Source organism: Polyangium sorediatum (assembly GCF_029946465.1).
GTDB classification, from domain to species: Bacteria; Myxococcota_A; Polyangia; order Polyangiales; family Polyangiaceae; genus Polyangium; species Polyangium fumosum.
Genome location: NZ_JARZHI010000009.1, coordinates 115343 through 173013, shown reverse-complemented (window position 1 = coordinate 173013; position 57671 = coordinate 115343). Strand labels below are relative to the sequence as shown.

The 57671-nt window shown below is 70.3% G+C and carries 48 protein-coding genes (2 of these 48 running past the window's edge); 28 read left to right on the top strand and 20 right to left on the bottom strand.

Annotated elements, in window-relative coordinates; genetic code table 11:
• On the bottom strand, window positions 1-645 hold the start of the coding sequence (locus QHF89_RS13730) for a serine/threonine-protein kinase (protein WP_136969679.1). It extends 3342 nt beyond the left edge of the window; 645 of the gene's 3987 nt are visible here — the first part of the coding sequence; it begins with the start codon at window positions 643-645; the stop codon falls past the left edge of the window.
• A 183-nt stretch (window positions 646-828) separates the two neighbouring features.
• Between QHF89_RS13730 and QHF89_RS13725 the strand changes: the two genes are divergently transcribed.
• Window positions 829-2100, top strand: coding sequence for a tetratricopeptide repeat protein (locus QHF89_RS13725; protein WP_136969678.1), 1272 nt, complete (start codon window positions 829-831; stop codon window positions 2098-2100).
• A gap of 46 nt (window positions 2101-2146) precedes the next feature.
• Here QHF89_RS13725 and QHF89_RS13720 read toward each other — a convergent pair whose 3' ends face one another.
• The 4 genes from QHF89_RS13720 to QHF89_RS13705 form a co-directional block, all read right to left on the bottom strand.
• Entirely contained in the window at window positions 2147-4591 is a 2445-nt protein-coding gene (locus QHF89_RS13720; RefSeq protein WP_284720449.1) for an ATP-binding protein, read from the bottom strand.
• Window positions 4592-4602: 11 nt separating this feature from the next.
• On the bottom strand, window positions 4603-6927 hold the full coding sequence (locus QHF89_RS13715; protein WP_284720448.1) for a tetratricopeptide repeat protein: 2325 nt from the start codon (window positions 6925-6927) through the stop codon (window positions 4603-4605).
• Between the two features lie 2 nt (window positions 6928-6929).
• Window positions 6930-9329 (bottom strand): endopeptidase La, encoded by a 2400-nt coding sequence (gene lon, locus QHF89_RS13710; protein ID WP_136969676.1) that lies wholly within the window; start codon window positions 9327-9329, stop codon window positions 6930-6932.
• Window positions 9330-9395: 66 nt separating this feature from the next.
• Window positions 9396-10160 (bottom strand): hypothetical protein, encoded by a 765-nt coding sequence (locus tag QHF89_RS13705; RefSeq protein WP_136969675.1) that lies wholly within the window; start codon window positions 10158-10160, stop codon window positions 9396-9398.
• 70 nt (window positions 10161-10230) lie between these two features.
• Between QHF89_RS13705 and hisB the strand changes: the two genes are divergently transcribed.
• A complete protein-coding gene (gene hisB, locus QHF89_RS13700) occupies window positions 10231-10818 on the top strand; it encodes an imidazoleglycerol-phosphate dehydratase HisB (protein ID WP_136969674.1) in 588 nt (195 codons plus the stop codon).
• Between the two features lie 2 nt (window positions 10819-10820).
• Window positions 10821-11465 (top strand): imidazole glycerol phosphate synthase subunit HisH, encoded by a 645-nt coding sequence (gene hisH / locus QHF89_RS13695; protein WP_136969673.1) that lies wholly within the window; start codon window positions 10821-10823, stop codon window positions 11463-11465.
• Between the two features lie 3 nt (window positions 11466-11468).
• Here hisH and QHF89_RS13690 read toward each other — a convergent pair whose 3' ends face one another.
• The 3 genes from QHF89_RS13690 to QHF89_RS13680 are packed head-to-tail and all read right to left on the bottom strand — an operon-like array spanning window position 11469 to window position 14970.
• Window positions 11469-11897 carry a nuclear transport factor 2 family protein gene (locus tag QHF89_RS13690; RefSeq protein ID WP_136969672.1) on the bottom strand — a complete coding sequence of 143 codons (429 nt, stop codon included), beginning with the start codon at window positions 11895-11897 and terminating at the stop codon, window positions 11469-11471.
• A gap of 23 nt (window positions 11898-11920) precedes the next feature.
• Window positions 11921-13297, bottom strand: a complete 1377-nt coding sequence (locus tag QHF89_RS13685) for a DUF1552 domain-containing protein (RefSeq protein WP_136969671.1) — start codon at window positions 13295-13297, stop codon at window positions 11921-11923.
• On the bottom strand, window positions 13294-14970 hold the full coding sequence (locus QHF89_RS13680; RefSeq protein ID WP_136969670.1) for a DUF1592 domain-containing protein: 1677 nt from the start codon (window positions 14968-14970) through the stop codon (window positions 13294-13296). The genes QHF89_RS13685 and QHF89_RS13680 overlap by 4 nt, the downstream gene beginning before the upstream one ends.
• Before the next feature lie 202 nt (window positions 14971-15172).
• Between QHF89_RS13680 and QHF89_RS13675 the strand changes: the two genes are divergently transcribed.
• Window positions 15173-16549: a hypothetical protein gene (locus tag QHF89_RS13675; protein WP_136969669.1), complete on the top strand. Its 1377-nt coding sequence runs from the start codon at window positions 15173-15175 to the stop codon at window positions 16547-16549.
• Between the two features lie 7 nt (window positions 16550-16556).
• Entirely contained in the window at window positions 16557-17081 is a 525-nt protein-coding gene (locus tag QHF89_RS13670; protein WP_284720447.1) for a hypothetical protein, read from the top strand.
• Between the two features lie 327 nt (window positions 17082-17408).
• On the opposite strand, the gene QHF89_RS13665 is transcribed toward QHF89_RS13670, so the two are convergent.
• Complete coding sequence (locus QHF89_RS13665) at window positions 17409-17705, bottom strand: DUF2288 domain-containing protein (protein ID WP_136969668.1); 297 nt, start codon at window positions 17703-17705, stop codon at window positions 17409-17411.
• Between the two features lie 57 nt (window positions 17706-17762).
• Between QHF89_RS13665 and QHF89_RS13660 the strand changes: the two genes are divergently transcribed.
• The 9 genes from QHF89_RS13660 (at window position 17763) to QHF89_RS13620 (ending at window position 27169) form a co-directional block, all read left to right on the top strand.
• Complete coding sequence (locus tag QHF89_RS13660) at window positions 17763-18485, top strand: HisA/HisF-related TIM barrel protein (RefSeq protein ID WP_136969667.1); 723 nt, start codon at window positions 17763-17765, stop codon at window positions 18483-18485.
• 72 nt (window positions 18486-18557) lie between these two features.
• Complete coding sequence (locus QHF89_RS13655; protein ID WP_136969666.1) at window positions 18558-19895, top strand: tetratricopeptide repeat protein; 1338 nt, start codon at window positions 18558-18560, stop codon at window positions 19893-19895.
• Window positions 19885-20577, top strand: a complete 693-nt coding sequence (gene pgsA / locus QHF89_RS13650) for a CDP-diacylglycerol--glycerol-3-phosphate 3-phosphatidyltransferase (RefSeq protein WP_136933188.1) — start codon at window positions 19885-19887, stop codon at window positions 20575-20577. Before QHF89_RS13655 ends, pgsA begins: the two co-directional genes overlap by 11 nt.
• Before the next feature lie 13 nt (window positions 20578-20590).
• Window positions 20591-21007: a hypothetical protein gene (locus QHF89_RS13645; RefSeq protein WP_136969665.1), complete on the top strand. Its 417-nt coding sequence runs from the start codon at window positions 20591-20593 to the stop codon at window positions 21005-21007.
• 18 nt (window positions 21008-21025) lie between these two features.
• Window positions 21026-22288, top strand: a complete 1263-nt coding sequence (gene epmA, locus QHF89_RS13640) for an EF-P lysine aminoacylase EpmA (RefSeq protein ID WP_284720446.1) — start codon at window positions 21026-21028, stop codon at window positions 22286-22288.
• Window positions 22285-22842: a hypothetical protein gene (locus QHF89_RS13635; protein WP_136969664.1), complete on the top strand. Its 558-nt coding sequence runs from the start codon at window positions 22285-22287 to the stop codon at window positions 22840-22842. Before epmA ends, QHF89_RS13635 begins: the two co-directional genes overlap by 4 nt.
• Before the next feature lie 13 nt (window positions 22843-22855).
• On the top strand, window positions 22856-24181 hold the full coding sequence (locus tag QHF89_RS13630; protein WP_136969663.1) for an MFS transporter: 1326 nt from the start codon (window positions 22856-22858) through the stop codon (window positions 24179-24181).
• Between the two features lie 160 nt (window positions 24182-24341).
• A complete protein-coding gene (locus tag QHF89_RS13625) occupies window positions 24342-26222 on the top strand; it encodes a protein-arginine deiminase family protein (protein WP_136969662.1) in 1881 nt (626 codons plus the stop codon).
• Window positions 26219-27169 (top strand): HEAT repeat domain-containing protein, encoded by a 951-nt coding sequence (locus tag QHF89_RS13620; RefSeq protein WP_136969661.1) that lies wholly within the window; start codon window positions 26219-26221, stop codon window positions 27167-27169. The genes QHF89_RS13625 and QHF89_RS13620 overlap by 4 nt, the downstream gene beginning before the upstream one ends.
• A 424-nt stretch (window positions 27170-27593) precedes the next feature.
• On the opposite strand, the gene QHF89_RS13615 is transcribed toward QHF89_RS13620, so the two are convergent.
• Genes QHF89_RS13615 through QHF89_RS13600 form a run of 4 tightly spaced genes read right to left on the bottom strand, consistent with a single transcriptional unit; the run spans window position 27594 to window position 30973 of the window.
• On the bottom strand, window positions 27594-28247 hold the full coding sequence (locus QHF89_RS13615) for a radical SAM protein (RefSeq protein WP_136969660.1): 654 nt from the start codon (window positions 28245-28247) through the stop codon (window positions 27594-27596).
• Window positions 28248-28264: 17 nt separating this feature from the next.
• Window positions 28265-29122: a biotin--[acetyl-CoA-carboxylase] ligase gene (locus tag QHF89_RS13610; RefSeq protein ID WP_136969659.1), complete on the bottom strand. Its 858-nt coding sequence runs from the start codon at window positions 29120-29122 to the stop codon at window positions 28265-28267.
• Window positions 29119-29967 carry a carboxylating nicotinate-nucleotide diphosphorylase gene (gene nadC, locus QHF89_RS13605; RefSeq protein ID WP_136969658.1) on the bottom strand — a complete coding sequence of 283 codons (849 nt, stop codon included), beginning with the start codon at window positions 29965-29967 and terminating at the stop codon, window positions 29119-29121. Before nadC ends, QHF89_RS13610 begins: the two co-directional genes overlap by 4 nt.
• Before the next feature lie 10 nt (window positions 29968-29977).
• Window positions 29978-30973 carry a 3-oxoacyl-ACP synthase III family protein gene (locus QHF89_RS13600; RefSeq protein WP_136931294.1) on the bottom strand — a complete coding sequence of 332 codons (996 nt, stop codon included), beginning with the start codon at window positions 30971-30973 and terminating at the stop codon, window positions 29978-29980.
• 201 nt (window positions 30974-31174) lie between these two features.
• On the opposite strand from QHF89_RS13600, the gene QHF89_RS13595 reads away from it, so the two are divergent.
• From QHF89_RS13595 to QHF89_RS13585, 3 genes are all read left to right on the top strand, one after another.
• Window positions 31175-31996: a hypothetical protein gene (locus tag QHF89_RS13595; RefSeq protein ID WP_136969657.1), complete on the top strand. Its 822-nt coding sequence runs from the start codon at window positions 31175-31177 to the stop codon at window positions 31994-31996.
• 274 nt (window positions 31997-32270) lie between these two features.
• A complete protein-coding gene (locus tag QHF89_RS13590) occupies window positions 32271-34250 on the top strand; it encodes a serine/threonine-protein kinase (protein WP_284720445.1) in 1980 nt (659 codons plus the stop codon).
• 53 nt (window positions 34251-34303) lie between these two features.
• Window positions 34304-35224, top strand: coding sequence for a hypothetical protein (locus QHF89_RS13585; RefSeq protein WP_136969655.1), 921 nt, complete (start codon window positions 34304-34306; stop codon window positions 35222-35224).
• A gap of 4 nt (window positions 35225-35228) precedes the next feature.
• Here the strand turns inward: QHF89_RS13585 and QHF89_RS13580 are convergent, their stop codons facing one another.
• Window positions 35229-35933, bottom strand: coding sequence for an aldo-keto reductase family protein (locus QHF89_RS13580; protein WP_136931298.1), 705 nt, complete (start codon window positions 35931-35933; stop codon window positions 35229-35231).
• A 138-nt stretch (window positions 35934-36071) separates the two neighbouring features.
• On the opposite strand from QHF89_RS13580, the gene QHF89_RS13575 reads away from it, so the two are divergent.
• A complete protein-coding gene (locus QHF89_RS13575) occupies window positions 36072-36617 on the top strand; it encodes an FKBP-type peptidyl-prolyl cis-trans isomerase (protein ID WP_136969654.1) in 546 nt (181 codons plus the stop codon).
• A 4-nt stretch (window positions 36618-36621) separates the two neighbouring features.
• Here the strand turns inward: QHF89_RS13575 and QHF89_RS13570 are convergent, their stop codons facing one another.
• Entirely contained in the window at window positions 36622-37482 is an 861-nt protein-coding gene (locus QHF89_RS13570) for a serine/threonine protein kinase (RefSeq protein ID WP_136931300.1), read from the bottom strand.
• A gap of 74 nt (window positions 37483-37556) precedes the next feature.
• Window positions 37557-37982 (bottom strand): tellurite resistance TerB family protein, encoded by a 426-nt coding sequence (locus QHF89_RS13565; RefSeq protein ID WP_136931301.1) that lies wholly within the window; start codon window positions 37980-37982, stop codon window positions 37557-37559.
• Window positions 37983-38103: 121 nt separating this feature from the next.
• Between QHF89_RS13565 and QHF89_RS13560 the strand changes: the two genes are divergently transcribed.
• The 3 genes from QHF89_RS13560 to QHF89_RS13550 all read left to right on the top strand — a co-directional run bounded on the left by QHF89_RS13560 (window position 38104) and on the right by QHF89_RS13550 (window position 39921).
• Entirely contained in the window at window positions 38104-38826 is a 723-nt protein-coding gene (locus QHF89_RS13560) for a tetratricopeptide repeat protein (protein ID WP_136969653.1), read from the top strand.
• Window positions 38827-38854: 28 nt separating this feature from the next.
• Window positions 38855-39577, top strand: a complete 723-nt coding sequence (locus tag QHF89_RS13555) for a nucleotidyltransferase family protein (protein ID WP_136969652.1) — start codon at window positions 38855-38857, stop codon at window positions 39575-39577.
• A gap of 149 nt (window positions 39578-39726) precedes the next feature.
• Window positions 39727-39921, top strand: a complete 195-nt coding sequence (locus tag QHF89_RS13550) for a hypothetical protein (RefSeq protein WP_136931303.1) — start codon at window positions 39727-39729, stop codon at window positions 39919-39921.
• A gap of 79 nt (window positions 39922-40000) precedes the next feature.
• On the opposite strand, the gene ileS is transcribed toward QHF89_RS13550, so the two are convergent.
• Together ileS and QHF89_RS13540 are read right to left on the bottom strand one after the other, a co-directional pair.
• Window positions 40001-43753, bottom strand: coding sequence for an isoleucine--tRNA ligase (ileS, locus tag QHF89_RS13545; RefSeq protein ID WP_136969651.1), 3753 nt, complete (start codon window positions 43751-43753; stop codon window positions 40001-40003).
• A gap of 73 nt (window positions 43754-43826) precedes the next feature.
• Window positions 43827-44114 carry a tetratricopeptide repeat protein gene (locus QHF89_RS13540; protein ID WP_136931305.1) on the bottom strand — a complete coding sequence of 96 codons (288 nt, stop codon included), beginning with the start codon at window positions 44112-44114 and terminating at the stop codon, window positions 43827-43829.
• A gap of 426 nt (window positions 44115-44540) precedes the next feature.
• On the opposite strand from QHF89_RS13540, the gene QHF89_RS13535 reads away from it, so the two are divergent.
• From QHF89_RS13535 to lpxB, 6 genes are all read left to right on the top strand, one after another.
• Window positions 44541-46625, top strand: a complete 2085-nt coding sequence (locus QHF89_RS13535) for an OmpA family protein (protein WP_211365432.1) — start codon at window positions 44541-44543, stop codon at window positions 46623-46625.
• Between the two features lie 231 nt (window positions 46626-46856).
• Window positions 46857-50711, top strand: coding sequence for a MopE-related protein (locus QHF89_RS13530; RefSeq protein ID WP_136969650.1), 3855 nt, complete (start codon window positions 46857-46859; stop codon window positions 50709-50711).
• 196 nt (window positions 50712-50907) lie between these two features.
• Window positions 50908-51507, top strand: coding sequence for a hypothetical protein (locus tag QHF89_RS13525; protein ID WP_136969649.1), 600 nt, complete (start codon window positions 50908-50910; stop codon window positions 51505-51507).
• Window positions 51485-52417 carry a matrixin family metalloprotease gene (locus QHF89_RS13520; protein WP_284720444.1) on the top strand — a complete coding sequence of 311 codons (933 nt, stop codon included), beginning with the start codon at window positions 51485-51487 and terminating at the stop codon, window positions 52415-52417. Before QHF89_RS13525 ends, QHF89_RS13520 begins: the two co-directional genes overlap by 23 nt.
• Window positions 52414-53658 carry an HRDC domain-containing protein gene (locus tag QHF89_RS13515; RefSeq protein ID WP_136969648.1) on the top strand — a complete coding sequence of 415 codons (1245 nt, stop codon included), beginning with the start codon at window positions 52414-52416 and terminating at the stop codon, window positions 53656-53658. The genes QHF89_RS13520 and QHF89_RS13515 overlap by 4 nt, the downstream gene beginning before the upstream one ends.
• Window positions 53655-54797: a lipid-A-disaccharide synthase gene (gene lpxB / locus QHF89_RS13510; RefSeq protein ID WP_136969647.1), complete on the top strand. Its 1143-nt coding sequence runs from the start codon at window positions 53655-53657 to the stop codon at window positions 54795-54797. The genes QHF89_RS13515 and lpxB overlap by 4 nt, the downstream gene beginning before the upstream one ends.
• A gap of 18 nt (window positions 54798-54815) precedes the next feature.
• On the opposite strand, the gene QHF89_RS13505 is transcribed toward lpxB, so the two are convergent.
• Window positions 54816-55745: a hypothetical protein gene (locus QHF89_RS13505; protein ID WP_136969646.1), complete on the bottom strand. Its 930-nt coding sequence runs from the start codon at window positions 55743-55745 to the stop codon at window positions 54816-54818.
• Window position 55746: 1 nt separating this feature from the next.
• On the bottom strand, window positions 55747-57273 hold the full coding sequence (locus QHF89_RS13500; protein WP_136931311.1) for a hypothetical protein: 1527 nt from the start codon (window positions 57271-57273) through the stop codon (window positions 55747-55749).
• 229 nt (window positions 57274-57502) lie between these two features.
• On the opposite strand from QHF89_RS13500, the gene QHF89_RS13495 reads away from it, so the two are divergent.
• On the top strand, window positions 57503-57671 hold the 5' portion of the coding sequence (locus QHF89_RS13495; protein WP_136969645.1) for a serine/threonine-protein kinase. The gene runs 3770 nt beyond the window's last position; only the first 169 of its 3939 coding nucleotides appear in the window; its start codon is at window positions 57503-57505; its stop codon lies off the right edge, out of view.

Here is a 57671-nt window from a genome sequence, read left to right as displayed (position 1 = left end):
CTCCGAGGCGAACGCGGGCCGCCCCGTCAGGCACTCGAAGAGCATCGCGCCGAGGGAAAACACGTCGGCGCGCGCGTCCACGTCCTTGCGCCCTTGCGCCTGCTCGGGGGCCATGTACCCGGGCGTCCCGAGCAGCGTCCCCGTGCGTGTCGCGAGCGTCCGGCCGTAACCGAGCCGCGCGATGCCGAAGTCGAGCAGCTTCGCCTCGTCCACGTCGCCGCGGGGCAGGAACACGTTGCTCGGCTTCACGTCGCGATGAACGATCCCGCGCGCGTGGGCTGCGCCGAGCGCGTCTGCCACGCGCCGCGCGAGCCGGATCGCCTCGTCGAGCGGCAAGCGGCCGCGCGCGAGGCGATCGGAGAGGTCCTCGCCTTCGAGCCACTCCATCACGAGGAAGAGCTCGCCTGCGGGCAACGAGCCGTGGGAGACGTACCGGACGATGCCGGGATGCCGGAGCTCGGCGAGCAACACGGCTTCGGCCGAGAAGCGCTCCATCTCGCGAACGTTGCGTCCGCCGAGGACCTTGACCGCGACCACGGCGCCCGTCTCCAGATCTCGCGCGCGGTAGATCGTGGCCATCCCGCCGGCGATCGTGTGATCGTCGAGCTCGAAACGCGCGGCGACCCGCATCCCTGGCTTCAACATCGCCTCGGAATTCTATCCGGGCGGATGTGCGATCATCCAAGTCATTTCGCGGCCCTCCGCGTGTCCTCTTCGATCGACCCGGGCGGTTCATGGTCAGGGCCGACACCAAGACAAAAGCCCCAAGGCGGCGCGCCTCCCCCCCTTGCCCGCGCACCTTCCGGCGGCGCATGATGCACGCGTCAAATGGGCCATTTCCTCATCGGTGACGCGGATTTCGAGTACCGGAGCTTCGCGACGTTCCCGCTCCTCGCGCACGTCCTCGGGGTCGGGCGGATGTTCTGCGCGCCGCGCTTCGAGCTCGTCGACGAGGAGGGCGCGCCGCTCGACGAGGAGGACGCCTTCCTCGCGGAGCTCGGCGAAGCCGCGCCGCAGCTCTTTCTGCCTTACGGCGAGGACCTCGTCACCCTGCCCTCCACGGCGGACCTCGACCTCGTCCTCGGCCACCTGCTCGCAAGGCTGCGGCAAGTGGACGTGCACATCCGTGCGCTGCGCGATGAGGGCCATGAAGGCGCGCGCGTGCGCTGGTCCCTCCCCTTCGTGTGGGAGCTGCGCAAAGACGAATGGGGCGCGTTGCTCGCGACGATCCAGGCGGCCCTGCCTGGAGAGACGTCACTCTCGCTCGAATTTTTGCAGGCAGAGGAGACGGAGGAGCTTCTGGATCGGCTCTTCGATCCGGACACGCCGCTCGGGCGGCTCGTCTCGGTCTTGCCGGAGACCCACGCCTTCGGCCTCGCGGCGCTCGCGTTCGCGGTCGCGCACGACATGCCGGCGTTCACGGTCGAGGACGAGCCCGTGTTTTACACGTTCGACGAAGGTGGCGAGTCGCCGCGGTTCATGAGCCGGCTCGAATCGACGGTGCTCGCCGCGCCGGAGGAGACGCGGATCGAGCAGGTGAACGTGCACGCGGATTCGGCGCTGCAGGCGCTCGAAGAGGAGCGGATCGCGGACGCGCTCGCGGACGCGGCGCAGGCGCGGGCGTGGACGTGGGGCGTGCGGGACGCGGCGGCGATCGCGGGGGCGTATCGATCGAGCGCGACGGCGTGGCTCGAAGCGGGCGAGCTCGATCGCGCGATCACGGACGCGTCGTGGGCGATTTACCTGGAGCCGGACGCGGACGCGTTCGATACCCGCGGGATCGCGCGGCACCTCGTGGGCGACGTGGCGGGGGCGATCGCCGATTACACGAGCTCGCTGGAGCTCGATCCCGAGGCGGCGCGGGTGCTCTCGAACCGGGCCGAGGCGTTTTTCGATCAAGGGGACGACGAGGCGTGTATTGCGGACGCGGAGCGCTCGGTGGCGCTGGATCCCGAATACGCGACGGCGTTCGTCTGGCGAGGGCGGGCGTTTTTGCGGATGGGGCGCACGGACGAGGCGAGAGCGGACGCGGAGCGGGGCGCGGCGCTGGGGGATGCGGCGTTGTGGGAGGAGCTCCAGGGAGCGCCTGTCCAGGGGTAGGCGTGGTTTTCCTGAAAATGTAACGATCCGACAACCGAGCGTCGTTTTACCGCGCCGGCGACGGCGCCCGCCCATGCCGCGTGACGACCTTCTGGATCACCGCGAGCGCATCCTCCGCGGAAAACGGCTTTTCGAGCACCGGCCGCCCCGACTCCGCGAGGAACCGCTCCACGTCGGCGCCGAAGCCCACGCCCGTCATGAACACGAATCGCTTCGCGACGTCGGGTTTGTCTGCGGCGACCTTCTCGTAAAACGCCTCGCCGCTCATCCCCGGCATCCGGAGATCACAGAGGATCACGTCGAACCGCTGCACCAAAAGGGCCTCCATCGCGCCCTGCGCCCCGCCCGCCACGGAGACCTCGTGCACCCGGCCGATCTCCTCGGCGAGGGCGCGCGCGAGCGGCGCCTCGTCCTCGACCACGAGCACACGCACGCCGCTCTTGATCGAGCGCGGCGGCGTCGAGGGCATCGGCGGGATGGACGAATCGCCTCGACCCGCGGCGGGCAAGACGATCACGAAACGCGCGCCGCGCGGCGGCGCTTCAGCCTCGATGGGGCTCTCGACGTAGATGCGGCCGCCGCTGCGCTCGATGATCTCACGGCTGATCGAGAGGCCGAGCCCCGTGCCCGCGCCGGGCTCCTTCGTGGTGAAGAAGGGATCCCATATCCGATCGAGGATCTCCGGCGAGATCCCCACGCCCGTGTCGCGCACCTCGATCTCCACCGTGCGTGGATCGTCGCTGCGCGTCGTGACCGTGACGGCTGGCTCGCCGGGCGCGTTGCGCGGGATCGCCTGGGATGCGTTGACGAGCAGGTTCACGAGCACCTGCCCGAGCCGGCCCTCGTCGATGATGACGGGCGGCACGTCGCCGAGGTCGCGGACGATCCGCGCGCGCTCGATGATCTGACCCCGCGTGAGCGAGAGCGCGCTCTCCACCGTGCGGTTCACGTCGACCGCGATGCGGCGGGTGCCGGCCGGCGCGCGCGCGAACATGCGGAGGTCGCGGACGATGTCGACGATGCGGCGCGTCGAGTCGCGCAGCTCGCCGAGCATGTGGTGCACCTGCTCGGAGACGGTCGGGCCAAGCTCGACGCCGGGGCCGTCGAGCATGCGCGCCATCATGTCGATGCCGAGCAAGATGAACGCGGCGGGGTTGTTGATCTCGTGCGCGACGCCGGCCGCGAGCGTGCCGAGCGTGGAAAGGCGATCGGCCTGGATGAGGCGCGTGCGCGCGGCGTGCTCGACGCTCACGTCCATGAAGAGGCCCTCGATCGCGACGACCTCGCCGCCCTTGCCGACGAGCGGATAGATCGTGCCGCGCGCGGTGATGGCGTGCGCGCCGCGGCGCGCGAGGCGGGCCTCGTAGGGCGAGGAGCGCATGCCCGCGCGGGCCCGGAGGACGGCCTCGTCGTACGCAGCGGCGCCCTCCTGATCGACGTGCACGCCGCACAAGAACCCAGGCGTGGCGAGCGCCTCGTCGAGCGGGACGCCGAGCAGCCGCTCGGCGCAGTGGTTCAGGTACACGAGCTCGAGCGTCCTCGGATCGAGCCGGAAGATCACGAGCGGAGCGTTGTCGAGCAGCGTGCGGTGTTGCTCCTCGAGCTCACGGATGCGCGCGAGGTGCGCGACCACATCGCGCTCGCTCGCTTCCCACGCCGAAAGATCACGCAGGAGCGCGTGGCAAGCGACGAGCGGATCGTCCTCCACGGCCGTGATCGTCACCGCCACGGGCAGCCGGCGCGCTTCGCCTTCGGGCGTGCGCGCGACGAGGACGAGGCGCGCGTCGGGCTCGGGCAACCCCACGGCCGGATCGGGCTCGGGGTCGAGGAGCGAGCCGATGTTTTGGCCGATGAGCGCCTCGCGCGTGTGGCCCGTGAGCGCGAGCGCGGCGCGGTTCGCGTCGGTGACGCGGCCGCTGCGATCCCACGCGAGCATCGCGTCCCCCGAGGTGTCGAGGATCATCGCGAGCCTGCGCTCCCGCGCGGACCGGAGCGAACGCTCGATGCTCGCGCCGAAGATGTCCCCGATCTCCTCGATCAGATCGACGGGCGCGCGGCTCGCGGCGCCCGGCTCCGCGAAGGTCATGGTGAACGTGGCGAGCGCGCGCTTGCCGTCCGGCGAGCGCACGGGCGCGGCTACGTAGGACCGGTAGCCGGCCTCGCCGACGGAACGCTCGATCTCGTTGCCGAGGCGCGTGTCGTCACAGAGGTACGGCCGCACCTCGACGTAGACGCGCTGGTAGAAGCTCGGATCAAAGGGGATGCGCGCGCCGAAGCGGACGTTGCCGGGCAGGTTCGGATCGGCGGTGTCGGTGTAGAAGCGCTGGTGTCCCTCGTCGTCCGGCAGGAGCACGGCGATGGAGGCGAACGAGAGGTGCGCCGCGAGCGTGCGCGAGAGGTCTTCGAACGCGGCCGGCGCGAGCAGGCTCGGATGACGAGCTGCCACGCGGAGCACGGCGTTGAGGACGACGAGCTTGTCCGAATCGGGCACCAATCCCTCCCTCATGGAAGCGCGCCCCCGGCTTTCGTGACCTCGGGGACGGCCGGCGCCAAAGCGCCCGTGCAACGAGCATACAAGCTCGCCGCGGCCTCGCGTCGCGCGCGTGGCACATCTTTCCGCGCGACATACGCGAGCGTCATCCGCTCGGCGGTCGGACGATCGTCGAGCGCACAGGCCGTGACCAGGCGCAGGCGCTCGGCCTCGGCCGCGACCCGACCGATCCCGAGGCGGCGACCGAGCGCGCGATCGAGCCGCCGGGCCGCCTCGACGAAGTCGCCGCTGCCCACGTAGCTGCGCGCGAGCAGGTAGTCGGGCAGACCGTCGTCCGTCGCGCTCGCGGCCCAGGCGCCGAGCTCCTCGGCGGCGCGAATCTTGTCGGGCCCGCGGCCCGTCGTGCCCACGAGCAGGGCGACGATCGCGTCCTTGCTGCGCGGGTTTTGCGTGGCTTCGACCTTCACGTCGAGGGTGCGGAGCGGGTCCTCTTCGACGGTGCGGGACATGACCTCGCGATAATGCATCATCGCGCGCTCGTGATCGCCCTCGGCGAGCGCGAGGTCGCCGAGCTCCTCCAGGGCGCGGTCGCGGACGTGCCGGGGAAAACGCGCCTCGTCGGCGATCGCCTGGAGCTCGGCCTTGCCTGCGTCGGGCTTGCCGAGACGAACGAGGGCGCGGGCGATGGAGACGCGCGCGCCGCTCTCGCCCGGATCGAGCGCGAGGGCCTCGCGGAGCGCCTCGATCACGCCCTCGTCGTCGCCGCGGGCCTTCTGCTCCTCGGCGCGCTTGCGGCAGGCGTCGACCACGTGCGGGCAGCGCCGGCCGAAGATCCCGGGCCGCTCGAAGCGCGCGCGCGCCTGGGCCGCCGCCGCCTCGGGCAGCACCACGTGGTCGAGGTCCTCGTGAAACGACCGCTCGAGCTCGTCCCAGCTCGCGCCCGTGATCTCCGGCAGCGATCCTCCGCCGTACCACGCGCGCACCGCCGCCGCGCCGTACCGTTCCTTGACGAACCCCACGAACGCGCCGCTCGCCGTGTAGGCGACGCTGGAGTTTTCCCCGAGAAACCCGAGCGCGAACAGGCGCGAGAGCTTCGGGAGCTTGCCGAGGTCCTTCATGGCCTTGGCCCACTCGCGGGCCGAGAGCGCGCCCTCGTGCGGCGAGGTCGCGACGGCGATGCCCTCGATGAGGCCGGGGTTCGGCAAGAGGCCGCCGAGGCTGCCGGCGATACGGAAGGGGCCTCGGCCGAACGATCCGGCCATCACGTGCGCGATCTCGTGGCCGAGCACGGGGTGCGGATAGCCGTTCTGCTGGACGTAGACTTCGTTCCGCCAGGGCTTGGCGATGTAGGTGTCGGCCGCGCCCATGAGCGCGCCTTTTTGCGTGGGATCGGCGAACAAGTACGCCGTGATCTTGGCGGGCCCCTTCGTCTCCAGCCACGCCTCCTGCGCGACGACGTGCGCAGAGCAGTCCCGCGCGAAACGCAGCGCGTCCTCGCGAGGCATGCCGCGCGGGTAGACGACGTCGCAACGCTCGCTCTCCACCCTGCCGCCGAGCGTCTCGGCGATGCTCGTGGGCGTGTGCCAGTGCCCGAGGCGGTGGCCGAAGAGCGTCATCCCGAGGCTCGCCGCCGCCGCGAACACGCCGAGCACGATCGCGCCCGGCTGGCTTTTCGAGCGGCGCACGAGCTTGCCATCTTCCGTGCGCGCGAGGTGCGACGCGAGCACGGCGCCCGCGAGCAACGTCGCGGCCGAGCCCGCCCGGTACGCGTAGAGCCCCGACGCGTCGATGACCGTGTCGTAGAGGCTGCCGCTGAAGTAGCCGACGAACGGGTCGTACGCGAAGACCATCGGGCTCGTGTAGAAGCGGACGAGCGAGACCCCCACGGACGCGAGCGGCGCCGCGAGCGCGAGCAGCACCGCGCAGAGCCGCCGCCGCTTCACGCGCCCCGCGATCTCGCCTGCCGCCGCGCCCCACGCCCCCGCGAGCAGCGCGCCGACCCCGGGACCGAGGGCAAACAGGACCGAGCCGGAGAGCGGATCACAGAACCCCGCGCGCAGGCCGTGGACGATCGTCACGAGCCACGCGGCGCCCACGAACATCGCGCCCCGCGCGAGGCCCGAGGCGAACGCGTCGAACGGCGCCGGTCGCGCCTTGCTCGCCGAAAGCGCCGTCGTGATCGCCGCGGCGCTCGGCACGACGAGGCCCGCGGCGAGCGCGCTCTCGTAGCCGGGCCCGTCGAAGAGCGGCAGAAACCCGATCGCGCCCACGAGCAGCACGACCACCCCGATGCCGATCGAGGACGGCCGCGCGCTCGCCAGTCGTTTCAGGTTCACGCTCACGCCAGGGGCGGCGGCGGCGTGCTCACGGACGTTTGTCGCGGGGGTTCGAGCACGAGCGGGAGGATCTCATCCATCGCGTTGACGAGCGTCACCTTGACCTCGTCGAGGATGTCCTGCGGCACGTCTTCGAGATCCTTGCGGTTCTTCGCTGGGATGATGACGTGCTTGATGCCGGCGCGGTGCGCGGCGAGCAGCTTCTCCTTCACGCCGCCCACGCTCATGATGCGGCCGCGCAGCGAGATCTCGCCCGTCATCGCGATGTCCGAGCGCACCGGGCAGCCGAGCAGGAGCGAGCAGACCGCGGTGAACATCGTCACGCCCGCGCTCGGCCCGTCCTTGGGCGTGCCGTGCTTCGGGATGTGCACGTGCAGGTCGATGTTCTTCAGCCACTCGGGATCGAGGTGCAGCTCGCCGGCCTTGCTGCGGACGAAGGAGACGGCCGTCGTGGCGGACTCCTGCATCACGTTCTTCATGTTGCCGGTCAGCACGACGTTGCCCTTGCCGGGCATCTTCGTGGCCTCGATGAAGAGGATCTCGCCGCCCGTCGGCGTCCACGCGAGGCCCGTCGCCACGCCCGGCTCGAGGTTGCGCTCGGCGATCTCCGGGCGATGCTTGTGCGGGCCGAGGACCTTCTCGACGTGCTCGGGCGAGACGACCTCCAGCACCGCGTTGCCCTCGGCGAGCTTCACAGCCGTGGCCCGACACACCGCCGCGATCTCGCGCTCGAGCCCGCGCACGCCGGCCTCGCGCGTGTAGTGGTCGATGAGCGCGGCGATGCCGGGCTCGGTGAACTCGAGCCGCTCGTCCGTGAGGCCGTGCGCCGAGAGCTGCTTCGGCACGAGGAACTCACGCGCGATGCCGAGTTTGTCCGTGCGCGTGTAGCCCGGCACCTCGATGACCTCCATGCGGTCGAAGAGCGCAGGCGGGATCGTGTCGCGGTTGTTCGCCGTGGCCAGGAACATCACCTGCGACAGGTCGAACGGCATGTCGAGGTAGTGATCCTGGAACGTCGAGTTCTGCTCGGGATCCAGCACCTCCAAGAGCGCCGCCGCCGGATCACCGCGCAGATCGACGCCCATCTTGTCGACCTCGTCGAGGACGAGCACCGGGTTCTTCGTGCCCGCCTTCTTCAGCGCCTGCAGGATGCGGCCCGGCAAGGCGCCGACGTACGTGCGACGGTGGCCACGGACCTCGGCCTCGTCGCGCACGCCGCCGAGCGCGATGCGCTCGTACTGGCGACCCATCGCGCGGGCGATCGAGCGACCGAGCGAGGTCTTGCCGACGCCGGGCGGCCCGATGAAGAGCAGGATCGGCCCCTTCTTGTCGGCCCGGAGCTGCCGGATCGCGGCGTACTCGACGATGCGCTTCTTCACCTTTTCGAGGCCCATGTGGTCCTCGTCGAGGCAACGGCGCACCTCCTGCACGCTGATGCGATCGACCGTCGTCTTCGACCACGGCAAGTCCGCGATCCACTCGACGTACGTCCGCGTGACGTTGTACTCGGCCGACTGCTGCGCCATCGAGCGCATGCGGCCGAGCTGCTTCTTCACGACCTTCTCGACCTCGGGCGGGACCTTCGCGCGGCGCACCCGCTCGCGAAGCTCCTCGATCTCGTCGTCCTCGCCCGCCTCGCCGAGCTCCTCGCGGATGCTCTTCATCTGCTGGCGCAGGATGTACTCGCGCTGGCTCTTGCCCATCTCCTCCTGGACCATGGAGGAGATCTCCTTCTTCACGCGCAGCACTTCGAGCTGGCGGCCCACCATCGCGAGCACGAGCCGCACGCGGGCCTTCACGTCGAAGGCTTCGAGGATCTCCTGCTTGTCGCCGACGGACGCCTGCGCCTGCGGAAAGTTCGAGGCGATGAGATCGGCGAGCGCGCCGGGCTCGCGCACGTTGTCGAGGATGCCCGCCGTGTCGCGCGGCAGGTTCGGCATGAGCTGCAGGACCTCACGCGTGGCTTCGCGCAGGCCCGTGCCGAGCGCGTCGAGCTCCACGTCGCGGACGAGCGACTCGGGGATGCGCTCGATCTTCGCGCGCATGTACGGCTCGAGCGCGACGATGTTCTTCACGCGGAAGCGGCCGAGCCCGTTCAGGACGACGGAGTAGTTGCTCGGTCCGAGGCGGATCACCTTCACGACCCGCGCGATGGTGCCGACCGTGTAGAGCTCCTTGAAGGTCGGCTCGTCGATCTCGGGCGAACGCTGGCTGATCACGCCGACGAGGGCCCGCTCGCGGCCGAGGAGGTCCTCGACGAGCCGGACACTGCGGGGACGCCCGACGTTGATCGGGACCACCGACATCGGAAACAAGACGGAATTCCGCAGCGGGAGGATCGGGACGCTATCCTCACCCGAGGAAGAGGGTGGTCGAGAGGGGGGCGCGCCGTTCGAGGCCATACGCGCGACACCCTAGTACATTTTTTGCGGACCCGCTCGTAACGCGCAGGGCCCGCGCGGGCCGCGTCAGAAGTCGCGAATTTTCCAGAGCCCGTGCTCGCGAACGAGGGCGACCGTACCGCCGGCGCCGTAGGACATCGACGCGCTGTCGCCGGTCTCCTCGATGACGGCCGTCGGCAGCGCGGTGCGGATGGCCTGGACGATCCGGTTGATCTGGTCCTTCTGCGGGCCTTCCCAGGCCGCGCGGAGCTTCTCCGCCGTGAGCTCCGTGCCGGTCGTCTTCGGCGCGGGCGCGTCGGCCTTTCCGGCCGGCGGGGCCGCCTCGGGCGTCGCGGCGGGCGCGGGCTCCTCGCCGAGGGTGATGCCTTCTTTTTCGGCGTCGGGGACGTAGCGAAGGACGACGTCGTAACGCTTGCGCTCGAAGGCCCGCAAGAAGCCCGCGAGCGCCTGGCGCGGCGTGGCCTGGCTGTAGAGGTCGATCGCGGCGGCGTCGATGCGCCATTTGCCGTCTTCGTAGACGAGGAGCAGCTCGTCGCCGTTCGGCAAGCTCACGGTGGCCGTGACGAGCGGATCACTCGCGGGGCGCGAGACGGCGCGGGCGATCTCGATGACCTCGTCGGGGCTCTCCTTCACGGCGCGGCGAAACGCTTCGAGCGACATCGAGCGCTTCGCGTCGTCGGAGAGCAGGCGATAGGCCTCGTCGACGTGGCCTTCTTCGAGGGCGCGGGCGTAGGCGCGGAGCGTGTCGCTGGGCCCTTGCTGGACGAGGGTGCTCGAGCTGCAGGCCGTGCCGAGGAGCGCGAGGGCGACGAACCAGGCGGAGAGCTTCACGAGGCGGGCATAACACATCCTGGGCGCAGGAGCTTCGCCATGGGCGCGCGGGGCCGCTACGATGGCCGCCATGCCGCGTGCTAGCCGGGTCGAACGCGTGACCCACGAGACCCGCATCGCCGTCGAGGTCGAGCTGGACGGGACCGGAAAAAGCCGCATCACGACGCCGCTGCCGTTCCTCTCGCACATGCTCGATCAGATCGCTCGACATGGGCTCTTCGACCTGACCGTGGAGGCCCAAGGCGACGTGGAGATCGACGGGCACCACACGACCGAGGATCTCGGGATCGTGCTCGGCTCGGCCGTCGCGCAGGCGCTCGGGGACAAGGCCGGGATCACGCGTTACGGCGAGGCGACATTGCCGATGGACGAGGCGCTCGTGACGTGCGCGCTCGATCTCTCGGGTCGTCCGTATTTCGTGTTCCGCGTGCCCCTGCCGAAGGCGAAGGTCGGGACGTTCGACGTGGAGCTCGTCCCGGTGTTCTTCGAGGCCTTCGCCCGGTCGGCCCAGTGCAACTTGCACCTCAAAATGCACGAGGGCGAGAACCTGCACCACATCATCGAGATCAGCTTCAAGGCCTTCGCGAAGGCGCTGATGCGGGCGACGCGGATCGATCCGCGCGTGGCCGGCGTGCCGTCGACGAAAGGGAGCCTCTAGCCATGGCGCGGATCGTCGTCGTGGATCTCGGGATGGGGAACCTGCGCAGCGTGGAGCGGGCGATCACGCGCGCGGCCGAGGATCGCGGCGTGGCGAGCGAGGTCGTCCGCAGCGGGCGGGCCGAGGACGTGCTCGGCGCGGACAAGATCGTGGTGCCCGGGCAAGGCGCGTTCCGCGATTGCGCGGCCGCGCTCGCGGGCGAGCTCGGGGAGGCGCTGCGGGAGGCCATTCGTCGAGGCAAACCCTATCTCGGCATTTGCTTGGGGCTGCAGGCGCTGTTCGCGTCGAGCGAGGAGGCGCCGGGGGCCGCGGGGCTCGGCGTGTTTCGCGGCGCCGTGCGCAGGCTCGATCCCGGCGCGGGCGCGGACGCGGTGAAGATCCCGCACATCGGATGGAATCGGCTGGAGATGACGCGAACGCCCGAGGGCGCGCTCGGCGCGTGGGGCGCGGAGGCGCCGCACGTGTACTTCGTGCACAGCTATCACGCGGTGCCGGAGGACCCGTCGATCGTCGTGGCGACGGTGACGCACGGGCCGAACGTGGTCACGGCGGCGGTCGCGCGGGACAACGTGACGGCCGTGCAATTCCACCCCGAGAAGAGCCAGGGCGCAGGGCTCGTGCTGCTCGGGGCGTTCGTCGCGGCGTAACGATTACCGCTCGAAGAACATGGCGGTGAGGCGCGGATAGAGCTTCCGGACGCCGGGGACACTCGCGGCCACGGACGAGAGCACGTCCCAGTGATCTCGGTGGTAGACGACGACGCCGCTCTCCGCGCGGAACTCGCTCACGCCCGGGGCCGTGATCGTGAGGCCGAGGCGGCTCTCGATCGTCGCGGTCCACGAGAGCATGAAATGGGGCTCCTCGCCGACGAGCGCGAGGTCGTCGAAGCGCATTTCCCGGAGGCGCTTGAAGAGGTTCTCGTTGATGCGGAGGAAGCGGTCCTTGCCCGTGACGTCGTTGAAAGGATCCACGAAGCGGACGTCGGGCGCGTAGAGCGCGTCGAGGTCCGCGAGGATCTTCTCGCGGCGAATGTGGTAGGTGGCGAAGAGCGTGAGGATGCGCTCGGGCAGCGTGGGCATGCTGCCCGATATACCATTTCAGCTCACGCGATGATCTCGGTGAGCATGCCCTTCGGCAGCTCGGGGTCGCCGAAATCGTCGAGCGGGCCTCCCGCGGCGTTCTTGCAGCCGAGGGCGGCGCCGATCGTGCCGAGGAGGCGGCCGTTGTGAACGCCGTTCACGTCGACGTACTGGCCCGTCTTCAGGTAGCCGTTCGCGCCGCCCACGAGGACGTACGGGACGTCGGTGTACGAGTGGTACTTGTTGCCGAGATCGTTCAGCCAGACCGCGACGCCGAAATCGAGCAGCGATCCCGAGCCGAAATCGTAGGCCGCGAGTTTGTCGAGCAGGTACCTGAACATCCGCGCGTGGATGCGGTCGATCTCGTGGTGGAGCAGGTACGCGCCCTCGATCGGCGGGCCCTCGGAGCCGTCGCTGTCGATGCGGTGCGAGATCTTGTGGAAGCTCTTTTGCCGGACGCCGTTGATGTAATACTCGGTGCTGTCGTTGCCGTCGCCGATCTGGATCGTCGCGGCGCGCGTCGTGCCGCACGCCATCGCGAGCGCGATGATGTCCATCTGCATCCGCGCGACCTTCTCCAGGTTGTCGTTCGCGCGTGCGTCCGGGCTCATCACCTCCATCGCCGCGACCTCTTCCTTCGTGAGCGCGCACTGGAGCCCGACCTCGAGGTCCCGGATCGACTGGAAATGCAGGTCCAATCGATCCCGGTCGGCCTTGCCGAGCTCCTTGCGCGACATGAGCGATTGCATCTGCTCACGCACGAGGTCGTTCACGCTCTTGCGTTGCGCGGCGAGCCGCTTCAGGACCTCGGGGTCGAGGTCCGAGAGGCCAAAGAGCGCCTTGTAGGCGTTGATCGGGTTGTGCTCGGCCGCGCGGATGACCTTCGCGTCGCGGTACGAGAGCACCTCGTTGATGTAGCCGGCCTTCTTGCCCGCATACAACGTGAGGGGCTCGACGCCTGCCGCGTTGAGCTCGCGCGCGATGCGATTGTCGATCGACTCGCCCATCGCCAAGGACTCGTTGCCGACCGGGTCCGTCGAGACCTTCTGCGCCGTGAGGCACTGGTTGCCGCCGCCGGAGTGGCCGCAGCCGTTGCCCGGGAACGCGAAGTTGATGCCCTTCACCAGGAGGAGGCGCGAGGCATATTCGCTCAGCTCGCTGACCGCACGATCACTCTCGGCCTTCATCGACTCGGTCGTGAGCGCGCCCGTCTGGCTCGGCCAGAACATCTCCGGCTCGTCGTTGGTCTGCTGCACGACGCCGTTCGCCTGGCGCATGAAGATCGCGAACGGAGGGACGTCGCCCGCGCCGGCCTCGGCCTTGCGCGGCGAGAAGCTCTCGAGGAACGGGAGCGCGAGGGAGACGCCGAAGAGACCTCGAAGCAAATGACGGCGATTCATTGCGCGACCTCCACAGGGCGGCGGGTCGAGAAGGCGTCGGAGGAGACGAGCTCGAGCAGGAGCTCCTTGACGGACATGCCGGTGCGCGAGGCCTCGCCGAGCTTCGCGATGAACTTGGCGTCCTCGACCTCGGCATCCCTGCCATAGGCGAACTCGAGCCAGTTCTTCGCGAAGCACTCGTTCGCCTCGCGGCTCTCCGCGAGCAGTTGGCTCCACGTGAGGGCGTCGCTGAAGTTCACCATGCCTCCGCCGAGCGGATACGCGTCCGCGGCGTCGACCGGGAAGCCGTTGTCCTCGGCCCGGTACCGGCCGATCGCGTCGTAGTTCTCGAACGCGAAGCCAGCCGGGTTGATGAGCGTGCCGTGGCACGAGGCGCCGCAGGTGCCCTTGCCCGTGTGGCTGGCGACGATCTCGCGCGTCGTCTTGCCCTCGACGGGCGGCAGCGGCGGGACGTTGTTCGGCGGCGGCGGCAAACGCGCGCAGAGGACACGCAGGTTCACGAAGACGCCGCGGTGGATCGGGTCGGACGCGCGGGCCGTGCCGTTCGCCGCGAGGAAGCCGGCGCGCGTGAGGATGCCGCTGCGTTTCTCGGGGTCGAGCTCGACCTTGCCGAACTCGGCGCCGTTCGGCGCGTCGACCTCGTAGATGCCCGCGAGCCTGTCGTTCACGAACGCGGTGCGCGAGGTGAGCAGCGCGGTCAGGCCACCCTCCTGCTCGAAGACCACGTCCTCGACGAAGAGCTCGGCCTCGCGGACGAGGTCTTTTCCGATCTCGGGGACGAACTCGGGGAAGACGGCGGGATCCTTGTAGAGATCCTCGAACTTCCGGAAGTCGAAGAGCTGGCGGTGGAACGCGAGGACGACGTCACGCGCCTGCGGATCCGCGAGCATGCGCTCGGCATGGGTGCGCAGGCCCTCCTGCGTGTCGAGCTCGCCCGCCGCGGCCGCCTCGAAGAGCACGTCGTCGGGCATCGTGTTCCAGAGGAGGTACGAGAGCCGCGCGGCGCGCTCGTAGGGGCCGAGCGGGATGAGGCCGTCGGGGCGCGGGGTGCGCGTGCCCTCGACGCGATAGATGAAATGCGGCGACTGGAAGAGGGCCGAGAGGACGTGCTCGACGCCGGCGAGGAAGGCGTCGCCGTCGATGAGGCTCGGGGCCTCGTTGAAGAGCGCGACGAGCTGGTTGATTTCCGGGGCCGTGAGGGGCCGGCGATACGCGCGCTTGCCGACGGTCTCGATGAAGGCGCGGGCGCGGGCCTCGTTCCCTTGTCCCTCGTCGGCCGGCACGAGCGCGTCGACCTTCGCGGGATCCGAGACGACCAGGGACGCGAGCTCCTCGGCGGCGCGCTGGTAATCGGCCCACAGGTTCGGCGTGACCGAAAGGACGGCCTCGTTGTTGTCGAAGACGCCGCCGAGCGGGTCACCGGTAAACGACGCCGAGAATCCAGGGGGCGCATCGAGGCGCAATACGTCGCGCACCGAGTTTTCCCACTGCGCGTGGGTCAAGCGCGGGAAGGCGCTGCGCTCGGGTATCGATTGAACGGCTGCTTGATCCTCCGACGAGCCGCCGATCGTCCCGACGCACGCGGGCAAGAGACAAGCGAGGACGAGCGCTCCGGCGCGCAGGAGCGTCGGAATGCGGCGCATGACGGAGGAAGGGGCGCTAAGAATCTCCATGCCGGCCACCTCCAGGGCTTTGGCAACCCCGGTGGTATGCCGGGCCTCCACGGGCGTCAACGCGTTAAGCAAGCGTCCGATCCCAGGATCCGCCGATTCTCTTGGACCTCACACGAATTTCGCAATGGCAAAGGATTTTGCTGCCGAGGACGTCCTTGCGGAGGTCTTTACCCCCGGGCGCGGGCCCCTGTAGGCTCACGCCGTGCTTTTGATGAACGCGGTGCCGCGAAGGGCGGCGAATCGCTCGCGATCCACGCGAACGGCGGCGTGGGCCTTCGCGCTGGTGACGCGCCTCGTGGCGCCCCTCCTCGGCTTCGTGGCCGCGAGCGCGCCGGCCTCGGCCTCGGCCGCGGAGCCTGCGGCGAAGAAGATCTTGGCCGTGCACGTGGAGGGCCCGGACGCAGGCTCGGTGCGCGGGGACATCGAGGCCGTGCTCCCCGATCGGATCGTCGTCGCCACGACGAAGGAGTTTTCCGCAGCGCTGCGCAAGGCGGGCCAGTCGAAGCCGCTCGGCGCCGCGATGACGAACCCGAAGCAGCGTGATCGGCTCGTGCCTCGCGTGCAGCAAGCGGCGTCGATCCTCGACGCGGGCGCGGTGCTCGTGGGCATCGTGCAGAAGGCGCGCGGCGAGACGCGCGTGCACCTCGTGTGGGTGAACGCCGAGGATGACGCGACGCCGGTGGACACGGCGGTCTCGCTGAAGGGCTCCGAGGACGAACGGAGGAAGGCGATCGCCGCGGCGATCACGAGCGCGGTCGAGACGTACGCGCCGCCGCCGCCGCCCGAGCCGAAGGACACGGAGGCGCCTCCGCCGGCCGAGACGAAGCCGAAGGAGGAGGAGCCTCCGGCGCGGGTGCGGCATCAGGCGGGCTCGTCGATCGTGTCGGCGGAGGTCGGCTTCGAGATCGGCGGGCGCGTGTTCACGTACTCGGACGGGATCTCGGGGAACCTACGGCGCTACGACGTGTACGGCGCGCCCGTGGGAGCCGTGTCGGTCGAGGTGTTCCCGGCGGCGATGACCACGGTGCCGGTGCTGCGGGATCTCGGGCTCTCGCTCGGGTATGCACGCGCGTTCGGGTTGCAGTCCGCGACGGAGGGCGGCGAGCCGGTGGACACGGTCTACCAGCGGGTCACGGCGGCGCTGAAGGTCCGGATTCCGCTCTCTCGTCCGACGGGGCCGGTGATTGGCGTGCTCGGCGGCGTCCGCTGGCAGACGTTCGCGATCGACGCGCCCGGCGCGCTCGGCAGCCAGGTGGCGAATGTGGACTACCTGGCGATCCGCGCGGGCGTCGACGGGTGGATCCCGATCGGGCCGGTGGCGGCGATCCTCGGCTTCGAGTGGCTCGAGCCGCTCACGACGGGCGTGGTGTACGATCGTTTCTCGGGGGCGAAGGTGCACGGGATCACGGCGGCGGCGGGGCTCGCCGTGCGCTTCGAGACGGGGCTGCAGGTTCGATTGACCGGCCACTACGATCGGTTCTTCTCGGACTTCGATCCCGTGCTCGGCGACGCGTTCGTGGCGGGCGGCGCGCTCGATCAGTTCTTCGGCGTCCGGCTCGGCCTGGCTTACATGGATTGAGGACACGATGATGAACGCGCGCTTCTTCCGTATCTGCGTCGCGGCGCTCTCCGCCCCCTTCGTCGTCGCGCTCGCGGCTGGTTGTCCGGGTACGCTGACCGAGGAGGAGAAGGCGATCTTCCAGGGCGGCGGCGCCTGCCCGGATGTGCCTGCGATGCTCGCGGCGAAATGCGGCACGGCGAACTGCCATGCGGCCGGCACGACGACGGTGGACCTGGCCTCGCCGAACGTCGAGTCGCGGCTCGTGAGCGTCGCGGGGACCGAGTCTTGCGGGAGCGTGATCCTGGCGAACCCGATCGATGCGGCGGGCAGCCTGATCTACGCGAAGCTCGTGGATCCGCCGCCGTGCGGGCTGAAGATGCCGCTCGGCGGATCGATGAGTGATCTCGAGATCAACTGCGTGAAGCTCTGGATCGAGAGCCTCGATCCAAACGCGGGCCCGGGCTCCGGCGGCGCCGGTGGCATGGGCGGCGCCGGTGGCATGGGCGGCGCCGGCGGCATGGGCGGCGCCGGCGGCATGGGCGGGACGTAACACACGCGCGCACGCGACCTGGAGACGCCCGCGCGCGACTTGAAGACGCGTGCGCGTGACGAAACACACGTGCGCACGCGACTCGGAGACGCGTGCACGCGACCTAAAGACGCGCGTTCGTGATGAGGGACACGCGCGCACGCAACGTGGAGACGTGTGCGCACGACTTGGAGACGCGTGCACGCGACCTAAAGACGCGTGCACGCGACCTAAAGACGCGTGTTCGTGATGCGGAACACGCGCGCACGCACCTTCGAGGCGCGTGCACGCGACCTGGAGACGTGTGCACGCGACCTGGAGACGCGCGCTCGCGCCTGGGCCTCGCGCCTAAGACAGCACCTTCGCGGCGGGCCGTCGGATCAAGACGAACGGCTGCACGATGGCCGCGAGGAAGCGCGTGCTCGCGTCGAGCGACCAGCGCGTGAGATCCTCGGTGGTGGGCTTCTGGAGCTTCCCTGCGCGGATCCACGCGTCGACGGTGGGCACGTCGTTCTTCGCGAGGGCCACGCCGACGTCGAGCAGATCGAGCGCGTCGTCGACGATGATGACGGCGTCGCGCGCGAGGTGCGCGCGGAGGTCGCTCCAGTGGACGTCTCCGAGGGTCTCGGCGATTCGTTCCCGCATGATGCGCGAGAGCCTAGCTTTTCCTCGAGCCGGTTCCATCGTAGGCCTCGGCTCGTGATGTGGATCCTCCCTGCGATCGATCTCTTCGAGGGCAAGGCGGTCCGCCTGCATCAAGGGCGGTACGACGCTGTCACCATCTACGACACGGATCCCGTGGGCCTCGCGGCAGGGCTCAAGGGCAAGGTCGACGCGCTTCACGTGGTCGATCTGGAGGGCGCGCGGGAAGGTCGGCCCGTGCAGAAGGAGCTCGTCCGCGCGGTCGTGCAGGCGTTCGGCCCGGGGGTGGAGGTCGGCGGTGGGGTGCGCTCGGCCGAGACGGCGGAGGCGTATCTCGCGCTCGGGGCAGACAAGGTCGTGCTTGGGACGGCCGCGATCCAGGATCTCGGGATGGTCCGCGCGCTCGCGGCGGCGCACCCGGGGCGCGTGGTCGTCGCGCTCGATGCGAAGGACGGGTTCGTCGCGGTGGAGGGGTGGGTGCGGACGTCGACCCGCACGGCGCTCGACGTCGCGCGTGATCTCGCGGGCGCGCCCGTGGCTGCACTGCTCTACACGGACGTGGCGCGGGACGGCACGCAGGTGGGGCCGAACGTCACGGCGACGGCGGCGCTCGCCGAGAGGGGAGGGTTTCCCGTGATCGCGTCGGGCGGCGTGGGCAGCCTCGAGCACATTCGCGCGCTCGCGCGTGTCCCGGGCGTGTCCGCCGCGATCGTGGGGCGCGCGCTCTATGAGCGCGTTTTCACGCTGGAAGAGGCCCTCGCGGCGGCGGCCTCCGTTCCCTGACGCACCCGGTTCGGGAGGTGAAACGCCGCGCGCGCCCTTTTCCCGCGGCGATCATCGTGTACCCTGCGCGCCGTGGCCGACCGAGCATCCCCGCCGCGCCCTCCCTCGGGTGATCCCGGGGAAGACTTCCTCTTCCACCTGTATCGTGGTGGCGAGCTGCTGCAGGACAACCGCGTCGTGGAGGCGCGGGTCGAGCTGGAGCAGGCGCTCGAGCTCTCGCCCGCGGATCCGAAGGGCCAGGACCTGCTCGGCGTCGTCTACTTCCGGCTCGGCCTCTACCCGCGGGCCATCGCCATCTACGAGAAGCTCGTCCAGGCCTACCCGGAGTCCCTCGAGCCGCGCGTGAACCTCGCGCTCTGCTTCTTGAAGACGGGGCAACCCGCGCGGGCGCGGCAGGAGCTCGAACGGGTGGTCGCGCAGCAGGCGGGGCACCAGCGCGCGTGGGGGTACCTCGGCCTCGCGCATCAGGCGCTCGGCGACGCGGATCGCGCGCTCCACGCGTTCACGCGCGGCGGTCACGAGGCGATGGCGCGTCGGATCATGGACGCGACGGGGATGACGCTGAACGGGCAACGCAAGCCCTCGCTCCCGCCGGGATCGTTCCAGGAGCTCGATCGCACGATGGACCTCACGCCGTCGAGCGCGCTGCCGCAGTCGATCTCGGCGGGCTGGGACGCTCTCCTCGCCGCCGCGGATGCGGGGCCGCCGCGCGCCACGCCGACGGCGACCACGACGGCGACCCACGCGGCGAAGTCCGACTCGCCGCCGCGCGGCCCGCTCTCGCCGACCGATCTCGGCCGGCGCCACACGCTCACGTTCCCCGCGGAGGGGAAGATCGCGGCGCACCCGGGTGGCGTCTTGCTCGTCGCGGCGACGAGCGGGTTTGCCGTGCGGCCCTCGCTCGTCCGCTCGATGGCCTACACGAGCGGCCCGCGCCACAAGCCGATGATGCGGAGGATGCGCGGGAAGTCGCTGGAGGAGCCGCTCGGCGGCGAGGGCGACGGGCTCGTCGAGCTCGAAGGGCGCGGGGATCTCGTCCTCGCGCCGCCGCCGGAGCACGAGCTCGTGCCGATCAGCCTGGAAGAAGAGCCGCTTTACCTGCGCGAGGATCTGCTCGGTGGCTTCGAAGGGGCGATGAGCTACGAGAACGGCCGCATGCCTGTGGGGGACGGCGAGGCGGTCGGGATGGTGCAGCTCCGCGGCCCGGGGACGCTCGTGGCGCGGCTCAAGGGGCCGATGCTCGCGCTCGACGTCCGTGAGGGCAAAAGCACGGCGCTGCACGCGCCGAGCGTCCTCGGCTGGATGGGGCGCGTGATTCCGCGGGCGCTCCCGCCGAGCGAGGCGCCGGCCGGGGTGAAGAGTTTGGTCGTCTTCTCGGGCGAGGGCACGGTGCTGCTCCATGGTCGCTAGCGGCTCGAAGGTGGACAAGGCGTCGCTCCGGAAGATCAAGGCGGCGCGGCGCAAGACGCTCTGGGAGGACGCGCGGAACGTCCCGAACCTCCTGACGTTCGCCCGGATCATCATGATCCCGGTCGTGCTCATCCTGCTCGGGCGCGGCAGCCCGCACGACTGCTTCTGGGCCGCGGGGGTCTACGCGCTCGCGGCGATCACGGACATGCTCGATGGCTGGCTCGCGCGGCGGCAAGGCCTCGTCAGCGTGCTCGGCAAGTTCCTCGATCCGCTCGCGGACAAACTCATCGTCACGGGCACGCTGGTCTGGCTCGTCCCGATGGGGCGCATCTCGGCGTGGGCGGTGGTGCTCTTGATCTCGCGCGAGATCACGATCACGGCCCTGCGCTCGATCGCCTCGTCCGAGGGCATCATCATCGCCGCGGGCGAGGGCGGCAAGACGAAGACGGCGCTGCAGATGATCGGGATCGTGTGCCTGATCCTCGGCTACCCCTACGGGTTCACGATCGGCATCTTCGACTTCGGGGTCGTCGATCTGGTGCACGTCGGGCGGCTCTTGATCTACACGTCGCTCGTCTTTTCGCTCTGGAGCGCGGGCCGGTACATGAGCCTCTTCGTGGATGCGATCGACGCGAAGAACAAGGCGGCGTACGAGGGACCGGAGCAGGCGCGGGAAAAATGATAAGAGAGCCGGCGTGATTTCACGCCGTATCTTCCCGGGGTTCGTCCTGGTCACGCTCGCCGCGGGCCTCGCCTTCGCCGCGTGTTCGAACCAGAGCGTCGGTCAGGCTTGCAGCATCGACAACAACAACAGCGACTGCGAGGACGGCCTCGTATGCGTGTCGAAGACCGAGCTACTCGGGTCCTCGGACATCTGCTGCCCGCCGACGGGCAGTGACGAGCCCGCATGCACGCCCGGGGCGCTCACCGGCGGCGTCGGCGGCGCAGGCGGCGCGGGCGGAGGCACCGGAGGCACCGGCGGTACGGGCGGCACCGGCGGCATGGCCAGCGGCACGGGTGGCATGGCCAGCGGCACCGGCGGCATGGCCAGCGGCACCGGCGGCGCCGGAGGCACGGGCGGGATGGGCGGCGCCGGGGGCAGCGGAGGCTGAGTCCCCGCGCGTGCCGACGTGACCGAACCTCAAGATTCGCCGTTCGCCCCGGGTGATCTCGACACGCTCGCGGGCGCGCCGGGGCCGATCCGCGTGGCGGGCCGCGTCCTCGACGTCGTGGGCGACGAGATCGTCCTCGCCGACGCGTTCGCGCGCGTGACGATCACGCTCGCGGAGGGCTCTCTCGCACCGGCGGATCTCGCGATCGTCGAGGCCTCGTTCGTCGCGGGGAAGCTCGCCGGGGGCCGCGTGATCGAGCGGCACACGCCGCACACGCCGAACGTCTCGCGGGGCGCGGCGAGCGAGGCGCCGGCGACGGAGACCGAGCGTCTCGTGTTTCGCGGCGTGGGGCGCGCGCTCCGGGCACGTGCGGAGGCGCTCGCCGAGGTGCGATCGTTCTTCGTGCGCCGGGGATTTCTGGAGGTCGAGACGCCCTCGATGGTCCCCTGCCCCGGCCTCGATTTGCACCTCGATGCGTTCGGAGTGGAGGGTAGTCCCGAAGGTCGCCCGCTCTGGCTCATCACGTCGCCCGAGTACCAGATGAAGCGCCTGCTCGCGGGCGGCGTGCCGCGCTGTTTTCAGCTCGCGCGGTGTTATCGCCGCGGCGAGATCGGCAGCCGCCACAACCCCGAGTTCACGATGCTCGAGTGGTACCGGGCGTTCGCGTCGATGGACGCGGTCGTCGCGGATACGGAGGAGCTCGTCCGGTCGGTCGTCTCGAAGCTCGCGGGGACACACGTGATCGAGGTCGAGGGGACACGCGTGGATCTTGCGGCGCCGTTCGAGCGGATCTCCGTCGGCGAGGCGTTCGCGCGTTACGCGGGCACGAGCGCGGACGAGGCGATCACGATGGCGAGCGAGGACGAGGACCGCTTCTTTCGGTTGCTCGTCGAGCACGTCGAGCCGAGCCTCGCGCGCCTCGGCCGGCCGGTCTTCCTCGTGGAGTACCCGGCCCCGTTCGCGTCGCTCGCGCGCCTCTGCCCGAACGATCCGCGTGTCGCCGAGCGCTTCGAGCTCTACGTGGGCAGCGTGGAGGTGTGCAACGGCTTCGGCGAGCTGACGGATCCGGTCGAGCAGCGCGCGCGCTTCGAACGGGATCAGGCGCAGCGGCGCGCCGAGGGCAAACCCGTGTATCCGATCGACGAGCGTTTCCTCGCGGCGCTCACGGAGGGCATGCCGCCCGCGGCCGGCAACGCGCTCGGGATCGATCGGCTGATCGCGCTCGGCCTCGGCGCGCGCGCGATCGGCGACGTCACGGCCTTCCCGTACGCCTGGTTGTGAAGACGTCCGCGCCGAGCCAAGAGGCGCTCGCCGCGCTCGAAGGCAAATACGCCGAGATCGCGGAGCTCCGGCGCGCCCGGGATCGCGGCGAGCCCCTACCCGCACGGGCCGTGTTCAAGGCGCTCGCCGAGCGCTTCCCGGGCGCGCTGCACGAGCTCGACACGCTGCCGCTCGACGTCGTCGACGCGCGCCTCGCCGCGCTCCGGGCGGCCCGCGCGGGCGGCGCGATCGAGCCGTGGATGGCGTGGATGGCGAGCTACCACGCGCTCCTCCGCGCGGGCCTGCATCTCCGGATCCGCACGACGAAGGACCGCGCGCGTGGCCACGAACGGGCGAGCGAGCTCGCGGCGGACGCCTCGGCGCACGCGGGCATCACGATCGACGTGACGTTCGTGCACGCCGCGCTTCGGCCGCCGAAAGGCCGGCTCGTCGGCGTCGTGTACACGCGCCTCGAAGCCCTCTTCGGCGAGCCGGCCGCGTCGATCCGCGCGACGCTCTTCCCGCGGCTCCGGGATCGCTCCGCCCCGGAGACCTCGGGCGACGACGAGGCGTGATAGCCTCGGCGCGATGAGCGAGCCGGCCGAGAACCTCTACGCTGCTCCCGAGGCGGCCGCTCCGCCGAAGCCACGCGGCAAGACGCTCGCGGACAGCCGGATCCTCCGCTTCGTCTTCTTCGGCTTGATGTACTTCGCGCAGGGGATCCCCTGGGGGTTTCTCGCGGGTGGCTATCGCGTCTTCCTGATCGATCGCGGGCTCAGCAACGAGGCGCTCGGCACGGTCATGGGGATCGCCTACTTGCCCTGGAGCTTCAAGGTCTTCCTCGGGCCGCTGCTCGATCGGTACCGCGGCGGCCGGTTCGGCCGGCGGCGCCCGTTCATCCTCCTCGCCGAGCTCCTGATGGGGCTGCCGCTGCTCGCGCTCGCCGCCGCGGATCCGAACCGACTCGGCGTGATCAACGTGCTCTTGTTCGTCCACAACTCGTTCGCCGCGCTCCAGGACGTGGCGTCGGACGGGCTCGCGGTGGACATCCTGCCGGCCGACGAGACCGGACGCGCCAACAGCATCATGTGGGCCGCGAAGATCATCGGCGTCGCGATCGGCGCCGGCGGTGCGAAGCTCGCGAAGCACATCGGATGGGAAGCCACGTTCGTCACGATGGCCCTGCCGGTGTGGGTGATCATGCTGGTGCCGCTGCTCGTGCGGGAGCGACCTCGCAGCGAGAGCGCCGAGCTCGCGCCGGAGGGCAAGCGGCTGAACGTGAAGGAGCTCGTCCGTACGCTGCGGTTCTGGCCGGGGCTCGGGGGGTTCCTCATCGGCTTCTGCGCGCCGGCCGGGTTCGCGCTCGTCGGCACCTTCACGACGCGCCTCTACCGCAAGGACCTCGGGCTCTCCGAGGAGGCGCTCTGGGCGCTCAGCACCTTCGACGCGCCCGCGGGCGTCGTGGGCTCGCTCGTCGGGGGCGCGCTCGCGGATCGCTTCGGCAAGCGGAGCATCATGGCCGTGAGCATGCTCCTCATCGGGCTCGTGATGGCGATCTTCGGGGCGCACCCGGAGCTCTGGCCGCGGTTCGGCTTCCTCGTCGCGTACCAGGTGGCGCACCAGTTCGCGTACTGCATGTACAGCGCGGCGACGCTCGGCTTCTTCATGACGATCTCGAACCCGGCGCTCGGCGCGACCCATTTCACGGCCTACATGGCCATGACGAACCTCTGCTACTCGTTCACGGCGTGGTACGGCGGATGGTTGGCAGATCGCATGGGGTATTCGCGCGCGATCCTCATCGCCGCGTTCGTCCAGGTCGTGGCGATCCCGCTCTTGCTCCTCTGCAATCCCAAGAAGGCCGAGGCTTACTTCCGCGGGGAAAAAGACGCACAGACTGCAACGCCGGCGTGAGTTCCACGGCGCGTGTTTTCCCGTCGAGAGCACACTCGGCGAACAATTCCTACGTCACGTGAACGGACACATTTCGTAACGATTCGGTCGTTGCGGCGAGGCATTCGCCGGCCTACATCGATGCCTCACGCAGGACGGACAATCGTTCGAGGTGAAACGAATGCGTAGACGATGGACGTGGCTGTGCGCCGCGACGCTCTCCGGAGCCGCGCTCGCGGCCGGGTGCGGCGGAGCGGACGAGGATCTCGGGCTCAGCTCGGGCCCAGGCGTCGGGGGCGGCGCAGGACAAGGCGGCGCGGGACAGGGCGGAGCCGCGCAAGGCGGCTCGGGGCAAGGCGGCGGCGGGCCCACGGGCCCCGTCGATCTGCGCGCCGACGTGAACCGCAACGGCACGATCGATTTCAACGATCCGACGGAGGATCAAGGCGAGGACACGTGGGACGCCGCGCACGGCGCGATCTTCCTCGCCAACATCGACGACGATGAGGACCAGTGCCCCGCGGGCGGTCAGAACGACGCGCAGCTCATCGGGTGCAACGACGCCGCCGATACGGTGGTGAACGGCGAGGAGGATCTCGCCGACCTCGCGCGGATCGTGGCCGCGCCGTGGCCGGCGGCCTACGCCGACGCCACGGGCACGATCACGGTGAGCGCGCCGGAGCAGGTGCGGCTCTTCCGGAAGACAGAAGCCGGCGCGTTCGAGTTCTTCGATCCCGCGACGAAGCTCGGCCAGGCGGATCTCGCGGCCGGCGTCGAGCTGGCGATCGAGGCGCGCGACATCACGCGCGATACGGCCGTGTGGGACGGGTTCGTCGACGTCTCGCTGACGGTGACGGGCACCGATCCCTCGGGCGCGCCGATGCCGGAGGAGAAGGACTCCGTGCGGCTCCGCGTGGCGCCGGTGCTCTTCCGCCACCACCTCCACCCGGCGCGCACGATCTACGCAGCGAACGTCCAGGGAGAGGCCTCGTCGACCGCGTTCCGCAACGACCTGAAGGCGGCCATGCAGACCGCAGGTCTCTCCGAGCCGCTCTACGAGTACGCGAACTCGGATCAGTGGACGCAGGACTACTTCGAGACCGCGTACACCTCGATGCCCGGCGCGGGCGGCAAGCAACACGTGATGCACGTGAACGTCCGCTCGGCGAACCACACGGGCAGCCTGCGCAGCGCCGGGCGGATCGTGTTCGCGCTCCGCGGCAAGGACATCGGCGCCCTCGCGCAGTTCGATCCGCAGCACTCGAACGGGATGGATTCGCTGAACTCGTTCGGGAACCTGGAGACGGTGCCGCCCTACACCCACGACGGGAAGAGCTACCCGAACGGGCGGGTGCTGCGCGGCTCGACGCCCACGTACTATCCGGACAAGAGCTTCGATCGCATGGTGAGCGCGCAGAACGCGCAGCCCATCATCAACATCAGCACGGAGTGGCTGCTGGTCGGGCACGTCGACGAGACGACGACGTTCGTCAAAGCCAACACGCCGCGCGGCTGGGCGCTCGGCCTGAACGACGCGGGGCTCGCGAAGTCGATGCTCGAGGAAGCAAAGGCGGCCGGCCACGGCAGCGTGCGCATGTTCATCGGCAAATACTGGTGGGGGAACTCGCCCGCGGAGGTCACGATCGACGAGGTGCTGAACGACCCCGACGTGATGAACGAGAGCGCGTCGTCCGCGGTCGAGGTCGCTGAGCAGCTCGAGGTGCTGAAGCAGGAGACGGGCATCACGGACGCCGAGATCATCCGCATCCCGTTCTTGCATCAGCCGGCGCAGGGCTACTCGGTCGCCTACCAGCCGGGCACGGTGAACGGCATCTACCTCTCGGACACGGTCTTCGGCCCGCCGAAGCCACACGGCCCGAACATCAACGGTCAGGACATCTTCGAGGCGCAGCTCGTCGAGGCCTTCAAGCCCTACGGCATCACGGTGAGCTTCATCGAGAACTGGAACCTCTATCACCGCAACGACGGAGAGGTGCATTGCGGGTCGAACACGACGCGGGTCGTGCCGGAAGCGAACCCCTGGTGGGAAGGTGCTCTATGAAGGCAAAACGTATCCTGGGGATCAGCCTGGTCGCAGCAGGTCTCATGCTCTCGGCGTTCACGGGAGCGGCGAACGCGGCCGATGGCGTGTGGATCGGGCCGGAGCGGCTCGCCGCGCAGGATCGGGCGACGCTCGTCCAGGCGATCGGCGTCGCGCGCCGCGAGAACCCGGCCGCCTTCGACACGCTCGCGCGGCTGCGGGAAGACATGCCCGCCCTCGACGCGCAGAAGCGCGGTCGTTATGTGCCTGTCGCAGCCATCCTGAAGGGCCTCGGCAAGGACGCGCTCCTGCCGATGCTGAACGAGCTCGCGATCGAGGCAAAGCCCCGCGGCGACATGCCCGACGACGCATGGCACGCATGGCGCGTAGGCCTCGTGGAAGCCGTCGGCTCGCTCCGAGACGGCCGCGCCGCGCCGGTGCTCTTCGCGATCATCGACACGACCGAGATGCACACGGATCTCGTGCGCGCCGCGGCCTCGGCGCTGGGCAAGCTCGGCACGGACGCAGCCGCGCAGAAGCTCGTGGCCCTGGCGAAAAAAGAAGGCCCGAAGCAGAAGGGCGTGCTCGCAGGGATGGGCGACTGCCGAAGGCTCGTGGTGGCCGAGGCGCTCGCCTCCACGCTGCTCGCGCACCCAGACGCAGAGACCGCGATCCTCGTAGCCCGATCCCTCGGCGACGTAGGCTCGGCCTGGGCCTGGAAGACGCCCATCATCGCAGCAAGCGGTGAAGAAGCCGTCGTACGCGCGACCGCAGCACGCGCACTCGTGGCCTCGTACCTGCGCTACGAAGGCGACGCACGCGTGGCCATCACAAAAGCCGTGCTGATGGTGGATCACGCATCAACGCCGGACCTCGCGGAAGCCGCCAAGCGCGGCGCTCGCCCGGGAGATCAAGCGGCACTCGACGCGCTGGTCGAGCGGTTCCGGAACAGCCCGCTCCGGCGCTGAACGACCCCTGGGGCCGCTGCGCTGGGGCGTTGCCCCAGACCCCACCCGGGGCTGTCCGCCCCGGGACCCGGACCAGGCACGGCCTGGACCGAGGGTGGAAGAACTGCGCGATGCGCAGTTCTTCCAACGGGCCGGTGGCAAGACCATGGACGTGTGTGTCGAGCTGGCGACGGGCACGTTGCCGGTCGAGCCGTCAGCGCTGCTGTCTCGATGGGCAGGGTCGCCTGTGGTCTTGACCCTGGCTGTTCGATGAACTGCGCATCGCGCAGTTCATCGACCCGGGTCCAGCGCCTCGCTGGTCCGGGTCCAGGGGTGGACAACCCCGGGGTTTGGGGCGTAGCTCGGCTTGCCGAGCGCAGCCCCATCGTTGAACAGACGGGGCCCGGGGTGAAACCCCGGCGCGGCGCCCCTCCTCGGCGCGGCGCTACACGCCTTGCGTGTCCGCGCCCCAGATCACCTTGTGGAGCTGGACCTGTACGCGCACGAGCAGGGCGTCTTCGAGGACCCAGGCCACGAGATCTTTTGGCGAGAGCTTGCCCCACACGGCGGAGGCGAGCAGCGTGCAGCCGAGCTGTGCGAGCTCGCGCTCGTGGATCACGCTGCGCATCCACTCGTAGTCGACGCGATCGGAGAGCACGAACTTGATCTCGTCGCGTGGGGTGATGTGCGTGAGGTTCGACCAGCGGTTGCGGTGGGACTCGCCGCTGCCGGGGGCTTTGAGGTCCATGATCTTGTGGACGCGGGGATCGACGCGGGAGACGTCGGCTTCGCCGCTCGTCTCTACGAGGACCGTACGTCCTGCGTCGCAGAGATCTTGTAGGAGCGGGATGGCGCCGGGTTGCAGGAGGGGCTCGCCGCCTGTGAGCTCGACGAGCGGCGTGCCGAAGGCGAGCGCCTTCTCTCGCACCTCGCTGCGTGGCATTCGTTTTCCGCCGTAGAAGGCTTGGGTCGTGTCGCACCAGGCGCAACGCAGGTTGCAGCCGGTCAGACGCACGAACGTGCACGGCAGCCCGGCGAACGTCGATTCGCCTTGGATGCTCGAATAAATCTCGTGGATGACGAGGGTGTCTTCCTTCACGGCCGGGGGGGACGTTCTTACCCCGCGGCTTCGCCGGCGCCAGGCCCGCGGCGAATCCGCGCGCCTGGCGAGCCGAGGGGGCCGTGTGTCGTGACGCTCCCGGAGCCGATCCGGTGCTTGGTACCGTCGCTCCCGATCACGCGGAGGTAGCCCTCGGGATCGATGCCTGCGGCTGTGCCCGAGACTCCCGAGACGTCGAGGGGGACCCCGCGGAGCACGTCGCGGTCCTCCAGCTCGGCGAGGAAGGGGCCGAGCCCGTGGGCTTCGAACATGCGCGCGACGTGGCCGATCTCTGCGAGCAGACGTGCGGCGATCGATGACCGGTCGAGGCTACGTCCGCCGAGCGCGTGGAGGGACGTCGCGCGGGGGGCGAGCTCCTCCGGGAACGAGGCGGCGTGCACGTTGAGCCCGATGCCTGCGATGACGGCGTCGATCTTGCCGCCGCGCAGGGCGGTCTCGACGAGCAACCCCGCGAGCTTCTTGCCGTCCACGAGCACGTCGTTCGGCCACTTGACGCCGGCGTGCGCGACGCTTGTTGCGCTCGACCCGAGCACCTCGTCGACGACGCGCGCGACGCAGACGCCGAGGACGAGCGCGAGTGGGGGCAACGCCTGCGGGGCGAGCTTGGGGCGAAGGACGACGGAGAGGTAGAGGTTTTCCCCGGCCGGCGAGTGCCAGCGGTGGCCGCTGCGGCCGCGGCCCTGGGTCTGCGCGTCGGCGAGGAAGGCGGAGCCGTGGGGCGCGCCTCCGGCTGCGGCGCGGCGCGCGTCGTCGTTCGTCGAGGCGGTCACGGAGGCGACGACGACGGGCCGGCCGATGCTCGCGCCGAGCCGTTCGAGCTCGGCTTCGATGCGGAGAGGATCGAGGTCGCTCAAAGCTGGAAGTCGAGCCCGATGTCGGCCGCGGGCGCCGAGTGCGTGAGAGCGCCGACGCTGATCACGTCGACGCCGGCGAGCGCCAGCTCCGTGATGCGCTCGAGCGTGATGCCACCGGAGGCTTCGAGGATCGGCCGCGGCGACAGGTCTTTTGCGCGCGCGACGGCGCGGGTGACGTCGTCGGTCGAGAAGTTGTCGAGCAGGATGATGTCCGCGCCCGCTGCGATCGCCTCTTCGAGCTGCATGAGCGAGTCGACCTCGACCTCGATGCGCGACGTGTGCGGGGCGTGCGCCCGCGCGCGCTCGACGGCGCGCGAGATGCCGCCGGCTGCGATGATGTGGTTGTCCTTGATCATCACGGCGCTGCCGAGGTCGTTGCGGTGGTTGATTCCGCCCCCCATGCGGACGGCGTAGCGCTCGAGCACGCGCAGGCCCGGCGTGGTCTTGCGCGTGTCGGTGATGCGCGTCCGCGCGCCCTTCGGGACCGCGTCGACGTAGCGGCGCGTGACCGTCGCGATGCCCGTCATGCGCTGCACGAGGTTCAGCGCCGTCCGCTCCGACGCGAGCACGGCGCGGGCCGGCCCGCGCACGCGCCAGAGCGTCGTGCCGGCGGGCGCTTCTTTCCCGTCGGGCACGAGCGTCTCCACCATGCAGCGCGGATCGACGCGCGTGAACACGCGACGAAAGACCTCCGCGCCGCAGGCGATGACGGCCTTGCGCGCGACGGCGGCGGCGTGGCTTTGCGTCTCTGCGTCGACGCAGGCCTCGCCGGAGAGATCACCACCGGCGAGGTCTTCTTCGAGCGCGCGATCGACGATGGCGTCGAGCAGGGGGGGAGCGATCATCGGGCTCTTCTTACCACCGGAGCACGGCCGCGCCCCAGGTGTAGCCGCTGCCGAAGGCGGCCGTCAGCACGGTCGTGCCTTCCTTGATGCGGCCCTCGGCGACGGACTCGCTGAGGCCGATCGGGATCGTCGCGGCCGTCGTGTTGCCGTACCGCTCGATGTTGTGGACGACCTTCTCCTGCGGCAAACCGAGCTTGTCGGCCACGTACTGGTTGATGCGCATGTTCGCCTGGTGCGGGACGAACAGGTCGATGGTGCTGATGTCGATGCCGGCCGCGGCGAGCGCCTCGCGGCTCACCTCGGGCATCTTCTCGGTGGCCCAGCGGAAGACCTGCTTGCCGATCATCTTCGGGTACTGCTCGCCCTTGTCGAGCATCTCGTACGTGATGCGCGGGATGTGCTTCGACGCGGGCGCGGGGATCCAGAGATCCTTCGCGCCCGTCCCATCGGCGTGCAGGTGGATCGAGACGAGGCCACGATCGTCCGACGGGCTCGGGCCCACGAGGGCCGCGCCCGCGCCGTCGCCGAAAAGCACGGCCACGTCGCGGCCGCGCTCGGTGAACTCCACGCCCGTCGAGTGCACCTCGGCGCCCACGACGAGGATGTTCTTGTACGCCCCGACGCGCACCCACGCGTCCGCGACGCTGAGCCCGTAGAGGAAGCCCGAGCACTGGTTGCGCACGTCGAGCGCGGGCACGCCGGGCAGGCCGAGCTTCTCGCCGAGGAAGCAACCCGAGCCGGGGAAGAAGTGATCCGGGCTGAGGGTCGCGAAGATGATCATGTCGACGTCGGAGACCTTCCGACCGGCGCGCTCGAGGGCCATGTGCACGGCCGGCACGGCGAGGTCGCTCGCGCCGATGCCGTCGTGCTCGATGAAGCGGCGCTCCTTGATCCCCGTGCGCTGCTGGATCCACTCGTCGCTCGTCGGCATCATGCGAGCGAGGTCGTCGTTGGTCACCACCTTGGTCGGCACGTAATGGCCGACGCCCAGAATCGCTGAACGCATGCCTGCGCTCGTAATGCGACTCGGCCGGGTATCAAAGGCATAACGACCGACACGGTGCGTCAGCGGACGAACTACGTCCGACCGAGCGGGCACGGCATTGAACCGCGAATGATTTTTTGCGGCGCCGCGTTCGCTTCGTCGCTCCATTTCGCGGCTGTTCTCGGTCATGCTCGGGCGGCTCCGGGAGGAAAGCGACGAACGATGGAAGGACGCGAGGCGAAGGTACGAGAACGAGAGCAGCTCCGGCGCGAGCGCGCGGAGCTCGGGGCGGCGGGTCTGGGGCGCGAGCTCCGCGTGCCGCTGCGAAACCCATCCCGCGCGCTTTGGGGGTTCGCCGTGCTCCTCGTGCTCGGCTTCGCGCTCGGGCTCGCCGCCGGGATCACGCGCGGCGGCAAGATGGGCCTCGCGCTCGCCGGGTTCGGCGGGGTGCTGCTCGCGTGCGGGATTTATGCGGCCGTGCTGGCGAGGCGCTTCGGCGCTCGGCAGGACCTCGCGATCGTGCTCGGGCTGCGTACGCTGACGGTCCCGGCGCTGCCGCTCGTGCGTGGTGGGACGGTGGAGATCGCGTACGAGGATCTCGAAGGCGTGGCGCTGCTGCCCGCGGGGAGCCGCCTCCGGCACGTGCTGCGGACGTCGGACGGCCTCGTGCCGCTGCCGCTCGACAGGCTCCCGCGCGCCCAGAAGAACACGAAGCTGCCGCTGCGGATCCACGTGCGGGCGGCGCTCGCGCGCAAGCGTCCGCGGCTCGCGGTCGCGCGGCTCGCGGCGGTGGAAGCGCAGCTCCTCCACGAAGGCCCGAGCCTCGGGGCCCTCGTGGCGATGAAGGACGGCGTGCCGGAGGTGATCTCGGTGCTGCGCGACGAAGCGCACCTCGGCGCGTGGCTCCTCTCGGGGGAGCTGCCCGCGGGCTCCGAGATGATCTGCGCCCAGGACGTGCTCGACCCGCTCGGCGACGCGCTCCGGGACGCGATCGGCGCCCGGGTGGACGTCGGGGACCGCTCCGCCCCGGCGTCACTTCGATAATCGCTTCCGTATACCCACCCACGCCCTTGTACGAGAGCTTTCAACACGCGGCGCCGAGGGCTTCGGGCCGATGTCCGCCGCGCGCGCCGCGACCGGGCCCCTGCCCTCACCGGCCGTCCCGGATTTCCGCGCGCGTCCCCGTTTCCGCCCTGCCGGTCCCTCGCACGGGGAGCGCAGGATCACGCCGCGTCATTCGACAGGACGAAATTCTTTGTCGTTCGTCCATAGGGCTGTGACACTCTCCCGCGTCCAAAGTAGCGCCGCACAGGTCCCCATGCGCCCTCAGGTCGGCCAGGTCATCAACAACAAGTACCGGCTCGTCCGCGTCATCGGCGATGGCGGGATGGGTAGTGTCTACGAGGCTCGTCACGAGGTGCTCGGCACCACCGTGGCGCTCAAGTTCCTCCACCCCGAGCTCTCGCGACGCCAAGGCCTCGTGCAGCGCTTCCTTCAGGAAGCGCGCGTGTCGGCGCAGATCCAGAGCCCCCACGTGGTGCGGGTCAGCGACGTCGATCAGAACGCGAACGGGCAGGCCTTCATCGTGATGGAGTACCTGGAGGGCAAGACCCTCCAGACCCTCTACGAGGAACTCTACCACGCAGGCCAGAGGCTCTCGTACGCCGACGCGCTCGAGTACGCGAGCCAGATGCTCGACGGCGTCGAGGCCGCCCATCGCGCGGGCGTCGTGCACCGGGATCTCAAGCCCGACAACGTCATGATCACCCGCGGGTCCAAGGGCGAGCCGCTCCTCAAGCTCCTCGACTTCGGCATCGCCAAGCTCAAGGTCACGGGCGAGCTCGATCGTGGCCTCACGCGGCCCGGCGTGATCATGGGGACGCCCGAGTACATGGCCCCCGAGCAGGCCTACTCCGCCGACGCGGTCGACGCGCGCGCCGACATCTTCTCGCTCGGCGTGATGGTCTTCGAGATGCTCGCCGGTCGAAGGCCCGTCGGCGGCGACGAGCCGCACCAGATCGCCTCGGCCTACCTGACCGGGCAAATCGCGCAGCTCACGGACCTCGCGCCCCACGTGCCGCCCGAGCTCGCGAGCGTCGTGCACCGCGCGATGGGGCCGAAGCCCCCCGATCGCTACAACTCCGTCGCCGAGTTCCGCAGCGCGCTCGAGCCCTTCGCCATGGGCACGCGCAGCGGCGCGGCCGGCGCAGCCGTCGCCACGCCCATGCCCGGCTCCGTCACGCCGAAGCCCGCGGTCTCGCCCGCGGCCGCCGTGACGCCCGGCGAGACGGGCGCCTCGCCCATCCCGAAGACGCTGCCCCCCACCGACGACAAACCGCCGCCCGGGGTGAGTGAGCCCTCGCTCCCGCCGTACCAGGTCGGCGCGACGCCGCTCGGCGGGTTCGACGCGCCGCACCGCGGGCCCCACACGTCGATCGGCGAGCCCCTGGCCGCGAGCCTCACGCCGAGCCCTCGGTACGACGCCACGGCCCCCGCCGCGCCCCTCGCCTCGCATACAGCCCCGCCCGGAGGGTACGACATGTCGCCGCGGCCCGGCGGCACCGCGGTCGGGCAAGCCCTCCCGTCCGGCGGCTACGGGCCCGTGCAGACGAACTACGGCGGGGCGCCGGGATACCCGCCCGCGAACGGATATTCCGCGCCGCCCGGCTACGGGCCCACCACCCCGATGAACCCGATCGGGGCGCGGGCCACGCATCAAGCCCAGCAGAAGCGCAGCGGCGGATCGTCGGTCGTGCTGATGCTCCTGCTCGCGGCCGCCGTGACCGGCGTGGTCGTCGGCGGCGTGTACCTCGGGCAAAAGCTCACGAGCACAGAGGAGAAGGGGAACGACCCCGTCGCGCTGCAGCCGCCGCCCACCACCACGGTCGTCTCCTCGGATCCTAACGCGCAGCCCGTCCAGACGACGGGCCCGGTGAACACGACGCCGACGCAGCCGTCCCCGCAGACCACCGTGCCGAAGACGACGACCACGGTCGGCGGGACGAAGCCCCCGACGACCGGCACGGGCACCACGACGTCCCCGCAACCCTCGGCCTCGGGGAGCACGGCGCCGACGGGCATCCCGAACCCGTGGGGCTCGGGCATCCCGCTCCCCTGGGGAAGCACGCAGATCCCGCTCCCCTTCCCCATGCCGGGCCAGCAGCCGACGGCGCAGCCGACGAACACCACGCCGGCCCCCACGGCCACGCCGACGAACACCACGCCCACGCCGCGGCCCTCGACGAGCGGGAGCGGTCGGCCCCGCATCCGGATCCCGATCCCCGGGCAAAACCCTTGATTTCGTCCCCGAGCGCAGCGCACAGCTCGTAGGCCCAGGAGAACGTCGGCGAGATGAGCGAACAGCAAGGTGGTCCGCCGGGCGGGCCCTACGGTCCCGGAAAAACGATCGTCGGTGAGCCCTGGTTCGGCCCCGAAGGCCCAGGCGTCGCGCCAGCCCCCGTCTACTCGGCCCCCGCGCCCCTCGCAGGCGCCCCCGTGCCCGCCACGATGGTCGACGCCGCCCCCGTGCAGGGCCCCGCCCACCCGGCCGCCGCGCCTCCGGCAGGCGCCCCCTTCGGCGGGGGATCGGGCACCCAGCCGGGCGCTCCGCCCTACGGCGCGCCGCCCGCGGCAAACCCGTACGGCGCTCCCGCCCCTGGACCGGCTCCCTACGGCGCGCCAGCCCCGTACGGCGCTCCCGCGCCTGGTCCGGCGCCCTACGGCGCGCCCGGCCCAGGCATGGGCGGGCCGCCCGCGTACGGCATGCCCCCGCCGCCGGTCCGCGCGGTCTCGTCGGGCAGCGGCGGCCCGCCGCTCGTCGCCATCGGGCTCGGCGCGGCGTTCGTGATCGGCAGCCTCACACTCGGCGCCTATTTCATGTTGGGCCGCAGCCCCAGCAGCAGCGACGAAGACGTCCCGCTCGCGCCCGTCCCCACGCCGAGCGCCGTGTCCGTCGCGTCCGATCCTCCCGCCATGGGAGACACGCCGCCGCCCGAGGCCACGGGCGAAGCGCCCGTCCCGACGAACGAGCCGGTGCACACCCCGTCCACGACGACGACGCCGAAGCCCACGACCACCGCGACGTCGACGAGCACGACGAAGCCGCCGACGCAGATCCCGACCACGACCACGACCGGGACGACGCCCAAGCCGCCGACGACGACCACGTCGACGAGCCCGCCCACGCGCCCGACGGTCAACCTGCCCGGCACGACCTCCCCTCCGACGCGGCCCACGGGCACGACGAAGAAGAGCATCCCCAAACCGTTTTGAGGTCCTACGGTGCCGGCAGCGGGCCGAGCAGCGCGCTCGCCGCCGCCTCCGCGATCTCCTCGAACGTGCGCGGCGCGCAGAGCGCGACGTCCACCACCGGGTGGCTCAGCGCGAACCGCACGTGCGCGCCGCCCGCTTCCCGTTGCGCGGGCGGCGACGCCACGACGCCCGGCCGCTTGCCCGCGAGCGTCGCGAAGAGCTCGGACTCGATCACGCGGCGCGACGCCTCGTAGCGGATCGTGAGCACGTCCGGCGCGAGCTCGTCGCAGAGGGACGCCGCGAGCGCGCCGTCGTCGCAGGCGATCCCGAGCGCCCGCGCCTTGCCCTCGGCCCGGAGCTTCCGCATCGCGGGCCACGTCTCTCCGGCCGCCCAGAGCCGCGCCCGCACGCCGAGCAGATGGAACACGTCCACGTGCCCGACGCCCATCCCGCGCGTCACGAGCGCCCACTCCCGCGGCACGAGCGCGCCAATCGGCACGTACGCGCCGCACGCGATCACCATCCGATCGCGGTGCCCTGCGCGCACGAGCCGGAGCACGCCGGCCGAGAGCGCGGGCCAGAGCGGCGAGGCGAAGAAGTAGTTGACCCCGAGCTCGTGAAAGGCGCGCTCGACCGTGTCCGCGTCGATGCCGCCCGAGCCCACGAGCCCGAGCGGCGAGACCCGGAGCCCCGTCGAGCCGAACGGCGTCTGCGGAAGGGCGGTCGTCATGCCTGCCATCGCCGAGCGGCCGGGCACAGTCCGCGCGCCGGCCGTGTTCCCCGGAACGTACCACGACCGGAAGCGCGCTCGGCGGGCTCTCGGCGCGGGGCGCTTGCTCGTGCGGCATTCGTCGAATAGGAGGGGCCCATGATGGCCATCCGTCGTTTGGGTTCGCTCGCGGTCGTCGCCCTCGGCATCGCCGCCGCTGCTTGTGAGAACAAGGTCCCCGAGCCGTCCGCGGAGCCTCGCGCTGCAGCGCCGCGCGAGCCGGAGAAGCCGGAGCCCGCGGACCTCATCAAGGAAGACATCACCGTCGGCACGGGCCCCGAGGCCCGCGAAGGCGACAAGGTCAAGGTCCACTACACGGGCCGGTTGCTCAAGACGAACTTCGTGTTCGACAGCTCCATCGGCAAGGACCCGATCGAGTTCGAGATCGGCAAAGGCGAGATGATCAAGGGCTGGGACGAGGGCGTCCCCGGCATGAAGGTCGGCGGCAAGCGCAAGCTCACGATCCCCTCGAAGCTCGGCTACGGCGACGACGGGCGCCCGCCGAAGATCCCCGGCAAGGCGACGCTCGTCTTCGACGTGGAGCTCGTCGAGGTCATCTCCCCGAGCGGCGGCCCCGCGGACGGCAAAGGCGAAGCCGGCAAGGAAACGAAGGACGCGCCCAAGAAGGTCGCGCCCAAGAAGTAAACCGCTAGCGCCAGGCGACCTGGCGCAGGTCCTCCCAGACTTCCCGGGCGGACTGGTAGCGGTAGGCGTCGCGGCGCCGGAGCAGCTTGGCGATCACGTTGCCGACGGGCGTGCCGAGCCCCTCGGCCTTCTTGCGCGGCGCGCCCTCGGAGATCTGCCGCGTGATCTCCGGGTACGCGACGTCCACTTCGATCGCGGGCTGGCCCGTGTGCATCTGGTACATGAGCAGCCCGAACTGGTAGAGGTCGCTCTGCGTCGTCGTGTATCCGGCGGTGACGAGCTCGGGCGTCAGGATCTTGGGGTTCGCCACCTGCGGGCGGAACCAGCGCGTGTTGCCCTGGAGCTGATGGGCGACGCCGAAGTCGGTCAGCTTGACGATCGGGGATCGATCGAGCTGCGAGATGAGCACGTTGCCCGCGTGGAGGTCGGAGTGCACGACGCCGCTGTCGTGCAGGTACTGCAGCGTCATGAGGAGCTGGCGGCAGAGCTCGACGAGCAAGAGGTCCGAGAACGGCCGTCCGAGGAGCGCGCGCAGGCTCGTGTCGCACCGCTCGAGCGCGAGGTAGAAGAGGTAGTTATTTTCGAACGCGTCGTGGATGTAGACGATGTTCGGATGGCGGAACTGCTCGAGCCGCCGGAGCTCCTGCGCCCACTCGTCCTTCACCGCCTGGTAGGACTTGTTCGCGGGGCGCAACATTTTGAGCGCATACCGTTGGTCGAACGGCCCGATGCACTCGTAGACCGATCCGTACTGGCCGTCGCCGATGAGCGCGCCGACGACGTAGGTGCCGCGCGTGGACGTGAGCGTCGTCCCCGGGACCGGAAACGGGATCTGATGCGAGCCGGTTTGATTCGACCAGTTCACGCGACTTCAATTTAACAAGAATCAGGCCGCGCGGGTCTTCTCTGCATCATGGACGCCCAGGGCGGCGCAGGGCGTCATCCGCCCTCCGCTTCGCGCACCATCTCCTCGATCCCCTCACGGTCGAGCCCGAGCGCCGTGCCGATCTCGTGGATCATGGCGCGCTCGGCGTTCGAGATCGCGCCGTCGGCCGTGATCACGCCGATCGCCAGACTCAAGGCCGCGCGGCAGGCCCCGGGGCTGCCGAGCGTCTGGCGCGCGCCCTCGAGCAGCGCCGCCGTGCCCGAGGCCTTCCGCGCCGCGTCGAGCCGCGTGATGAGCTGCTCCAGTTGATCCGGCAGCACCTTGCGGTCCGTCAGCGACTGCACGCTCCGCGCGAAATGGCGCTTCTCCTCCGCGCCGAACACGCCGTCCGCGTACGCGGCGAGGTACATGAGCTCGACGAGGGCCTCGAGCTTCGGTTCGTCGAGCGTGTGCGAGGATCGCAGGGAGATGGGCGCCATGCACCTTTCCTACACCGTCCTCGCCGAGGCCAAAAGACCGCTGAAACGGCCCCCGATCGCCCTGGACGTCCGCAACGAGGAAAAACACCGGCGAGGGCGAGCCGTGTGTCATCCTTCCTGGATGCGCCCATTCCACCACGGCGCCGCCTTCTGGACGCTCGGGACGCTCGCGCTCGCCGCCTGCGGCCCCGCGCCCGCGCCGAAGGCCCCGTCGAGCGAGGATCTCGCGACCGAGGACATGGGGGAGATGCAGCCCGCGGCCGCGCCCGTCGCGCCCGCGCCCGAGCCGCCGAAGCTGCGCCTGCCGTGCGCCGAGAACGATCTCGTGGGCTGCACGAACGGCTGCAACGACGCGGTCGTCGAGGACTGCGTCACGCTCGGCGCGATGTACCTGCGCGGCGACGTCGTGCGCACAGACCCGACGCGGGCCGTCGACCTCTTCCGTGGCGCCTGCACGAGCGGCAGCGCGCGCGGCTGCATGAAGCTCGGCGATCTCTACCACGACGGCACGCTGAAGGACGACCCGACCGAGGAGGTCACGCTCTACCGCAAGGCCTGCGACGCGGGCGCGAACCGCGGCTGCCTCGCCGCGGGCAAGGCCTACCTGGAGGGGCGTGTCGTCGGCGTCGACCCGGTCTTCGCGGCGACGCTCTTCACCCGCGTCTGCGAGCGTGGCAACGCCGAGGCCTGCCTGGAGCTCGGCCGGCTCTACAACCGCGGCCACGGCGTGCGCAAGGATCCGGCCCGCGCGACGACGCTCTTCACGAAGGCCTGCCAGCTCGGTCTCGACGAGGGGTGCCTCACGGCCGATCCCTCGGGCGAGGTCGCGCCTCCGCGTCAGTAAACGCCCTCGCGTGGTACGTTCGCCGGCGATGAAGGCCATCGTTCTCGCCGGGGGCAAGGGCAGCCGCCTCAAGCCGTACACGGCGCTCATCCCGAAGCCGCTCATGCCGATCGGCGAGCAGACCATCGTGGAGATCCTCCTCCGCCAGCTCGCGTATTACGGCACGCGGGACGTGACGTTGTGCACGGGCCATCAGGCCGGCCTGATCGAGGCCGTGCTCGGCGACGGCAGCCGCTACGGCGTGGAGCTCTCGTACCGGCGCGAGGAGCAGCCGCTCGGCACGATCGGGCCGCTCCGCGCGATCGCGCACGAGCTGCCGGAGCGCTTCCTCGTGATGAACGGCGACATCCTCTGCGACCTCGATTTTGCCGAGCTTTCCCGGAGGAGCGCCGAGGCGAACGCGCCGCTCACGGTCTGCGTGTTCGAGCGCGCCACGAAGATCGATCTCGGCGTGCTCGAGCTCGACCCCGAGGGCGCCGTGACCGGGTTCCGGGAAAAACCGACCTACTCGTTCTGGGTGAGCATGGGCATCTACGCGATGAGCCGCGAGACGCTGCTCCGGTTCGTGCCGGAGGGCGTGCCGTTTGGCTTCGATCAGCTCATGCACGCGCTGCTCGCCGCGCGTGTGCCCATCCAGACGCACCCGTTCCGCGGGCACTGGCTCGACATCGGGCGCAGCGACGACTTCGCCGAGGCGCAGGACGAGTTCGAGCGAAATCGAACGCGTTATCTGCCCGAAACGAAGGCGTGACGGGCCGGCGCGGCCATAGGCTCTCGGACAAACCAATCGTCCGCGGACCCCTCGACGAGGACCTGCTTGGCCCCACGTGCTGGGAGGGAGCGGCGATGCGGCCGGCGGGGTTTTTCCCCGGTGCTCGTCCGCTGGAAGGAGGGTCTGTCATGGCACAGAACAAGAACCAGGGGAACCAGGGCACCGAGGAGAAAGGCTCGATGACCGTGGAGGAAGCCGGCCGGATGGGCGGCCAGCGCGTGCGCGAGCTCGTCGAGGAAGGCAAGCAGGCCGAGGGCGAGCAGGGCGGAGGGGCGTCCGGCGGTAGCCAGGAGCAGGGCGGCCGAGGAAGCCAGAACCGCTGAGCGAGTTTGTCGGGAACCTCCCCACGCCCCACGAGGCGAGCCGCGGTGGCCCGCTTCGTGGGGCTTTTTTCGGGGATCTTTAGGCGCGCGCGAGCGTCAGGACGAGGGCTTCGCCGTCGACGTTGAGCTCGCGACGCTCGCCGCGGACCGTGGAGCCGCCGATCTCGAACGAGCGGACGAGCGCCTCGCGGGCGATCTCGTCCTGGGCCGCGCGCGTGACGCGCAGGACGCGCTCGCTGCCCTCGACCGCGAGCGCGATGCGGTCGGTGAAGCCGAGGGAGAGGTCCTTGCGCAGGCCCTGCACGCGCGAGAGGATCTCGCGGGAGAGGCCGTCGTCGCGCAGCGCGTCCGTGAGCGCCGTGTGGAGGACGACGACGCCCGCCTTGCCGCCGGCCGCGGCGAAGTCCTTGCCGGCCTCGACGACGACCTCAATCTCCTCGGGCCCGAGCGAGACCTTCTCGCCGTCGAGGTCGATCTCGATCGCGCCGCGCGTGACGAGCTCGGTGCGGAGCTCGGCGGCGTTGGCCTTCGCGAGGACCTGCTTGGCGAGCTGCACCTTCTTGCCGAGCTTCGGCCCGAGGGCGCGGAAGTTCGGTTTGAGCACGTACCGCACGGCCTCGCCCTCCTGCCCCGGCTCGAGGAAGCGCACTTCCTTGACGTTGAGCTCCTCGGCGATGAGCGCCTCGTGCTGCGCGAGCGCGCGGCGCATGCCCTGGTTCGAGACGATGACGTCGGCGCGCGCGAGGGGCTGGCGGACCTTCAGCTTGTTCAACGTGCGGACCTGGAGGCCGAGGCTCACGAGCTCGCGGACCGCGCGCATCTCGGCGGCGAGGCCCTCGTCGATCGCGGCGAGGTCGGGCGCAGGGTAACTCGCGAGGTGCACGCTCTCGGGTTGCGAGCTCGCCCAGGGGCCACGAACGAGGGTCTGGTAGAGCTCCTCGGCGAGGAAGGGCGTGAACGGGGCCGTGAGGTGCGCGATGGCCACGAGCGCCTCGTAGAGCGTGAAGTACGCGTCGCGCTTGTCGGCGAGGGCCTCGGCCGAGACGTTCTCCGCGGGCGACCAGAAGCGCGCGCGGCTCCGCCGGACGTACCAGTTCGAGAGCGCGTCCACGAAGTCGACGAGCCGCTGCGCAGCCTCGTACAAGCGGTAGTTGTCGAGGTGCTGCGTGACCTCGCGCGTCGTGAGGGCGAGCTCGGAGAGCAGCCACCGATCGAGCAGGCTGCGCTCGCGCGCCGGCCGGTAGCCCTCGCTCTTCGCGAGATCCGCGGGCGCGACACCGCGGGCGTCGGGGTTTCCGCGGGCCGGATCGAAGCCGTCGATGTTCGCGTAGATCGCGAAGAACGACCACACGTTCCGGATCTTGATCGCGTACTCCTTCTGGACCGCGCGGACGTTCGTCAGCGAGTGGCGCGTGTTCGTCCACGGAGGCGAGGACGCGTAGAAGAACCAGCGGAACGCGTCGGCGCCGGGCGCGGGCGTCGAAGGATCCTCGACGAAGACGCGGAGGTTCTGGGCGAGGCGCGGCACGTCGTTCGGCATGACGCGGAGCGGCTCGGGCGCAGGCGCGAGGCCGAGGGCCTCGATGTCCGACGTGTGCATCACGATGACGCGGCGCGGGAACTTGCCCATGCCCGACGTCGGCCGGAGCGTGATTTCGAGCGCCTCGTTCGGCCGGTCCGCGCGGTAGAGCTTGACCTTGGCGCTGTCGCCCTGGAGATCGAGGCCCTCGTAATCCTCGCGCGCGATGCGAGCGACGCCCTTTTGCACGGGCTGATCCTTCAGCGGATCCTGCACGTCCGAGCAGACCGCGAACTCCATGCGGACGCGCTCGAGGATCACCTCCGGCGGCGTGTAGTTCCCCTTCGACTTGCTCTCCTTCTTGCCCTCGCGATCCCCGACGTGCCCGAGCACCACGCAGGTCTGGTACGGGTGCGGGAAGCTCCGGATGCGCGAGAGGCCGAGGGACTTCTGCGTCTCCTCGTCGAAGACGAGCGTCGAGATCATGAGCAGCGAGTAGAACCAGCCGCGGGTCTGATCGATCGCCTCGCTGATGAAGTCGGCCGGGAAGGCACGGTCGAACTTCTCCTTCGAGCCTTCCGCGTGCGGAAATCCCCACTGCGCGAAGGGCATCGCGCCCGAGTCGAACCAGCAGTCGATGACCTCGGAGACGCGCCGGTACGTGCCGGGCTCGCCGGGCTTCTGGTAGGTGATCTTGTCGATCCAGGGCTTGTGCACGAGCAGGTGCTCGGCCGTCTTCGGGTGCGCGCCCGTGAGCTCACGCTCGACCTCGGCGACGTTGTTGCCGGGCCGCGCGCGCAGCGTGTTCACCGAGTCGATCGCTTCCATGGCGCCCGTCTGGTCGTTCACCCAGATCGGCAGCGGCGTGCCCCAGTAGCGCTCGCGCGAGAGCGCCCAGTCGACGTTGTTCGCCAAGAAGTCGCCGAACCGGCCCGTCTTGATGTGCTCGGGCAGCCAGTTGACCGTCTGGTTGTTCTCGATCGCCTTGTGGATCAGCGCCGTCGTGCGGATGTACCAGGCCGGGCGGGCGTACTGGATGAGCGGGTCGTCGTCCGCGCGCCAGCAGAACGGGTACTCGTGGCGATACTGCTCCGCGTGCACGAGCTTGCCCGCCTGCGCGAGGTCCTTCTGGAGGTCCTTGTCGGCGTCCTTCACCCAGCGGCCCGCGTATTTTCCCATCTCGTCGACGAACGTGCCGTCGGGCTTCACGGCGCAGAACGGATCCTTCGGCGTCTTTCCCGTCGCGAGGAGCTGTCGGTGGGCGCCGTAGTCGTCCTCGCCGAACGCGGGCGCGACGTGGACGATGCCCGTGCCCGCGTCGAGCGTGACGAAATCCGCCGCGACGACCGCGTGCACGGCTTCGTACGCCGAGGCTTCGGCCGCGTAGAGGCCAAACGGCGGCACGTATTTCTTGCCGACGAGCGCCGAGCCCTTGGTGGTCGAAAGAACCGGCAGGTCCTTGCCGAGCTTCTTCGCGAGCGCCTCACGCAGGCCCGCGGCCACGACGAGCTTCCGATCGCCCGCGTCGACGACCACGTAGTCGAAGTCCGCGCGCACGGCGGCGTACATGTTCGAGGGCAAGGTCCACGGGGTCGTCGTCCAGACGCAGAGCGCCGTGGACGGGTCGTCGACGAATGGGAACGCCACGAAGACGCTCGGGTCGTCGACGGTTTTGTACCCCTGACCGACCTCGGCGCTGGAGAGCGCCGTCCCGCCCTGCGCCCACCACCAGACGACCTTGTGGCCCTGGTAGAGCAGGCCCTTCTCGTAGAGCTTCGCGAGCGCCCACCAGACGCTCTCGACGTAGCTCCGGTGGTAGGTGACGTACGCGTCGGGCAGGTCGACCCAGAAGCCGATCTTGTCCGTCAGCTTTTCCCACGCGTCCGTGTAGCGGAAGACGCTCTCGATGCAGCGCGCCACGAAGGGCTCGACGCCGTACTTCTCGATGTCCGCCTTGCCGTGGATCCGGAGCTCTTTCTCGACCTCGACCTCGACCGGCAGGCCATGCGTGTCCCAGCCCGCTTTGCGCGGCACGTCGTAGCCGCGCATCGTCTTGTACCGAGGGAACACGTCCTTCACGGCGCGCGTGAGCACGTGGCCGTTGTGCGGCATGCCGTTCGCCGTGGGAGGGCCTTCGTAGAAGACGAACGTGCCCTTCGAAGGGCCCGTGGCGCGCGTCTCGGCCGAGAGCGTCTTCTGGAAGATGCCCTCCCTCTTCCAAAACGCGAGGATCTCGGCCTCGTCCCTCGGGAAATCGAGCTCGGGCCTTACGGTCTTGAAGAGGTTTTTCCGGGAAGATTCGCGGCCTGACATGGTCGGCTGCGCTTAGCACGTTTCGCCCGCGAAGGGCGTCGAGCACGCCCGCTTCCCGCGTTTCCAGGCCCGTTCAGGGGGAGGGAGCAGGGACGGGCGAGCCAAGCTCGGCGAGCTCCTGACGCGCGCGCTCCGCGAGGCGGGTCGACGGGTAACGGGTGGCGAGGAAGCGCAGCGTGGTGATGCGCGCCTCCTTGTCGCCCCGCTCCCGGAACTGCTCGGCGAGCTGATAAAGCGCGGCCTCGGGAGGCTCCTCGAAGGCCTTCTCGGGGTCGGGATCCCGCGCGCATTGAAAGGGGGCCGTGGCGAGGGCGCCGAGGACCAGAGCCGCGGCCGGCGCGCGGAGGAGCGAGAGAAGCACAGACGTATCGTCGCCGGGCCGATTCCGCTGTCAACGATCCCGTGTGGAGCGCGTGCGGCGTGGACGATCGGGGTGGTCGGGCCAAACACCAGGAGAACCAATGAAAACACGTCTGGTTTCAGATCGTTGCGTAACGGTGCATGCCGCAGCGGGGTGTGGCGCGGCCGGATCGAGGACCCGAGACCTCAGTTGAGGCGCGCAGATGCGGACGACGGGCCTCACTGGAACGGTCGACGAACGTGATTTCGGCCGATCGTTTGTGGTCCGTCGCCGGCACAGTCCGTGTATAGGTAGGTCCCGTGTCCGCTGCCGCCGAAGACACACGAGCGACGCGGTGGACATCCTCGGGTCACTCCAGGGCGACGTCCTCCGTCGAGCATTCCTTTGGCGGACTCCGACACGAAAATTCGAGAGGTCAATCACGCGATGCGAACTTCCAAGGGATATAGGTGGCTGCTCTGCGCGGCGGCGCTGGGGTCGATCGCGGGCATCGCCGCGCCGGCAAGTGCGGACGATCTCGCCATCAACCGGTTCTACCCCTCCGCGGCCGGTGATCGGCTCTTCGGCGTCCAGTCGCCCTTCGTGAACGGGGAGCTCACGCCGCACGCCGCGCTCATCGTCGACTACGCGCACAACCCCCTCGTGCTGCGCCGCCGGAGCGACGACGAGTCGCTCGGCTCGGTCGTGAGCAACCAGCTCTATTTGCACCTGAACGGGTCGTTCGCGCTCTTCGAACGGCTGCTCGTCAACGTCGACGTCCCCGTCGCCCTCTACCAGAACGGCGAGAACCCCACGAACTCGCTCGGCATCACCTCGCCGAGCGGCGCCGATTTCGGCGACCTGCGCCTCGGCCTCCGCCTGCGCGTGCTCGGCGACTACGACAGCCTCTTCCAGCTCGCCATCGGCGGCTACGTCTGGGTGCCCACGGGCACGGGCGCGTTCGTGACGGACAACAACGTCCGCGGCCTCCCGCAGGTGATCGTCGGCGGCAAGCACGACCGGTTCGTGTACTCGGTCGCGATCGGCCCGGAGATTCGCCCCGACCAGAACTACTTCAACAACGTGCTGCTCGGCACGACGTTCGTGGCCGGCGGCGGTATCGGCTTCCTCTTCGGCGAGGAGCGAAACTTCCAGATCGGCCCTGAGTTCAACGTCGTCGCCTCGATGCGCGAGACGACGCGGCAGAGCCTCAACGCCGAGGCGCTCGTCGGCGCGAAGTACCGCTTCGCGGACAACTTCGAGGCAGGCGTCGCCGCCGGCCCCGGTCTCGCCTCCGGCATCGGTACGCCGGACTTCCGCGTCGTCGGCTCGCTCGCGTACACGCCGAAGTGGTCGGCGAAGGACACGGACCAGGACGGCATCGTCGACAAGGAGGACGCCTGCGTCGACGTGAAGGGCGTGAAGCACTCCGATCCGAAGAAGAACGGCTGCCCGTCGGATCGCGACGACGACACGATCCTCGACGTGCAGGACGCCTGCCCGGACGTGAAGGGCGTGGCGAACGCGGATCCGAAGAAGAACGGCTGCCCGCCGGACAGCGACGACGACGGCATCTACGACGACAAGGACGCCTGCCCGGACGTGAAGGGCGTGGCCGATCCGGATCCCGCGAAGAACGGCTGCCCGCCCGACAAGGACAAGGACGGCATCCTCGACGCGCAGGACGCCTGCATCGACGTGCCCGGCGTGGCCGATCCGGATCCGAAGAAGAACGGCTGCCCGCCCGACAAGGACAACGACGGCGTCTACGACGCGCAGGACGCGTGCCCGGACATCCCCGGCATCAAGACGAGCGATCCGGCGACGAACGGCTGCCCCGGCGACACCGACGGCGACACGATCCGCGACGACAAGGACGCCTGCCCGAACGAGAAGGGCAAGCCCGATCCGGATCCGAAGCAGAACGGCTGCCCGAAGGCGGTCCGCGTCACCGAGACCGAGGTCATCATCCTGCAGCAGGTGCAGTTCGACACGGCCAAGGCGACGATCCGCAAGGTCAGCGATACGCTGCTCGACGAGGTCGCGGCCGTGCTCAACGAGCACCCGGAGCTCCTCAAGGTCGAGGTCCAGGGCCACACCGACAGCCGCGGCTCGAAGCAGCTCAACACGAAGCTCTCGCAGGCGCGCGCCGACGCGGTGAAGGCTGCGCTCGCCAAGCGCGGCGTGAGCGCCGATCGCATGTCGACGATGGGCTACGGCCCGGATCGGCCCGTGGGCGACAACGCGTCGGAGGAGGGCCGCCAGGCCAACCGCCGCGTGCAGTTCGTCATCCTCGAGAAGAAGATGAAGGACGGCTCGATCAAGAAGTTCGAGCCCGTCGCGCCGCCCGCGCCGCCGCCCGCCGCGCCGAAGGGTGCTGCCCCGAAGGGCGCCGCGCCTGCGGCCCCGAAGGGCGCGGCTCCCGCGCCTGCCGCGCCGAAGGGCGCTGCTCCCGCGCCTGCGGCCCCGAAGGGCGCGGCTCCCGCGCCTGCGGCCCCGAAGAAGGCTGCGCCGGCTCCCACCAAGAAGTGACGAACGCGGGGCGTCCGCGAAAGCGGGCGCTCCGTGACGCGACCGGTCCGGAGGTTCGAAAGGGCCTCCGCGACCTCGTCTTCACCGCCTCGGCGCGCTCCTGCGAGGTGCGGGTCGAGATCCGCTTGGCGCTCGGGCTTCGGAGGCCGCGCCACTCACGAAACGGCGGTCGTTCGGGCCGCCGAGCATTCCGTTGGGACACCGAATGGACTGCGACAAGGGACCTAGGACATGAGACGACATTGGCTTTTGGCGGGGCTCGCGAGCGTGACAGCGCTCGGGATCTGCGCCCGTGACGCGGCTGCCGCGCAGAACCTGCGCGTGCAGGTCGATCAGAAGGGCGACTTCCTCCTCATCGGCAACACGCTCGGTTACGACTGCGCGGGCAACCCGCCCGCGCCCGTGGTCGGCACCGTCGGGGCGTGCGGCAACAACGCGACGACCGACAGCGGCGTCGACATCCTGTGGCGCTCGGAGTCGCCGGGCGCCGGGCAGGCCGAGGCGAACACGGGCATCACGGTCGCGAACGCGCGCAGCACCGCGCTCCTCACGATCCCGGCCGGCGCGACGGTCACGCACGCCTACCTCTACTGGGGCGCGACGCGCAGCTCCTCGGGGGCCGACACCACAGCCACGATCGACAGGCCGGGCGGCTTCAGCCAGAACGTGACGTCGATCCAGAGCTACACGACAGCGACGAACAACGCCTACCAGAGCGTCGCCGACATCACAGCGCTCGTGCAGCAGCAAGGCTCCGGCGCGTATCGCGTCTCGGGCGTGGACGTCGAGAACCCAGTCGGCCAAGGGGCGGACGACGAGACCACGTTCGCGGGCTGGTACATGATCGTGCTCTACGAGCGTGCCTCGGATCCGCCGCGCAACCTGGCGATCTTCGACGGACTCGACATCGTGGCCAACGGCGCGCCGCAGAACGTGACGCTCTCGGGCTTCCTCGTCCCGCCCGCGTTCGCAAATGCCCGGCTCGGCGTGGTCGCATTCGAGGGCGACACGACGCTCACTGGCGACTCGTTCTCGTTCGGCGCCGCACCGCCGCTCTCGAACGCGCTGAACCCGGAGACCAACTTCTTCAACCGCACGCGCTCGAACCTCGGCCTCCCGGTCACGGTGGCCGGCGACCTGCCCCAGCTCACCGGAACGGCCGGCAGCCTCTCGGGCATGGACATGGACATCGTGGACATCACGAGCAAGCTCTCGGCAGGCCAGCAGTCCGCGCCGATCGCAGCGACGAGCACCCAGGAGCAGTATTGGCTCGCCGGGTTCGTGACCTCGATCCCCACGTTCAAGCCCGACTTCCAGACGTCGCTCAAAACGGCCGTCGATCTCAACGGCGACGCGCTCCTGCCGGGCGACACCGTCGAGTACACAGTTGTCGTGACGAACACCGGCAACGACACGTCGGTGAAGACCGTGCTGACCGATCCGCTCCCGATGGGCGTGACGTACGTGCCGGGCTCGATCCAGGTGTCCGCAGGGCCGAACATGGGCACGAAGACCGACGCGACGGCCGACGATCAGGGCGAGTACATCGCCGGGACGAACACGGTGGTCGTACGGCTCGGCACGGGCGCGAACGGGACGACCGGCGGGACGATGCTCGTCAACGACACGACGACCGTGAAGTTCCGCGTGACCGTGAACCCGGACGCGACGGGCACGATCAATAACCAGGCGATCATCACGGCCGAGGGTCAGCAAGGCGCGCCGGCCGAGGAGACGCCGACCGACGGCAACGGGCCGACGAACGGTGAGCCGCCGACGCCGATCGTCATCGATCAGTGCGCGTCGGACGCGAACTGCATGGCGCCCACGCCGGCCTGCAACGTGGCCGCGACGCCGAACACCTGCGTCCAATGCGTCACGGACACGCACTGCGGCGGCGCCACGCCGTCGTGTGACGTCGCCACGAACAAGTGCACCTGCGTGCCCACGGGCGCGGAGATCTGCGACGGCCTCGACAACGACTGCGACGGCACCATCGACGAGGGCTTCAACGTCGGCATGGCGTGCTCCGCGGGCGTCGGCGCGTGCCAGACCTCGGGCGCCTTCGCGTGCTTGCCGAACGGCACCTCGGCCTGCAACGCCATCTCGGGCGAACCCGGCACCGAGACCTGCAACAACATCGACGACAACTGCGACGGCGTTACGGATGACGGCTTCAACGTCGGCATGGCGTGCTCGGACGGCATCGGCGCTTGCATGGCGTCGGGCGTCCTCGCATGCAACGCGATGGGCGTGTCGGCGTGCAACGCGGTCCCCGGCATGCCCACGCCCGAGGTCTGCGGCGACGGCATCGACAACAACTGCGACGGCGTGACCGACGTCGGCTGCCAGGACTCCGACGGCGACGGCATCCCCGACGACGTCGAGACCCAGAACGGCACGGATCCGAACGACGCAGACTCCGACGACGACGGCGTGTCCGACGGCGAGGAGCCGGACGGGAACGTCGACACCGACGGCGACGGCCTCATCAACGCGCTCGATCCGGACAGCGACGACGACGGCCTCTTCGACGGCACCGAGCTCGGCAAGGACTGCACGAACCCGGCGACGGATCCGGACGCGCAGAGCTGCCGCCCCGACGCCGATCCGAGCACGACGACGGATCCGCTCGATCCGGACACGGACAACGGCGGCGTCAAGGACGGCGACGAGGACACGAACCTGAACGGCAAGATCGACGCGGGCGAGCGGGATCCGAACGATCCGCAAGACGATTCGAACGCGCCGACCGACAGCGACGGCGACGGCCTGAGCGACGATCTCGAGGAGCAGATCGGGACGAACCCGAACGACGCGGACTCGGACGACGATGGTGTGCTCGACGGGCAGGAGCCGAACCCGAGCGCGGACACCGACGGCGACGGGCTCATCAACGCGCTCGATCCGGACAGCGACAACGACGGCCTGTTCGACGGCACGGAGATGGGCAAGGACTGCTCGAACCCGGCCACGGACACGAGCAAGGGCAAGTGCATCGCGGACGAGGATCCCAGCACGACGACCTCGCCGCTCGACGCGGACACGGACAAGGGCGGCGTCTCCGACGGCTCCGAGGACGTGAACCGCAACGGCAAGGTGGATCCGGGCGAGATCGATCCGAACAACGGCAGCGACGACAGCACGAAGCTCGACAACGACGGCGACGGGCTGACGGACGACTACGAGACCGAGATCGGTACGAACCCGAACGATGGGGACTCCGACGACGACGGCGTGCCCGACGGCGAGGAGCCGAACCCGACGGACGACACCGACGGCGACGGCCTCATCAACGCGCTCGATCCGGACAGCGACGGCGACGGGCTGAAGGACGGCACGGAGATGGGCAAGGACTGCTCGAATCCGGCCACGGACACGAGCAAGGGCAACTGCGTCCCCGACGGGGACAACGGCGCCACGACGACTTCGCCGGTGAATGCCGATACGGACGGCGGCGGCGTCTCCGACGGCGACGAGGACACGGACAAGGACGGCGTGGTCGATCCGAACGAGCGGGATCCGAACGATCCGCAGGACGACAACGTCGTTCCGCCCACGGACTCGGACAACGACGGGCTGACGGACGACGAGGAGGCCGAGCTCGGGACCGACCCGAACGACGCGGACTCGGACGACGATGGCGTGCCCGACGGTCAGGAGCCGAAGCCTGGCGAGGACACGGACAAAGATGGGCTCATCAACGCGCTCGATCCGGACAGCGACAACGACGGGCTCTTCGACGGCACCGAGCTCGGTCTCGGCTGCTCGAACCCGGCCACGAACGCGGCGGCGGAGACGTGCATCCCCGACGCGGACATGGGCAAGACGAAGACCGATCCGCTCGACGCGGACACGGACAACGGCGGCCTCAAGGACGGCGAAGAGGACAAGAACAAGAACGGCGTGGTCGACACGGGCGAAAGCGATCCGCTCGATCCGGCAGACGACGCCGTGGACGGCACCATCCTGACGGGCCACGGCCTCTGCGCCGCGCGGCCCGGCAACGATGCGACGCCTGGCGTGGGCTTCCTCCTCGCGCTCGCGGCGGGGACGGCGCTCATCCGCCGCCGAAGGCGCGGCTGATCGGTAGGTAGGGAGCTCTCCGAGCGCGGAAGGCCGCGCCTGAGAGGGATGCAGCGCCGCGGTCTTGTTCGAGGACCGCGGCGCTTCGTTTTTTGGAGGGGGCGAACCTCGCGTGTCCGGACGGCACGAGGATCACGAGCGCGCGCGTCGCCCCCACGTGGAGCGTCATCGCAGCGATGGTGGTATCGTTGCCTGCATGCGTGTTCGAGCCTCCATGCTTGCGCTGTCGATCGCCTTGCCGGCGGCGCTGTTCGTATCGCCACACTCGCCCCACACGGGCCCGCAAGAAGCTGCGGCGGCGGTCTCGGTGGTCGTCTCGCTGGATGAGCTCGTGACGAGCTCGTCGTTCGTCGTCGTCGCGAAGGCGGCCGAGCGACAGAGCATGTGGGAGGACACGCCGAACGGGCGGCGGATCGTCACGTACACGCGTCTCGACGTGGAGCGCTCCGTGGTCGGCGAGCCGGGGACGCAGGTGTGGGTGCGGACGCTCGGCGGGGTCGTGGGGGACGTCGGGCAGTGGGTCTCGGGCGAAGCCGTGATCCCGCCCGGGGAGCGCTCGCTTTTGTTTCTGCACAAAACGCCGACGGCCGTCGTGGTGACGGCGATGGCGCAGGGGCACTACCGCGTGCTCACAGAGGAGGGCGTGCCGAAGCTCGCGCCGAGCCCGGACGCAGGGACGATGCTGCCGCGGACCGGGCCCAGCATCGGGGCGCGTGAGGTTCTCGTGGGGGCGACGCTTTCGCGCGCGCTCGTGGTCATCGAGGAGGTGAAGCGTGCACCACGTGAACGCAAGTAACCGGGGAAGGATCGCGCCGATCGCAGCCGGGCTCTCGCTCGTCGCGGCGACGCTGCTGCTCGCGCCGACGGCCTCGGCCTACTGCCGCACGACGAGCTGCAAGGGCATCGGGACCGGCGCGCGCTGCACGCCGGTGCGCCCCACCGACTGCGGTGTCGAGCTTTTCTGGAAGAGCCCGTGCGTCGGCTTCTCCATGCAGAAGGACGCGTCGGTGCAGATCGATCTCGACGACGCGACGCAGATCTTCGTCGATTCCTTCAAGAAGTGGACCGACGCGGACTGCGGCGACGGCAAACATCCGCGCATCAAGGTCGTGAACCTAGGCCCCGTGGAGTGCAAGGCGCACGAGTACAACAAGAAGGCGGGCAACGCGAACGTCATCCTCTTCCACGACGACGTGTGGCCGCACGCCGGCGCGGGGAGCACGCTCGCGCTGACCACCGTCACGTACAACGTCGATACCGGCGAGATCTACGACGCCGACATGGAGCTCAACGGGGCGAACGTCGAGTTCACGACCGGCATCGACAACGTCCTCTACGATCTGCCCTCGATCGCAACACACGAGACGGGCCATTTCCTGGGCCTTTCGCACTCCGCGGATGGGACCGCGACGATGTTCGCCGACTACATGCCGGGCTCGACGGAGCTGGGATCGCTGGAGAACGACGACATTGAGGGCATCTGCGCGGCCTACCCGCCCGGCGATCCGATCCCCGCGTCCTGCGATCCCACGCCGCGCCGTGGCTTCGAGTCGCAATGCAATCCGCCTGAGATCACGCCCGAGGACGGGAGCTGTTGCACGACGGCCCCTGGCGCGCCTCGATCCGCGGGCGGAAGCGCGCTCGCAGCCCTCGCCCTCGCCCTCGGCCTCGCGGCGAAGCGGCGCGCCGAGCGCACGCGTCCATGACAAGCCTGGAAGCGCCGCCGTACGACGTCGTCTGGGTCGACGAGGCACGCGCGCTCGGAGGCGCGATCGAGCGCGCCATGAAGGCCAAGTCGATCGCGGTGGACGTGGAGGCGAACGGCCTCTTCGTCTACCGCCCTCGCCTTTGCGCCGCGCAGATCGCCTGGGAGGAAGGGGATTCGACGGTCGTCCTGATCGTCGACACGCTCGCGACGAGCGCGGCCGCGCTCGAACCCCTCCTCGGCCCCGAGGGGCCGATCAAGGTGCTGCACGATCTCACGTTCGACGCGCGCATGCTGGCCGAGGTCGGCGCGCCGCTCGCGCGCGTGCGCGATACCTCGGTGACGGCGCGGCTCCTCGGCCAGAAGGCGACGGGGCTCGCGTCCGTGCTCGCGGCGGAGCTCGGCGTCGTCCTCGACAAGCGCTTTCAGCAACACGACTGGTCGCGAAGGCCCGTTTCACCGGCGGAGCGGCGTTACCTCGGGGACGACGTCGCGTACCTCCTGCGGCTCGATCGCGCGCTCGCCGCGAAGGCGGCGGCGATCGACATCGAGGCCGAGATCGAGGAGGAGTGCACGTACAAGCTCCGCGCCGCGCTCGCGCCTCCGCGGGAGACGCGTCCCTCGTACGTGCGGATCAAGGGCGCACAGAAGCTCGATCGGCCAGGCCGCGCCGTGCTGCGGGGCCTCGTCGCCGCACGCGAGGCGATCGCCGAGGCCGCTGACGTGCCGCCGTTCAAGATCGTCACGAACGAGATCTTGATCGAGCTCGCGCAGAAGCGTCCGACCTCGATCCCGGAGCTCGGCCACGTGCCCGGCGCGCTCTCGGGCCGCGCGGGGAGGCACGCCGCGAGGTGGCTCGAGGCGATCACGCACGGCGCGGCCGAAGGGAACGTGCCGCCCGAGGAGCAAGCGCTCTTCGAGGTCGCGCCGATCGATCGGAGGGAGATCACGCGGCGTCGGGAGATCGAGGCGAAGATCAGCGCGTTCCGGCGCGCCGAGGCGAAGCGCCGCGACATCGACGAGCAGGCCGTGCTCCCAGGGCATTGCGCGCAGGATGTCGCGAGCATCCTGTTCACGGCGGCGGGGGAAGATCCCACGGCGACGCTGGCGCGGATCGCGGCCATCCCGGGGCTCGGAGCGAAGCGGGTCGAGCGGTACGGTAAGCGCCTTGCGTCGCTGCTCACGGCGCCGGGCGAGGCCTCCGCGCAGGCACCGGGGAGCGCGCCGCGCGAGGAGTCGTGAGCGGGGCCGGCGCGCCGCTGCTCGTCGTCGCGGGCGAGGCCTCGGGAGATCGCATCGCGGCCGAGGTGCTGCGCGCGCTCGGTCGGGCCGTGCGCGCATTCGGCATCGGGGGACGTGGTTGCAGGGCGCAGGCCATGGAGACGCTCGCGGATACGTCGGACGTCGCCGCGATGGGCACGCTCGACGTGCTCCGCAAAGCGCCGGCGCTCGGGCGATCGCTCGCCGTGCTGGTGGACCGAATTCGAAAAGATCCGCCGCGCGCCGCGTTGCTCGTGAACTTCACGGAGCTCAACGCGCGGCTCGGGCGGGCGCTCCGGCGCCGCGGGACACGTGTCCTTTGGGCCGTCGCGCCGCAGGTATGGGCCTGGCGCGCGGGGAGGATCCGCGCGCTCCACGATGCCGTCGATCGGCTCGCCGTCGTCCTGCCGTTCGAGGAGCCGCTCTGGCGTGACGCGGGGTACGACGCTCGGTTCGTGGGGCATCCGTCGGCCGACGTGCCACGCCTGCCCCGCGAGGTCGGGCGCGCGCGGATCGGGCTCGGCGCCGGACGCGCCGTCGCCGTGCTCCCAGGCAGCCGCGCCGGCGAGATCACGCGCCTCGCGCCGCTCTTCTGCGAGGCCGCCTCGATGCTCACGGCGCGCGGCGACGTGGACGAGGCACGCGTGCTCGTGGCCCCGTGGCTCGACGCGCGTGCCCGTGGCGAGCTCGAACGGGCGGCTCGACGCGCCGGCGTCGGGATCACCGAAGCCGACGCGGAGCATGGCGCGTCTCCGCTGCTCGGGGCCTTCGACCTCGCGCTTTGCGCCTCGGGGACGGCTTGCCTGGAGGCGGCGCTCGCCGGGCTGCCCACGGTCATCGGCTACCGCGTCGATCCCCTCACCTACGCCCTCGCGCGCCGCCTCGTGCGCACGCCGCACATCGGCCTGCCGAACGTCCTGCTCGGCCGCCGCGCCTCCCCCGAGCTGCTCCAGGACGCATGCACGGCCCGCGAGCTCGCCGCGTCCGCTGCTTCCCTCGCGAACGATGAATCCCGTGGGCGCGCCCAGGCCGACGCTCGCGCACTCGAAGCGCGGCTCAGGCCCCCTTCCCCGGGCCCCTTCGGCGCACGCGTCGCGGCCCTGCTGGAGCCGTGGCTCTAATCCTTTGACGCCCAACGATCACGTGCGCGGCGAGGACGAGGCCCCCGATCCAGCGCGCTTCTCCGGCTTGGCGTGCATCGCCTCGAAGGCGCTCACGACCTCCCGGGAAAACTCTTCCACCACCGCTCGATGCGCCGCGAGCCCGCCGTCGAGCGCCGCGCGCGCCTTCTCCAGCACGGCGCTCACGTGCTCGGCCCGCTGCCGCGCGAGCACGCGGAAGGCGAGCATCCGACCTGCGGGGACCGCGACGAGCGCGATCGACGCGGGCGACCAGGCGAACACCGGCGCGGCGCGCGTGATGGAGCCGAGGTCCGTGAGCGGCGAGCGCGACAGCCACACGCCGAGCACGGCCTGATAGCCCTCGGCGACCGCCGACGGCAGACCGTCGCACATCTCGTGCAGCGGCACCCGCTGCGTCTCCACGTGCACGCGCCGCAGGCCTTGCCACATCAGGAGCCGCTTCGGCGGAGGCACGCCGCGGAAGCTCGCCGAGCCCGTCCACCACCGCACCGACGTATCCGCGCGGTTGAGCTCCATCACGCGCGCGAACGTCGCGTGGCGGGCGAGCGCCGCGCCGACGTCGCGCGGCGGCGGAACGTGGCCACACAACTCGAACACGCTCCGCAGCAGGCGCATGTAGCGCCCCTTCGTGAAGAGCCCGCCGAGCTCGTGGTTCGTCACCTGCAAGACGTCGTTCAGCGCCGCGGCGAGGGCCCACTCGTGCTCGTCGAGATTCGGCAACGTGTCGACCGGCGCGAGGAGCCGCGCGCGCCGCACCCGCGCGACGTCGATGCGCGCGCGCAGGTCCGCGTCGACGATGTGCCTCCCCTCCCCGAGCTTCGTCCCGGCCTGCCCGAACGGGCGCGCGAGGCGTAATTTTCCGCCGAGAACGAGAGGCGCGACGATCCCCGCGACGAGCTCTTCGAACCGTTCGTCGTCGCTCGCCAAGCTAGCCTCCGCCGCTCGCGCCCCCGGGGAGCGCGGGGAGTGCGCCGTCGTCGCCCGCATTGACGTCGCGCAGCGGCCGGAGGCCCACGCCGCCGAGCGTCACTTCGGGCAGCTCCGTGGCCAGCGCCGACGAGAGCGCGTCCGCGAAGCGATCGGCCGCGAGCGGGAGCCACGCCTGCGCTTCGAGCACGGCCGTTTCGAGCGAGACGAACCCCTCCTCGGGCACGCCGAGCACGGCGCCGTCGCGGCCGATGAAGAGCACCTGCCCCGGCGGCGCCCCGAGCGAGCGATAGAGCACGTCGGGCGCGACCGCAGGCACCACGTCGTAGCCCGCGGGCACGTAGAGCTGCTTGTGCACCTCGCGGAAGAACTGCCCCACGGGGATGCCCTCGATGCCCGTCGGATGGCGGACGATCGCGCCGCGCTCGGTGAACGCGACGCGCGCCGCGCGTAGGCTCTCCGGCCCGAGCGCATAGGCGATGCGGCGCAGCACCGGCAGGTCCTCGGCCTCGACCCAGGTCGCGGTCACGTGCCGCCATGGATCGAGCGTGGGCACGAGGCGCAGCGCGACCGAGACGGACGTCGTCGGCTGGGCGCTCGCGTGCGCCGCGGCCACGTCCTTGCGCATCTCCATGCGGGCGAAGGCGCGCACGTCGCCGAGCGCGGGCAGCTTCGGGATCTCCAGCGGATCGAGCCCGTGGCCACGGAAAAGAACGAGGCCCGTCTCCGCGAAGACGGGGCACGCGCGGAGGTTCACGGGGTGCCGAAACCCGACCTCCACGGCCGTGCCCGGCGCGGCCGGGACGAACATCGAGAGGCCCGGCGTCCGCGTGAGCAGCGGGATCATGCGCTCGGGCAGCTCGGGCACACGGAACAGGTACCGGACGACCGGCCCATCATCGAAGCTCGACGCCGGCGGCCACTCGGCGACGCCGACCTCGGCCGTGACGCCCGAGCGCACGAAGTAGTGGATCAGCGCCGGCCCGAGCCCCGCCTCCGCGGCGAGCCAGCGCGGCCCGGGCTCGCGCCCCGTCGCGGGATCCGCGTGCGGCTCGAGGCGCAGCACGAGCGAACGAACGTCGACCTTCCGCTCCGCCTCGTAGCTCTGCGAAAACGTGTTGTGGTAGAGCCAGAGCGTCGCGTCGCCCGCGCTGATCTGCGCGACGTCGTAGCCGAAGGGCGCCGCCGCGTCGCGGTACTGGACGAAGTGACGGCTCGTCCCGGTGAACGTGTATCCGCCCGCGAGGCGCGCGATCTCGGCGATCCGGTCCATGCGATCGCTCGTCTCCGCCGCGAACGTGAGCGTCACCTCGCGCGCCCCGAGCTTCGAGCGCACGACCTCGATCGCGAGCGACCGGAGGATGTCGGCGAGCGAACCCTGCCTCGTGTAAAGCGCGAGAAACGCGACGAGCCGATCGATCGAGGGCAGGAGGACCACGCCCTTCGCGCCGAGCGCCACGCCGCGCGCGTCCAGGCCGAGGCCCGGCGTGCGGAGCCTCGTCTGGTGGACCGCGACCCGCTCGAGCATGCGCTAGCTCCTCTTCGCGTCTCCTGCGCTCGCCGGTTCACCCGAATCCGGCGGGCACGTGGCCGAGAGGCTAGGGGCTCGGCCCGAGACCGTCAAGCGAGCGCGCTCTCGGGTGCACCTGCCGCCTTTTGGCTCGTGCGCCGATTGTGTACCCTTGGGCGGGCCCGCGCACCACGGGCCTACGTACACCCTCGGCCGGCAACCGGCGATAGGGAGTCCCGAGCAAGGCATGGCACGCACCCAGCAGCTCATCGCCGGGCGATTTCAGGTCGAGCGCGAGGTCGGACGTGGCGCCGTCGGCATCGTGTTCCGCGCGTTCGACACGGTCTCCCAGCGGCGCGTCGCCCTGAAGATCATCGCCGCAGGCGAGTCCGATCCCGGCGAGCGCACCCGCCTCC

Excerpts from the sequence above, each read along its gene's own strand:
- QHF89_RS13725 (WP_136969678.1), top strand. The coding sequence starts at position 829 with ATGGGCCATTTCCTCATCGGTGACGCGGATTTCGAGTACCGGAGCTTC.
- lon (WP_136969676.1), bottom strand. The coding sequence starts at position 9,329 with ATGGCCTCGAACGGCGCGCCCCCCTCTCGACCACCCTCTTCCTCGGGT.
- hisB (WP_136969674.1), top strand. The coding sequence starts at position 10,231 with ATGCCGCGTGCTAGCCGGGTCGAACGCGTGACCCACGAGACCCGCATC.
- hisH (WP_136969673.1), top strand. The coding sequence starts at position 10,821 with ATGGCGCGGATCGTCGTCGTGGATCTCGGGATGGGGAACCTGCGCAGC.
- QHF89_RS13690 (WP_136969672.1), bottom strand. The coding sequence starts at position 11,897 with ATGCCCACGCTGCCCGAGCGCATCCTCACGCTCTTCGCCACCTACCAC.
- QHF89_RS13685 (WP_136969671.1), bottom strand. The coding sequence starts at position 13,297 with ATGAATCGCCGTCATTTGCTTCGAGGTCTCTTCGGCGTCTCCCTCGCG.
- QHF89_RS13680 (WP_136969670.1), bottom strand. The coding sequence starts at position 14,970 with ATGGAGATTCTTAGCGCCCCTTCCTCCGTCATGCGCCGCATTCCGACG.
- QHF89_RS13670 (WP_284720447.1), top strand. The coding sequence starts at position 16,557 with ATGATGAACGCGCGCTTCTTCCGTATCTGCGTCGCGGCGCTCTCCGCC.
- QHF89_RS13665 (WP_136969668.1), bottom strand. The coding sequence starts at position 17,705 with ATGCGGGAACGAATCGCCGAGACCCTCGGAGACGTCCACTGGAGCGAC.
- QHF89_RS13660 (WP_136969667.1), top strand. The coding sequence starts at position 17,763 with ATGTGGATCCTCCCTGCGATCGATCTCTTCGAGGGCAAGGCGGTCCGC.
- pgsA (WP_136933188.1), top strand. The coding sequence starts at position 19,885 with ATGGTCGCTAGCGGCTCGAAGGTGGACAAGGCGTCGCTCCGGAAGATC.
- QHF89_RS13630 (WP_136969663.1), top strand. The coding sequence starts at position 22,856 with ATGAGCGAGCCGGCCGAGAACCTCTACGCTGCTCCCGAGGCGGCCGCT.
- QHF89_RS13625 (WP_136969662.1), top strand. The coding sequence starts at position 24,342 with ATGCGTAGACGATGGACGTGGCTGTGCGCCGCGACGCTCTCCGGAGCC.
- QHF89_RS13620 (WP_136969661.1), top strand. The coding sequence starts at position 26,219 with ATGAAGGCAAAACGTATCCTGGGGATCAGCCTGGTCGCAGCAGGTCTC.
- nadC (WP_136969658.1), bottom strand. The coding sequence starts at position 29,967 with ATGATCGCTCCCCCCCTGCTCGACGCCATCGTCGATCGCGCGCTCGAA.
- QHF89_RS13600 (WP_136931294.1), bottom strand. The coding sequence starts at position 30,973 with ATGCGTTCAGCGATTCTGGGCGTCGGCCATTACGTGCCGACCAAGGTG.
- QHF89_RS13595 (WP_136969657.1), top strand. The coding sequence starts at position 31,175 with ATGGAAGGACGCGAGGCGAAGGTACGAGAACGAGAGCAGCTCCGGCGC.
- QHF89_RS13590 (WP_284720445.1), top strand. The coding sequence starts at position 32,271 with ATGCGCCCTCAGGTCGGCCAGGTCATCAACAACAAGTACCGGCTCGTC.
- QHF89_RS13585 (WP_136969655.1), top strand. The coding sequence starts at position 34,304 with ATGAGCGAACAGCAAGGTGGTCCGCCGGGCGGGCCCTACGGTCCCGGA.
- QHF89_RS13580 (WP_136931298.1), bottom strand. The coding sequence starts at position 35,933 with ATGACGACCGCCCTTCCGCAGACGCCGTTCGGCTCGACGGGGCTCCGG.
- QHF89_RS13575 (WP_136969654.1), top strand. The coding sequence starts at position 36,072 with ATGATGGCCATCCGTCGTTTGGGTTCGCTCGCGGTCGTCGCCCTCGGC.
- QHF89_RS13565 (WP_136931301.1), bottom strand. The coding sequence starts at position 37,982 with ATGGCGCCCATCTCCCTGCGATCCTCGCACACGCTCGACGAACCGAAG.
- QHF89_RS13560 (WP_136969653.1), top strand. The coding sequence starts at position 38,104 with ATGCGCCCATTCCACCACGGCGCCGCCTTCTGGACGCTCGGGACGCTC.
- QHF89_RS13555 (WP_136969652.1), top strand. The coding sequence starts at position 38,855 with ATGAAGGCCATCGTTCTCGCCGGGGGCAAGGGCAGCCGCCTCAAGCCG.
- QHF89_RS13550 (WP_136931303.1), top strand. The coding sequence starts at position 39,727 with ATGGCACAGAACAAGAACCAGGGGAACCAGGGCACCGAGGAGAAAGGC.
- ileS (WP_136969651.1), bottom strand. The coding sequence starts at position 43,753 with ATGTCAGGCCGCGAATCTTCCCGGAAAAACCTCTTCAAGACCGTAAGG.
- QHF89_RS13535 (WP_211365432.1), top strand. The coding sequence starts at position 44,541 with ATGCGAACTTCCAAGGGATATAGGTGGCTGCTCTGCGCGGCGGCGCTG.
- QHF89_RS13530 (WP_136969650.1), top strand. The coding sequence starts at position 46,857 with ATGAGACGACATTGGCTTTTGGCGGGGCTCGCGAGCGTGACAGCGCTC.
- QHF89_RS13525 (WP_136969649.1), top strand. The coding sequence starts at position 50,908 with ATGCGTGTTCGAGCCTCCATGCTTGCGCTGTCGATCGCCTTGCCGGCG.
- QHF89_RS13515 (WP_136969648.1), top strand. The coding sequence starts at position 52,414 with ATGACAAGCCTGGAAGCGCCGCCGTACGACGTCGTCTGGGTCGACGAG.
- QHF89_RS13500 (WP_136931311.1), bottom strand. The coding sequence starts at position 57,273 with ATGCTCGAGCGGGTCGCGGTCCACCAGACGAGGCTCCGCACGCCGGGC.